The 57,671-nt window shown below is 69.7% G+C and carries 37 protein-coding genes and 5 pseudogenes (2 of these 42 running past the window's edge); 22 read left to right on the top strand and 20 right to left on the bottom strand.

What is annotated here, in order from left to right:
• A protein-coding gene (locus NOO62_RS01250) for an alpha/beta hydrolase family protein (RefSeq protein WP_268769018.1) crosses the window boundary here: on the bottom strand, positions 1-412 show its start. The gene continues 656 nt to the left of window position 1, outside the view; 412 of the gene's 1,068 nt are visible here — the first part of the coding sequence; the start codon lies at positions 410-412; its stop codon lies beyond the left edge, outside the window.
• 1,571 nt (positions 413-1,983) lie between these two features.
• Between NOO62_RS01250 and NOO62_RS01245 the strand changes: the two genes are divergently transcribed.
• Complete coding sequence (locus NOO62_RS01245; protein ID WP_414930748.1) at positions 1,984-2,406, top strand: hypothetical protein; 423 nt, start codon at positions 1,984-1,986, stop codon at positions 2,404-2,406.
• Positions 2,328-2,588: pseudogene (locus NOO62_RS01240) on the top strand (tyrosine-type recombinase/integrase); the annotation flags it as partial. The gene NOO62_RS01245 and the pseudogene NOO62_RS01240, both read left to right, overlap by 79 nt.
• Before the next feature lie 156 nt (positions 2,589-2,744).
• On the opposite strand, the gene NOO62_RS01235 reads toward NOO62_RS01240, so the two are convergent.
• The 3 genes and pseudogenes from NOO62_RS01235 to NOO62_RS01215 all read right to left on the bottom strand — a co-directional run.
• Positions 2,745-3,002 carry a MafI family immunity protein gene (locus NOO62_RS01235; RefSeq protein WP_268769017.1) on the bottom strand — a complete coding sequence of 86 codons (258 nt, stop codon included), beginning with the start codon at positions 3,000-3,002 and terminating at the stop codon, positions 2,745-2,747.
• Positions 3,003-3,013: 11 nt separating this feature from the next.
• Positions 3,014-4,402, bottom strand: a pseudogene (locus tag NOO62_RS39200) (polymorphic toxin-type HINT domain-containing protein).
• A 506-nt stretch (positions 4,403-4,908) separates the two neighbouring features.
• Positions 4,909-5,424 (bottom strand): annotated as a pseudogene (locus tag NOO62_RS01215) (leucine zipper domain-containing protein); the annotation flags it as partial.
• Between the two features lie 893 nt (positions 5,425-6,317).
• On the opposite strand from NOO62_RS01215, the gene NOO62_RS01210 reads away from it, so the two are divergent.
• A complete protein-coding gene (locus NOO62_RS01210; protein ID WP_268769016.1) occupies positions 6,318-6,536 on the top strand; it encodes a CGNR zinc finger domain-containing protein in 219 nt (72 codons plus the stop codon).
• Positions 6,537-6,565: 29 nt separating this feature from the next.
• Here NOO62_RS01210 and NOO62_RS01205 read toward each other — a convergent pair whose 3' ends face one another.
• The 5 genes from NOO62_RS01205 to NOO62_RS01185 form a co-directional block, all read right to left on the bottom strand.
• Complete coding sequence (locus NOO62_RS01205) at positions 6,566-8,251, bottom strand: BCCT family transporter (RefSeq protein ID WP_268769015.1); 1,686 nt, start codon at positions 8,249-8,251, stop codon at positions 6,566-6,568.
• A gap of 240 nt (positions 8,252-8,491) precedes the next feature.
• Positions 8,492-9,517 (bottom strand): D-alanyl-D-alanine carboxypeptidase family protein, encoded by a 1,026-nt coding sequence (locus NOO62_RS01200; protein ID WP_268769014.1) that lies wholly within the window; start codon positions 9,515-9,517, stop codon positions 8,492-8,494.
• A gap of 1,594 nt (positions 9,518-11,111) precedes the next feature.
• Complete coding sequence (locus NOO62_RS01195; protein WP_268769013.1) at positions 11,112-12,482, bottom strand: amidohydrolase family protein; 1,371 nt, start codon at positions 12,480-12,482, stop codon at positions 11,112-11,114.
• A gap of 98 nt (positions 12,483-12,580) precedes the next feature.
• On the bottom strand, positions 12,581-13,516 hold the full coding sequence (locus NOO62_RS01190; protein WP_268775418.1) for a DMT family transporter: 936 nt from the start codon (positions 13,514-13,516) through the stop codon (positions 12,581-12,583).
• Positions 13,517-13,733: 217 nt separating this feature from the next.
• Positions 13,734-14,618: an NAD-dependent epimerase/dehydratase family protein gene (locus tag NOO62_RS01185; protein ID WP_268769012.1), complete on the bottom strand. Its 885-nt coding sequence runs from the start codon at positions 14,616-14,618 to the stop codon at positions 13,734-13,736.
• A 156-nt stretch (positions 14,619-14,774) separates the two neighbouring features.
• On the opposite strand from NOO62_RS01185, the gene NOO62_RS01180 reads away from it, so the two are divergent.
• Positions 14,775-15,674 (top strand): LysR family transcriptional regulator, encoded by a 900-nt coding sequence (locus NOO62_RS01180; protein ID WP_268769011.1) that lies wholly within the window; start codon positions 14,775-14,777, stop codon positions 15,672-15,674.
• Positions 15,675-15,787: 113 nt separating this feature from the next.
• On the opposite strand, the pseudogene NOO62_RS01175 reads toward NOO62_RS01180, so the two are convergent.
• Positions 15,788-16,480, bottom strand: a pseudogene (locus tag NOO62_RS01175) (transposase); the annotation flags it as partial.
• A gap of 274 nt (positions 16,481-16,754) precedes the next feature.
• On the opposite strand from NOO62_RS01175, the gene NOO62_RS01170 reads away from it, so the two are divergent.
• Both NOO62_RS01170 and NOO62_RS01165 read left to right on the top strand, forming a co-directional pair.
• Positions 16,755-17,111: a hypothetical protein gene (locus NOO62_RS01170; RefSeq protein WP_268769009.1), complete on the top strand. Its 357-nt coding sequence runs from the start codon at positions 16,755-16,757 to the stop codon at positions 17,109-17,111.
• 865 nt (positions 17,112-17,976) lie between these two features.
• Positions 17,977-18,906 carry a hypothetical protein gene (locus tag NOO62_RS01165; RefSeq protein WP_268769008.1) on the top strand — a complete coding sequence of 310 codons (930 nt, stop codon included), beginning with the start codon at positions 17,977-17,979 and terminating at the stop codon, positions 18,904-18,906.
• A gap of 9 nt (positions 18,907-18,915) precedes the next feature.
• Here NOO62_RS01165 and NOO62_RS01160 read toward each other — a convergent pair whose 3' ends face one another.
• The 7 genes from NOO62_RS01160 to NOO62_RS01130 form a co-directional block, all read right to left on the bottom strand.
• A complete protein-coding gene (locus NOO62_RS01160; RefSeq protein WP_268769007.1) occupies positions 18,916-22,923 on the bottom strand; it encodes a CHAT domain-containing protein in 4,008 nt (1,335 codons plus the stop codon).
• A 239-nt stretch (positions 22,924-23,162) separates the two neighbouring features.
• Entirely contained in the window at positions 23,163-23,633 is a 471-nt protein-coding gene (locus NOO62_RS01155) for a hypothetical protein (protein ID WP_268769006.1), read from the bottom strand.
• Between the two features lie 59 nt (positions 23,634-23,692).
• A complete protein-coding gene (locus NOO62_RS01150; RefSeq protein WP_268769005.1) occupies positions 23,693-24,643 on the bottom strand; it encodes a hypothetical protein in 951 nt (316 codons plus the stop codon).
• 31 nt (positions 24,644-24,674) lie between these two features.
• The gene (locus NOO62_RS01145; protein ID WP_268769004.1) at positions 24,675-25,130 is read right to left on the bottom strand and encodes a hypothetical protein; all 456 of its coding nucleotides are present in this window, start codon (positions 25,128-25,130) and stop codon (positions 24,675-24,677) included.
• Complete coding sequence (locus tag NOO62_RS01140; protein WP_268769003.1) at positions 25,120-25,923, bottom strand: hypothetical protein; 804 nt, start codon at positions 25,921-25,923, stop codon at positions 25,120-25,122. Before NOO62_RS01140 ends, NOO62_RS01145 begins: the two co-directional genes overlap by 11 nt.
• Positions 25,920-28,196, bottom strand: coding sequence for a hypothetical protein (locus tag NOO62_RS01135; RefSeq protein ID WP_268769002.1), 2,277 nt, complete (start codon positions 28,194-28,196; stop codon positions 25,920-25,922). Before NOO62_RS01135 ends, NOO62_RS01140 begins: the two co-directional genes overlap by 4 nt.
• A gap of 410 nt (positions 28,197-28,606) precedes the next feature.
• Positions 28,607-29,866, bottom strand: a complete 1,260-nt coding sequence (locus NOO62_RS01130; RefSeq protein WP_268769001.1) for an MFS transporter — start codon at positions 29,864-29,866, stop codon at positions 28,607-28,609.
• A gap of 164 nt (positions 29,867-30,030) precedes the next feature.
• On the opposite strand from NOO62_RS01130, the gene NOO62_RS01125 reads away from it, so the two are divergent.
• A complete protein-coding gene (locus NOO62_RS01125) occupies positions 30,031-31,260 on the top strand; it encodes a PucR family transcriptional regulator (protein ID WP_268769000.1) in 1,230 nt (409 codons plus the stop codon).
• Here the strand turns inward: NOO62_RS01125 and NOO62_RS01120 are convergent.
• On the bottom strand, positions 31,250-33,121 hold the full coding sequence (locus NOO62_RS01120; protein ID WP_268768999.1) for an alkyl/aryl-sulfatase: 1,872 nt from the start codon (positions 33,119-33,121) through the stop codon (positions 31,250-31,252). The two genes, NOO62_RS01125 and NOO62_RS01120, sit on opposite strands and share 11 nt — an antisense overlap.
• Before the next feature lie 119 nt (positions 33,122-33,240).
• On the bottom strand, positions 33,241-34,071 hold the full coding sequence (locus NOO62_RS01115; protein ID WP_268768998.1) for an alpha/beta hydrolase: 831 nt from the start codon (positions 34,069-34,071) through the stop codon (positions 33,241-33,243).
• Positions 34,072-34,557: 486 nt separating this feature from the next.
• Between NOO62_RS01115 and NOO62_RS01110 the strand changes: the two genes are divergently transcribed.
• The 15 genes and pseudogenes from NOO62_RS01110 to NOO62_RS01040 all read left to right on the top strand — a co-directional run bounded on the left by NOO62_RS01110 (position 34,558) and on the right by NOO62_RS01040 (position 56,853).
• Positions 34,558-34,803 carry a hypothetical protein gene (locus tag NOO62_RS01110; RefSeq protein WP_268768997.1) on the top strand — a complete coding sequence of 82 codons (246 nt, stop codon included), beginning with the start codon at positions 34,558-34,560 and terminating at the stop codon, positions 34,801-34,803.
• A 51-nt stretch (positions 34,804-34,854) separates the two neighbouring features.
• Entirely contained in the window at positions 34,855-36,399 is a 1,545-nt protein-coding gene (locus NOO62_RS01105) for an ABC1 kinase family protein (RefSeq protein WP_268768995.1), read from the top strand.
• Between the two features lie 14 nt (positions 36,400-36,413).
• Entirely contained in the window at positions 36,414-37,679 is a 1,266-nt protein-coding gene (locus tag NOO62_RS01100) for a wax ester/triacylglycerol synthase domain-containing protein (protein WP_268768994.1), read from the top strand.
• A gap of 17 nt (positions 37,680-37,696) precedes the next feature.
• On the top strand, positions 37,697-44,416 hold the full coding sequence (locus NOO62_RS01095) for a type I polyketide synthase (RefSeq protein ID WP_268768993.1): 6,720 nt from the start codon (positions 37,697-37,699) through the stop codon (positions 44,414-44,416).
• Complete coding sequence (locus NOO62_RS01090; protein WP_268768992.1) at positions 44,413-46,755, top strand: TIGR03617 family F420-dependent LLM class oxidoreductase; 2,343 nt, start codon at positions 44,413-44,415, stop codon at positions 46,753-46,755. Before NOO62_RS01095 ends, NOO62_RS01090 begins: the two co-directional genes overlap by 4 nt.
• Entirely contained in the window at positions 46,748-47,782 is a 1,035-nt protein-coding gene (locus tag NOO62_RS01085) for a beta-ketoacyl-ACP synthase III (RefSeq protein WP_268768991.1), read from the top strand. The genes NOO62_RS01090 and NOO62_RS01085 overlap by 8 nt, the downstream gene beginning before the upstream one ends.
• Before the next feature lie 27 nt (positions 47,783-47,809).
• Complete coding sequence (locus NOO62_RS01080) at positions 47,810-48,070, top strand: hypothetical protein (protein WP_268768990.1); 261 nt, start codon at positions 47,810-47,812, stop codon at positions 48,068-48,070.
• Complete coding sequence (locus NOO62_RS01075) at positions 48,067-49,284, top strand: beta-ketoacyl-[acyl-carrier-protein] synthase family protein (RefSeq protein ID WP_268768989.1); 1,218 nt, start codon at positions 48,067-48,069, stop codon at positions 49,282-49,284. The genes NOO62_RS01080 and NOO62_RS01075 overlap by 4 nt, the downstream gene beginning before the upstream one ends.
• Positions 49,285-49,532: 248 nt before the next feature.
• Entirely contained in the window at positions 49,533-49,919 is a 387-nt protein-coding gene (locus NOO62_RS01070; protein ID WP_268768988.1) for a nuclear transport factor 2 family protein, read from the top strand.
• Positions 49,920-50,168: 249 nt separating this feature from the next.
• The gene (locus tag NOO62_RS01065) at positions 50,169-50,720 is read left to right on the top strand and encodes a hypothetical protein (protein WP_268768987.1); all 552 of its coding nucleotides are present in this window, start codon (positions 50,169-50,171) and stop codon (positions 50,718-50,720) included.
• 247 nt (positions 50,721-50,967) lie between these two features.
• Complete coding sequence (locus tag NOO62_RS01060; protein ID WP_268768985.1) at positions 50,968-51,567, top strand: DUF4389 domain-containing protein; 600 nt, start codon at positions 50,968-50,970, stop codon at positions 51,565-51,567.
• A gap of 385 nt (positions 51,568-51,952) precedes the next feature.
• Entirely contained in the window at positions 51,953-52,366 is a 414-nt protein-coding gene (locus NOO62_RS01055) for a spore-associated protein A (RefSeq protein WP_414930966.1), read from the top strand.
• A 580-nt stretch (positions 52,367-52,946) separates the two neighbouring features.
• Positions 52,947-53,120, top strand: a pseudogene (locus NOO62_RS01050) (pirin family protein); the annotation flags it as partial.
• A gap of 49 nt (positions 53,121-53,169) precedes the next feature.
• Positions 53,170-53,511, top strand: coding sequence for a GNAT family N-acetyltransferase (locus NOO62_RS01045; protein ID WP_268768983.1), 342 nt, complete (start codon positions 53,170-53,172; stop codon positions 53,509-53,511).
• 30 nt (positions 53,512-53,541) lie between these two features.
• The gene (locus NOO62_RS01040; protein ID WP_268768982.1) at positions 53,542-56,853 is read left to right on the top strand and encodes a LuxR family transcriptional regulator; all 3,312 of its coding nucleotides are present in this window, start codon (positions 53,542-53,544) and stop codon (positions 56,851-56,853) included.
• On the opposite strand, the gene NOO62_RS01035 is transcribed toward NOO62_RS01040, so the two are convergent.
• A protein-coding gene (locus NOO62_RS01035; protein WP_268768981.1) for a helix-turn-helix transcriptional regulator crosses the window boundary here: on the bottom strand, positions 56,810-57,671 show its final stretch. The gene runs 1,865 nt beyond the window's last position; 862 of the gene's 2,727 nt are visible here — the last part of the coding sequence; its start codon lies beyond the right edge, outside the window; it ends in the stop codon at positions 56,810-56,812. The two genes, NOO62_RS01040 and NOO62_RS01035, sit on opposite strands and share 44 nt — an antisense overlap.

Here is a 57,671-nt window from a genome sequence, read left to right as displayed (position 1 = left end):
CGAACCTGAGAGCAGCCGACGCGCCCTGCGAGAAGCCGGTGGCCAAGACGTCACGGTCCAGGGCGCGTCCGGTGCGTGGGGCGAACTGGCGTACGGCGCGGAGCAGATCCAGGGAGGCCGTGGCTTCGGACAGCACGTCCATCCAGGGGTGCTTGCCCAGGCCCGTGCCCATGCCGAGGTAGTCGGGCGCGACAGCGGCGAAGCCTGCGGAGGCGTACGTGATGGAGGGGCCACTCAGGAACACTTTCCGCTGCATCGAGGGCGCGTCGATGCGGTGGACGCCGGTGCCGTGGGCGAACGAGACAGTCCGCAGACGGCCTTGGACCCCGCGCGGAACGGTGAACAGCCCGCTGGCCGTGGTTGGTTGGCCCTTCGCGTCGATGGTGCGGTAGACGAGTCGGTACGCGTCCACACCGTGCTCGGCGGTGCCGCTGCCATACCCGGGGCGGTGAGCTCAGCGGCGGAGTCCTTGGCCGACGTGAGGGTGTAGAGCAACTCGGCGGAGAGCAGGGTGCCGCGCTGGGCGGCGTCAGAGGAGGGCGCGGCGGACGTCCCTGATCCGGCGCTGGCTCCGACGACGCCCAGCGCGGTGAGGATCGTGGCGACGGCGGCTGCGGTGACCAGCACGGCAACGTCGCAGGTGAGCCAGCCCTTTCAAAGGAGCCGCACCCAACTCCGTCCAGCGTCTGGGGTCAGGGCGGTGAAGGCGAGGCCGACGGCTGCGCAAAGACCGCGTTGAGGAGAGGAGGCCCCCACCGCTCAGGCCCTGGTCAACGCGGCGCCCGGGGCGAAGGCCGGCGGGCCGCGCCCTGAGGCGTCGGGCAGCCTTTGCCTGGTCGCTGCTCGCGTTGGGGCTGGGCGTCTTCGAAGGCACGCAGCGCGGCCTGGCGAGCCTGCTCAATTCGAGCAGGATCTCGCGGCGTCGGGTCTTCTACTTCCGCACCGCCGTCAGCCATCGGCCGTCGGCCCGAGGTTCTACCCGAGGCACAGCCGACCAGTCGGCCTCACACCGGGCCCTTTCGACAACCCTCCGCGCCGGGGACGCCCTGCGGAGTCCTGACAACCCTCCGCAGGGCGCGAGATCTACGCAGGGACCATGGCCGGGTAGTCCCTGTCCACGTCCACCCAGTGGCCGGGAACCGCGCACCACACGGTCGAGGTGCCCGATCTGCTCCCGCTCACAGTGTTGCCGTAGTGCGTGTAGGGCTGCGGAGCGCCGAGGCACACGATTCTGGCCCGCCAGTTGGTACCAGTCCCGCTGTTGCACTGGAAACGCCAGCCGGCATGCCCGGCACTTCCCGTGACGGACCCGCCGCTACAGCTCAGGGCGCCGGCCGGAGCGGCCGACGCGGCAGGAACAGCAAGAGCGACCAAGCCGCTTGAGGCCATGGCAAGCGACACGGCAGTGGCGGCAATACGTCGGTGCGGGCGCATGGACATTCTCCCTCGGGAAACCGTGTTGCGGTCGCGGCGATCTTGCCACGCGCCAACTCCGATTAACCGAACGAAACAAGTCAACTTGCTCCATGCGCTGATCTTCTCATCCTGAGTGCCAGGCGATCTCGATGTTATGAACGGCGGCGACGGAACAAACAGAAGCTTGGCCTCGTCACGAACCCCGATCACCACCGGCCATCACTTTCACGTCGCAGGATAAGAAGAGCTCACTCAACCTTCGCTGAGAATGGCTCAACCCTCACTGCGACAGGTCACCGGACGCGTGTTGGCCGCCCGGACCGCTGGCCTGGATAGCGCATTCCACCGCCTCGCGGACCGCCTTTCGGCGATTCCTCTACTCCGGGCGCGGGGTGATTACGGTCGAGTCAGAGCGAAGGGCGGACCCGGGGCCACGACGGAGGCCGGGCCGGAAGGGTGGGCAGCGCATGGCCGACATGGTTGATCTGGGCGCGTACGGCGAGGACTTCACGGCCGATCCGTATCCCCTGCTACGCCGCGCTGCGCGTTCGCGGCCCGGTGCATCAGGTGCGGCTGCCCGACGGGCGGGAGGCGTGGCTGGTGGTGGGCCACGACGCGGCGCGGGCCGCGCTCGCCGATCCGCGCCTGGCCAAGGACTGGCGTGCCACCGGCATGTGGGAAGTGCGCGAGGAGCAGACTCCGCTGTCCAGCAACATGCTGGAGCTCGACCCGCCGGACCACACCCGCCTGCGCAAGCTGGTGGCGCGGGAGTTCACCACCCGCCGGGTCGAGGCGCTGCGCCCCCGCGTGCAGCGCATCACTGACGGGCTGCTGGACGCGATGCTGGCCGCCCCCGACGGCCGTGCCGACCTCGTCGAGGCGCTCGCCTTCCCGCTCCCGCTCATCGTCATCTGCGCCGCATCCGGTTCCACGACCTCCGCAACTCGACGGCGACCCTCCTCCTGGAGCAGGGAGTGGAACTCGTCGTGATCAAGGAGCTGTTGGGCCACGCCCACATCGGCGTCACCGCCACCGTGTACGCCCACGTCCGGATCCGCCTCCAACGCGACGCCATCACCCTCCTCGGCCACGCGCTCCGCAACCCCGCCGAGACCACCGGCAAGCCCGACGACGGCGACGAACCACCCCTCGTCGGAGCCGCCGTCCGCTGACGTTGCCGTCAACTACTGCCGTCACCCCACGCTGAAGCCCCGCCAGGACGCACCTGGCGGGGCTTCAGGTTTGCGGTCGCTCACTCCGATCCGGCCCGTAACAGACGATCATGACGCACCTAAATGCGAATCGGCGGCGGGAGCGAACGCACTCGCTTATCCCGTTACCAGCTCACGCATTCGCGCGATTAGATCACAAGATCCGAGGTCTCCCGACAGCCGAACGAGCCGCTCGTAATACTCCTCGCTAATCGACAACTCGTCTTCGTAAATCCATGAGCACATCGTGTCGAAAGCTAGGGCGAACTCTCCGGCCGCCAGAAGGTCTCGCACGTCAACTGCGACTGAAGGCGCAGTGATGGGAGATTCCTCTAGCAGCGCTTCGACCTTGGCGGCGTACTCTACGGCTTCCACTGCGCCTCCAGTCAGGGTCGGTACGGGAAACCGGTCACGATTCGGTCCGTTGCAGGTTCATAAATGACCCTGATGTTCACGCCGTCCACTACTCCTTCAACCTTCCATCGCGACGGATCCCCGTTCCTCGTGTCCAGCGCAGCTCGGCCTGTCTGCTGCGTTCTGACGCTGCTCGGACTGGTCGCCACATCGGCAATGCCGTCGAGGATCTTGTCAGTATCCCAGTCGCGCGGAAACACGGTCTTTCCAGGCTGTCCCGGCCACTTATGGCCACCACCCGTTCTGTCACCGTGAATGATGTGGAACTGCTCTTGTCCGCCAATCAAGTCACGTCCGGCGCCAGTGCAATTGCTGTTGTGAACGAGAACCGGCGTCTGACCAGCAAGTACATAGTACGTGTGCAGGCCCTCGACGGTGAGATTGTAGGTGCGCTGACGGTCGCGGTACTGGCTGGTTGCCGCGACGGTTACGGTGCGGCCGCCGTCCGTGCGCAGCATCATGCCCGGCTTGAGCTTGCCGGCCGCTACCCAAGCCTTCTTGTCAACTCACCAGAAAGGATGCTCATGAGTAGCGGTGAGCTTTTCATCCCCGTTGAGGGTGGAGATCTCTATCCTGGTGAACTGCTTATCGTCATTAGTGACGATAATTGCTGTGACTTCGCGTTCGCCAGTTTTGCCGGTTTCCGGGTTCGTCGCTAGAACCCTTTCTCCGACTTTGATGTCCTCGATGTTCTTTTTCTTGCCGTCGGCCATGCGGATCTTTGTGCCGGCGAGGAAGCACTTGCATCCTGAAGGGGTGCCCCTTTTCCCCTTTGCTCCCGCCTCTGCGCCATCGTCCAGCGATTTGAGGGACTTCTTTAGGGTCTTTCCGCCTATTTTGGGACCCTTAAGGAAGGGCAGATTCAGGACGGTGCTTCCGCAGTCTTTGCTGATCCCTGGATGTCTCCCGCACGACTGCCACGACTGCACGTCGGGAAGGATGAATTCTTTGGTGACCTCGGCCGCGCCGCTGTTCGCGAAGAACTTCCTGAGATGGGGGAATGGATCAAAGCGGTCGAGCGGATTGGGGAATCCGACTTGAGTCATGCGGTTGTTTGCGCCGGAGCTGTAGTAGACCGCGCTGCTCATGTGCCCGCTGTTGCGGTATCCCCAGCTACCCGACGATCGGGGCCCGGTTGTAGATGTTGACCGCGGCTTTGCCGATTCTGCCGACGCTTTTGGCGATGTTCTTGAAGGCGTCGCCAAAGCTAAGAGACCGGTGGGATCGCTGAACGTGACGGGGTTGCTGTTGCTGTAGGTGTAGCCGTTCATCTGCCGGGGGCCCGTCAGGTCCATGATGGGGTTGACGGACAGGAACCGACCGGTGGACGGGTCGTACTCGCGAGCTCCGAGGTGAGTCAGGCCGGTGGAGGCGGTGCCGTCGGTGCCGCCGACGAAGCTCTTGGTGCCGGGCCAGGACTTGGGTGCCTCGCCTCGCGGTCCGCCAAAGGGGAGGGTCCGGCGCTGCGTCAGCTTCAGATCAGCTGCCGCGATGGAGAGTTGGCCGGTTCCCTGGTGGTCCGCGGTGGCGAAGGTGATGGTGCCGCTGTTGTCCTTGACCGCTTGATGGCCGCTGCCGAGAGGGGTGTAGCGGGTGGCTTTGGCGGTGGTGGCGCCCTTGGGCAGGGTGACTTCGGTGTGGCCCAGGTAGAGGGTGGGTTCCTGTCGGTGTGCGGCTGATCAGGCGGTTGCCTTCGGTGTCGTAGAGGTACTGGGTGACCTTGTCCTTGCCGTTCTGGTCCGGTGCGCTGACCTCGGCCAGGTGTCCTTCGGCGTCCCATGAGAGTTTCTGGGTGTCACCGCCCAGGGTTCGGGCGATGGTGTTGCCGCTGGGGTCGTAGTCGTAGGAGTGCCAGTTGGGCTTTGTTGCGGTTCTTGCGTCCCGTGGCCGGTCCCAGCACGCGGTGACCGCCGCCGTCGGGGATGCGGCCCAGCTTCTTGACATTGATGTGGAGCAGTTCACCGGGCTGGTCGCGTTCGTAGCGTCGGACGGGCCGGCCGGTGGCCCTGTCCAGTGTGGCCAGCGGGGGCAGGTGATGGTCACACAGGATGCGGGCGGTGCACGGTCGAGGGAGCGAGTCGAGGGAGCGAGGTGGCTGTGTATTGCGATCCGCTGGGGGCCGATGCGATGTTCCTGGCGTAGTCGTATCACCTGTTCCTCGACCCTGGCGGGGGTTTTGTGCGGCGAGTGGTGCGGGCGGCTGGAGCGGTCGTGCATGCCCCTCCAGCCCTGGAGGCGGTAAGGGTCGGCCCAGCGTTTGGCGGTGGTGTGACTGACCTGGAACCGCTCGGCGCCCCCGCCGCAGCGGCCAGCCGCCCTCCACGATGCACCAGGCCAGGCGCAGCCTGCCGGTGGGAGTGAGCGGCGCGTAACGGTGACACATGAGGGCCTCCTGCACTCGGCGGTAGATGTCGCAGTCACCATTCGTCGGCCGGAGCACCGCGGCCTAAGCACTGACCGCGCAGCTGGCACCGCCGACCGGTGCGCGCCCTGGAAGAGGCGGCTCCTCTCTGCCGGACGGGGCAGCAAGCGGTGACGGTGCGCCTGGTCGAGCTGCATCTTGTCGCCGAAGTCGCCGCTGACGGCTCCTTGGACTCCGCGGGCCCGCTGGCGCCATGAGCATCGCACGGCGGAGCGCCCGGAGACCTGTACGCCACCGTGCGCATCGTCCACTGACCGCCGCCGACTAGGTCGGGCGCCAATCTCCGGCACGCTGTGGCGAACGCTGACTGCCCTCCAGCACGGAAGAAACAGAGCAGGTCCAGGGGCGCGAGTGGACGCGCGAGTGCCGGCCGTCTCCGGTTGCGCCGCCCGGCCGCGGCTGCCCCGCCTCGTACCGGAGTGACGGGAGTGCGGCCATCGCATATACGCACCGGCATTCAGGGCGATGGCGCTGCCACCGAGACCGACGTCACCAGCCTCGTTCATTATCGCCGGCCTCGACGGCGTCTTCGATGTGTTGGCATCTGTGTCCAGGCACCCCGTCAGCAACGCGCACCCCGTTGCGGCCTCCGAAGCCCAGCGGGTGCGTGAAAGCTGCCCACTCCGATCGGTCAACGCTGCGTCAGCCTCGCGTGCGAGACCCCATCCTGTGCGTAACGCGTCCCTTGTGATCCGCAGGAACGAGGCCAGTGCGGCGGGCGCAGAGCGGGTGGATGCGCGGCTGCCTCCCCGCCGATGTAGTCCGCGACCGCACGATGTCGGGCCAGGGTTACCCGCCCGCAATATCCTGACAGTCGGTCTGTGCCGCTACGGATCACCGGCCAGGGGGGGGCGATGGGCCGCTCTTTTGAACGACAGCACGCCAAGGCAGGTGGCAAAGCAGTACAGGAAGGCGACCGATTCGCCCGGATCGGCATCCGCACCGGCGGCCACTGCGCCGACGTCTACGTCGACCAGTCACCCGGCGGCCGACGCCGCTTCTGCTCGGTGACCTGCCAGAACCGGGCTCGTGTGGCGGCCTTCCGGAGCCGCGGGGTCGCTGCCGCGGACTGAGCGGCGGGCGTGGAGTGGAGCTCAACAGCTCACGCCCGGTCCTGCGGGACCTCCTGCGGGGCCTGAGACGGGACCGCCGACGGCACCTCCGGCGGGACGACCCCCTGCTCCCGCGCCATCTCACGCGCCACCCGGGGCGCCGTCCACAGCGTCGGCAGCATGATGAAGCCCACCGGCACCGCCGTGACCACGATGAACGACTGGAGTGCCGTGATGCCTCCGTCGCCGACCAGGATCAGCACCGCGGCCGCCGCGCCCATCAGCAGTGCCCAGAACGCCCGTACCGCGCGCGTCGGTTCACCGGCCCTCGTGCCCGCGGAGGCGATGCTGTACGACATCGAGTCGGTGGTCGTCACCACGAACGTGATCGTCAGCAGCAGCAGCGCGACCGCGACCACCGCACCCATCGGGAGCCGCTGCGCCATGGAGATGACGGCGGCGTCCATGCCGACCGACTTCAGCGGGCCCGAGATCGCGCCGGGGTCGCGCTGCTCCAGGAAGATGCCGGTGCCACCGAACACCGTGAACCAGAACATGGTGGCCAGCGGAGGGACGATCGCCGTGGAGACAACGAGGTCGCGCAGGGTGCGGCCCCGGGAGATGCGGGCCACGAAGATGGACATCAGCGGCCCGTAGCCGAGGAACCAGCCGAAGAAGAAGACCGTCCAGGAGCCGAGCCACGCGTGGTCGCCCCGGTTCAGCGCCAGCGGCACGAAGTCCCGCACGTACTGGCCGAAGCCGCCCAGGAACGAGTCGAGCACGAAGCCGAGGGAGCCGAGAACCAGGAAGACGGCCATCAGGGCGACCGCGAGCCAGATGTTGGCCTTGCTGAAGAACTGGATGCCGCGGTCGACACCGCTGGCGACGGAGAGCACCGCGACGACGGTCAGCAGGACAATGACGCCGAGCTGCACGGGGTAGCCGCCGGAGATGCCGAACACCTCGGAGAGCCCGTACGAGACCTGGAGGCCGAGGAAGCCGATCGGGCCGACGGTGCCGGCCACCACGGCGATGACGCAGACGATGTCGACGGCGGCCCCGAGACGGGAGTGCCGGACGCGCTCACCGAGGAACGGGTGCAGCAGGGTGCGCGGGCGCAGCGGCATGCCGCGCTCCTGGCCCCGGATCATCACGATCGAGGCGAGCGTGCCGAGGACGGCCCAGGCGAGGAAGCCCCAGTGCGCGAAGCTCTGGGAGAGCGCGGCGTCGGCCGCCTCCTGGGTGCCGCTCTTGACGCCGTCGTAGAAGGGGGGCGTGTTGATGTAGTGCTCCACGGGCTCGCCCGCCGCGAAGAAGACGCCGCCGCCCGCGAGCAGTGTCGACATGATCATCGCGATCCACTGGAACCTGCCGTACTCCGGCCGCGCCCCGGCGCCCCCGAGCCGCACCTTCCCGTACCGGGAGAAGCCCAGCCACAGCGCGACGCCGAACGTCGCGAGCAGCAGCACCTGCCACAGCGGACCGAACCACCGCGCGACGAAGGTGAACACGGCGTTTACAGCGTCGCCCGTGGCCGTGGGCGCGATCAGCGCGGCCAGGACGAACGCGGTGAGCAGCCCGCCGCTGACGGCCAGTACGGCGAGGTCGGTGCGTCCGCGGCCACCGGGGGCCGCGGCGTCCGCCGTGTGGCCCTCTTCCTTCGTATGGCCGCCGTCGTCGTCCGCGGCGGACTCGCCGTCGGCGGGCGCGGCGGTACGGGCGGGGGAAGTCGACATGAGGTTCCTTGCTGAGGGGGATTCGCACACGAGGGCACGGCGCGCGGTACGTCACGGTGCGCGAGCCCGTATGCGTGCATACGGAGTGCCGGGCGGCCGGACCGCTCGGTGCGAAGGTCAGCAGGGAAGGGTGCTATCCGAAGGGTGTTGTCGTCAAATTCCGGACAATGTCCGGTGGCGCGGCGGCCGCGTTCGCGCTGGAGCGCCGACGGCGGCTGCGCCTTCTCCGGCCCCGTCCGGTCAGTGGGCGAAGCCCCAGTCGAGCATCTTGGCGGCGTCCTCGAAGCGGTCCTTGTCGGCCCCCACGATCGCGCCGACCAGGGTGCGGTTGTCGCGCTCGGCGGCGAAGACGACGGCGTAGCCGGCCTCCGCGCCGCTGCCGGTCTTGATGCCCAGCGCGCCGTCGTAGGTGCTCAGCAGCACGTTGGTGTTGTTCCAGGTGTAGTAGCGGGTACGGCCGTTGGCCGCGGGGGCCTCGGTCTTGAACTGCTTCTTCTTCACGATGTCGGCGAACACCGGCTTCAGCATGGCGCGTTGGCCGAGCTTGGCGAGATCGCGGGCGGTGCTGCGGTTGTCGCCGTGCGATATGCCGTCGAAGGAGTCGAAGTGCGTGCCCCTCAGGCCCAGCTGCTGCGCCTTGGCGTTCATCTGGCTCTCGAAGTCGGCGATCCGCGCGTCCGTGGTGTCCCCGGACCCGAAGTTGTCGGCCAGCGCCATCGCGGCGTCCGCCCCCGAGGGGAGCAGCATGGCGTGCAGCAGCTGCCTGGCGGTCAGCTTGTCGCCGGTCTGGAGGTCGGCCGTGCTGGAACCGGCCTTCGCGACGTAGTCCCGGTACTCCTGCTTCACCGTGAACTGCCGGTCCAGCCACTCCGGGTGCTCGAGCACGACGAGGGCGGTCATGATTTTGGTCGTACTGGCCATCGCCACGCTCTCGTCAGCCTTGGCCCCGGCCCACATCTCCCGCTCCTGGCTGCCGTCGCGGGTGTCCAGGAGAAAGGCGTGGTCGGCCTTGATAACGGGGGCGTCCTGGCCCGTCGCGTCGGGCGCGCCCCGCCCCCACCCCTGTCCCTGTCCCTGTCCCTGTCCGACGGTCCCGGCGGCCTGGCCGCTCGTCCACTCATTCTCGTCGACGGAGTGGGTGGCACTGGGGGTGGCCGCCTCGGCGAGACCGCCGGCGGTGATCGGGAGCACGGCCCCGACCAGGGCGACGGTCGCGATCCGGGCCCCGGTCCGGTGCAGCCGGTTGGGGCGAGCGTGGGAACCCATGAGGCGTCTCTTCTCCCGGCGCCGGGCGCCGGCTAGTGAGGGGGGGGGGAATCGGTGCGTGGTGAACCTACTTGGGTGATGGCGGCCATTTCAAGATCGCTATGTCATAAGCGGGTAACAGGGCTGGGAGGTGGTGAAGGGCGTGCAGGAGGTCGAGTTGACCCAGTACCGGGGAGTTGGGGGTGAGCTGAGGTTCTCGTGACTGCTCGCGCCCGGCCTCGGCGACAAGGTCGTCGCCAACCAGCAGTCGTACGGCATGTCCGAGGTGCCGGGCCGCGGCGAGGCGATCAAGAAGCGCTGTCCGTGCCTACCGGCGCACAGGCCCCCGCGGAATCCGGCTCCCCGACCGCACTGGCGGTTACCGCGCCGAACACATCCCCGCCTTCCTGGAAGAACGCTGGTATCAGGAACACCTCACACCACTGCAGTTCGACGGGGCAGCGAAGTCCGTACGCCGCCTCGCAGCCGTCCGCCTCGTCCAGCAGGCATCCGGCAAGGCACAAGGTGACGCTGCCGACTTCCTCGGCATCAACCCTGCCGGAGGCCAGTTCACGGCCACGAACACGCTCCTGCAGTGGCTCAAGAATGGCCAGGACGCCTTCACTACCGCTCTACACCACCTGGCTGAAGAGCTCGACCGCGCGACAGACCCCACCAACTACCAGCGCCGACGAGAGGTACTACGAGACTGGTCCCTGCCGTCTGAGACCTGGAACGAGATCATCACCAGACTTCCGCCCGTCCCAGGCCCCGTCAGCCCCAACTTGGACGACCGAGTACGCCAGGAAGCATCCGCGTTCGTCTGGGCCTATGTCACCTGCGGCGAGCCGCTCTACGCGCCACGGCACATCGAAGCCGCACAGCCCCCGGACACTCGCCAATCCTGGCAACAGCGTCGGGCGAACACCTGGTTCCGACTCTCCCGCCCCCACGCTCTGAACCACTACGCGGCCCTACGCGGACTCCTATGCCAGCACGGCGACGCCCTCATCGAGAAGATCGAATCGGGCACCAGCAAGCCCCTTCGCTAGGTTCTGTCTGCTCCGCCAGCGACGCCCAGCCGCACCCGGTGACGCTGGAGGTCGACCTCGGCGACCTTCACCGTGATCAGCTCGCCTTCATCGACAAGCTGATCCGGGGTCTCGACCGGCTCGTCAACCAGCTCTGAGAGGTGAGCCTCCGCCAACTTGACGCCGCAAGTCAAAGGGCTGGTGTGACCGGATCGCGGGAGGCTCACGCTGGTCGTCGACGGCTGTCTGCGGAGTAGATCGTCTGACGAATTGTCCCGGGAGCGGATCAAGCGTCAGGCCAGGTTATTGAGCGTTGACGGTAGTGATCGGGCAGGCTGGACGGATGCCTGAGTCGTTTTTGCGGCGAAAGCGTCGGACGCGACCGCTCCGGGGAATGCCTGCCAAAGCCTGCGTGAGCCGCCGCTACGCACCCACCTCAGGCGCACCCGCGCTTCCCCCATCCGGTGACAGCACCGGATGGGGGAAGCGCGGGTGCGCCTGACTCCCGGCATCTGAACGAGAGTCTGTACCGAGTACGGCACGCGCCGTCGGTGAGCGGTAACGTGGCCGGCCGGCCGGTCGGCTCAGGCGGGGAGCGGTAGGCCGGCGGCGTGGAACAGCCGGTCACGGGAGGCCGTGGCCTCGTCGAAGACGGCGTCCCCAGCCTTCAGCACACCATTCTCCTTCAGGACGTCACCGGCCACCACGACCAGGTCGACGTTGCCGGCGTGGCCGCCCGCGACGATCGTGGCGGCGACGTCCGTGGCGGGCAGCATGTTGGTGTGGTCGAGGCGGATCATGATCAGGTCGGCCTCCTTGCCGGGGGTCAGACTGCCGGTGCGGTTGTCGATGCCCGCGGCCCGTGCGCCCTCGATGGTCGCGAAGGACAGCAGGTCGGCGGCGTCGAAGGTCGGCAGGTCGGGGTTCCGGTCCATGGGTCCGGCCGCGCCAGCGAGGATCAGCTGCTGGTAAGCGAGCGTTGCCCGCATGACGCCGAACATGTCCCCGCTCACGATCGTCTCGGTGTCCACGCTGAGGCTCGGGCGGACACCGGCGGCCAGCAGCCGGTTGGTAGCCGGCTGGCCGAGGCCCGGCATGAAGACCTCCAGGGCGCCGGCCACGGACGCGGTGGCCCCGTGCGCGGCCAGCATCCTCAGCTCGTCATCGGTCGACGTGCACAGGTGGATGAACGTCATGTCCGAGGCGAGCAGCCCCGATTCCTTGAGCTGCCGTACAGCCTGCTGCTCCGCGCCCCACTCACCGAGGCCCACGTGCATGCTGATCCGCAGGTCCAGTTCCCGGGCGAGCCGGATGTCCTGCGTGGAGACGTCGGGGGTGGACAGCTCCGGTCCGCGGAGCATCGCGTTCAGCGTGACCCGCGCCGAGTCGTCGGACAGCACCTCGTTGCGGATGCGCCGGATGTCGGCGGGGTGTGTGCGGTTGCTGCCGAACTGCCACTGCTCGGCCTCCGTCGACGGCCAGCCGTGGTCGAAGACGGCGCGGATGCCCGACTCCCAGTGCGCCGCGATTGCCGCGTCCGAATGCTCGGGGCTGTTGCTGATGTGAGACTCGTCCCGCACGGTCGTCACCCCGGAGTCGAGGGACATCAGGTCCGCGGCCAGGTTACCGACGTGGACATCCCGGGGTTCGAAGTGCTGGCCGAGGCCGATCTGCACGTTGCTGCGGTACTCCTCATAGGTCCAGGCGGGGCCCAGGTTGCGCAGCGCGCCCTGCCAGTTGTGGCGGTGGGTGTCGATGAAGCCGGGCAGCACGGCGCTCCCCGTGCCGTCGACGACCCGGGCCCGGTCGTCGGACAGCTCCCGGCCGACTTCGACGATCCTGCCGTCGGCGACGAGGACGTCGCCCACGAAGTTGCCGAGCTTGTCGTCCTGCGTCATCAGGTACGCGCCCTTGATCAGGATGCGTTCCTTGTTCTGTGGCTGGTCGTGGGACATCTGTTATTCCTTCCGTGCCGCGGGCAGCACTGTGTTGCTTGTCCGCTGAGAAAGAGACGGTGGGTCAGGTCCGCGCCCGGTCCGGGCATGGACGTGGATCACTTGCCGGTGGTGCCACGTGGGCGCCGGGAGGCGATCCAGACAGCGACGAAGGTGAGCAACGCGCCGAAAAGGGTGAGGACAGAGGGGGACTGGCCGCCGGAGGGTGCCAGGAAGTCCAGGGCAATCGAACTGGCAAGCTGTCCCGCGATCGCGGCCATGCTCAGCAGCAGGACACCGATCCGGCGTACGAGGAAAGCCGAGGCGCCGATGAACACCGTGCCGCACAGTCCGCCGAGGTAGACCCACCAGCTGGTGGGCAGCGGGTGCCCAGCCGTTCCCTGGACGAGTGTCTTCACGCCCCAGGCGGCGGTGAGAAACACCGCTCCGACGCAGAAGTTGAGCCAGGTCGCGGCGAGCGGCGAGCCCGACGCGGCGGTCGACGCCCCGTTCAGGGCCTGCTGCACGCCGAGCATGAAGCCGGCGGCGATCGCGGCGAGGGCGGGCAGGACGACGGTGGCGGGCGCCGGGGTATCGGCGAAGCGGGGCAGCGCGGACACGACTGCGGCCACCAGGATGACGGCCGCTCCCGTGAGCCGGGCGGCGCCCGGGCGTTGTCTCAAGCCGCCGCCGATGCCCCGGGCGTCCACGATCAGACCGGCAAGGGTCTGACCGGCGATGGCCGACACGGTGAACACGGCGATGCCGGTGATCAGCGCGGCAGTGGACTGGGCCAGCGCGAACGTGCCGCCCAGTACACCAGCCAGCAGATATCGGCGGGGAAGCCGGCCGTCCCTGGCGGCCCCGGCCATTCGGCGCAGCGCACCACGCAGTCCGGAGGAGAAGACCGCAACGAAGGACAGCAGGACGAATCCACCCGAGAAGCTGATCGCCGCCGCGGCGATACCGTCACCGAGGTGCCGGCTCAGTTCGCCGTTGAGCCGGGACTGTACCGGCACCACCATTCCGGCGGCGATGGCCGCCGCGACGGCCAGGAAACCGCCGCGGGACGCTGACGGGCGGGAGTGCCCCGGTGATGGCGGACCGGATCCGACAGGAGGGCGGCCTGACGCAGGCGGAGCGGTGGGTATGGTCATGTCGAAGCCCTTCAGTAAGGCAGGAAGGGGGCGGCCGGACAGGGCCTTGTTGTCCGGCCACTGGGTGGCCGTCGGGCCCCACCCGCCGCGAAGCCCGGGGTGACGCGGTTCTCGCTCAGAAGTCCGTACGCGCGATGTCATCGAGGATCGACGGCCCCTCGGGCGACCAGCCGAGCACGCGCCGGGCGATGTCGCCCGAGGCCTGCTGGTCGAGCAGGAGGGCCTCGCCGAGCAGGCCGAGCCGGTCGAGTGTCTGCACGACGGGCTCGGGCTCGACCCGTCCGGCCAGACCGACGGAGCGGCTCACCGCTTCGGTGATCTCCCGTACGGTCGGGTTCACACCGCCGGCTCCGAAGAAGTACGAACCGGCCGGGGCCTTCTCCAGCGCGAGCACGTACAGCTCGGCCAGGTCGTCCACGTGCACGGTGCTCCAGTGCTGGTCACCGGGCCCGACCATGGTGAGGGCCGGGGCGTCCCCCGCGGTGCGCGGGCCGGCGGCCACGAGGTTCAGCAGGCCGCCGCCGTGCCCGTACACCACCGCCGGTGCGATGACCGAGGTCCTGACGCCCTGCGCGTCGCGTACCCGCTCGGCAAGCGGCACCCGCCAGGCGGTCAGGCGCGGGGCGTTCATGGCGGTCGACTCGGTGATCGCGGAACCGCTGCCATGCAGCCAGACGCCGGTGGTGTACACAAAGGGCCGGTCCGTGTCCCGCAGCGCGTGCAGGAAGCTGGTGACAGCCACCTTGTCGACGGTCGCACTGCTCTCGTCACCCGGTGACGCCACGTGGATCACGCCGTCGCTCGCGGCCGCGAGCCCCCGGAGGGCCTCACCGTCGGACAGGTCGGCAATCGCTGGCACCGCGCCCTTGGCCCGCACCAGTTCGGTCTTCTCTGCGGAGCGGACCACGGCGGTCACCTGGTGGCCGCCGGAGATGAGCCGGTCGAGCACCGAGGCTCCGATGTAGCCGGTGCCGCCGGTGAGCAGGACACGCATGGTCATCCTCTTTCGCTGATGTCACTGACGTTTTGCACTGTTGTCACTGACGTTTTCCTGGACGGGGTGGTGGCCCGCACGACAACGGTCACCCCGACTGGCTATCGTGTCCAACGAATGTTTCCGAACATCAAATCGGGAATGGCGATGAATGAGGGATCGGTGGACCAGAAAAAACTGGAGTACTTCATCACGGTCGCCGAGGAACTGAACTTCACCCGGGCGGCCCAGCAACTGCACGTCACACAATCCACGCTCTCGGCCGGCATCAAGGCCCTGGAGCAGGAGCTGAGGGCCGAACTGCTCATCCGCTCCACCCGGTCGGTCAGTCTGACGGAGGCCGGTTCGGCGTTCCTGCCCGAGGCGCGTAGCGCGATCGAGGCCCTCGACCGGGCCAGAGCCGCGGTGGAGCCACTCTCCACGGGGCTGCGCGGCAGCCTCACCGTGGGCGTTCTCAGCGGACTGACCGTTATCGACGTGCCCGCACTGGCGGGCGACTTCCATCGGCGCCATCCGGAGGTCCGGCTGCGTACCGAGACCTCCCAGCGGGGGACCTCCGGGCTGATCGAAAAAATGAAGGAAGGCCACGTCGACGTGGCCTTCGTGGGAGCCGACATCACGGACGCGCACATCAGGGTGCGGGCCGTCAAGAGGTACCAGGTCCAGTTGCTGGTTCGCGCCGGTCACCCACTGGCTCTCCGCGAGAGCGTGCGGCTGAGGGACGTAGCCGGGGAACCCTTCGTCGACATGCCCATAGGGTTCGGGCAGCGCCAGATCGTGGACGACGCCTTCACGAGGGCGGAGCTGTCCCGGCGCGTCCTGATCGAGGTATCGGACATCACCACGATCGCGGAGTACGTGGCGCACGGTCTGGGCGTCGCACTGCTGCCCCCGGACTTCGCGACGGCGGCCGGGGACGCGGTACGTTCCGTCCCCCTCGCAGACGCACGTCTGTCCTGGACGCTCAGCGTGGTCGCCTCGGCGACGCGTCCGCCGACCCGGGCGCTGCACGCCTTCCTCGACCTCATCCCGCACCACATCCGCCGCGACCGCGTGTTCTGAGCGCGCCCGGCCGGGTCTGTGGGGGTGCCCGCTGAGGTGGATCCTGCTCTGGGGAGCGCAGTTGAAGAGTGCGGACGTGACGCTTTCCGTCCCCCTCGTCGGCTAGTGCCGGATCAGGCAACGTTTGCCCTGTCGACGACGGCGCGTAGGCGCTGGTCGTTGGCGTGGCGGTTTCGCCAGATGATGTAGCGGCGGATCATGCTGCCCTGTTCCTTGTGGTCGGCGCGGTCGGTGCCATCGAGGGTGAAGTAGCGTAGGGCTGTGAACTGGGCTTCGATGCGGTTGAGCCAGGAGCTGTTGGTCGGGGTGTAGGCCATCTCGACGTTGTTCGCCGCTGCCCAGGTGCCGACGCGCTGGCACTTCTTTGTGGTCAGGTGCGGGGAGAAGTTGTCGCTTACGATCGCGATCCGCACGGTCGGATGGTAGAAGCTGCGCAGGTAGCGGCAGAACTCCAGGAACTGCGTCCGCTTTTTGACCGGTTTGATGTGGCCGTACAGCTTGTCCTTGGCCAGGTCCAGGGCGGCGAACAGATGGCGCACTCCGCCGTAGCGGTTGTAGGTTGCCCGGCGCCGTCGGCGGGGTTCACGGTCGGGGTCCTTGTGTTTGCCTCCGCGTTCGGCCCACTGCCGGCCCGGGTGCGGCATCAGATTGAGCGGGCCGAATTCGTCCATGCAGAAGACGACTTCAGGCTCGCCTTCTTCGGGTATGACCTCTCCGTCGGCGATCGCATAGAGGTGCTCGACGCGGGCCTTCTTGGCCGCGTAGTCCGGGTCGCTGGAGGTCTTCCACGTCTTCAGGCGTTGAAAGAACCTCCGCCAACTTGAAGTTGCAGGTGAGGTGGGTGGTGTGATCGTCGAGTGTCGTGCTCACCGAGGGCGTGGGCTGCGGTCTTCCCTCTTGATCGTCTGTCAGCGGCTGACCTCGAGGTTCGTGAGGACGAGCAGGGCCCGCAGGAGGTCAGTGGCGCGCGCGGGGTTGCTGCGGAGCTTTGTGATGGTTCGCCAGGTCTTGAGGTGCCGCAGGTCATGGTCTGTGCTGGCAGCCCCTCGCGTTCTGGCCGTTGGTGGATAACCTGCCTTCATGCCGCTGAACGTCCCCAAAGAGATCAAGCGTGTGAACAAGCAGGTCCTCGTAGAGCTGAGTTCGAAGAGCGAGCGCCTCAACCTCGGCAGGGGGCGCGAGCCTGGATGGCTTGATCAGTACCTGGCCGACGATGCGACGGGGTCTCTGCGCGCGATCCTTCTAGAGCGTCCTCCCAAGCCCTGTTATCGCTGCCTCGTCCTGATCAAGCGGGCCGACCTGGAGGTCGAGCACTTCCTGCTCGACGTGCTGCCCGAGGATTTCGACCGGCTTGAGGGCATCGTCGGCGAGGCTCTGCTCACGCTCACGCGCTGGGCGTTGTCCCAGATCCCGTTGAGTCCTCTTCCTGCGGAGTAGCAGGTTCAATCGGCCGACCGCAGATTCAGGCATTGCTCTGTGGGGTCCAGCCGGGTGGTGACCGCCAGTGATCTCCGGCGGCGTATCGGCTCCAGTTGCCTCCGGCCTCGGACGCGAGCTTGGCTGTGGTGACCCGGTGATAGCCGAGAGCCTCAGCGACGACCGGCGCGGGCATTTCCAGAACGTGTTGCCGGATCGCGGGCTGTGCGGCCAGCCGTGGTGGGGATGCCGATGTCGTTGATGAGTGCGGCAATAGCGTCGGGGTGCATCGGTTGTGCGGCCCGGCGGCCGGGGAACAGCCACCGGGAGGCGTGGTTGGTCGCGGTGTTCAGGTTGTCCCGGCTGCTGATCCAACGATGTAGCAGATTCGCGAGTGGTTCTGGCACTGGGGAGCCCGTCCAGCCGGTCCCGCACCCACATCGCGACCGTCCCCTTCGGATTACTCGCCCGCGCCGCCCGCACCGTCACGGCCGGGATCACCGCGCCGGTCTTCACCCGCATCGCCATCTGGACCACCCAAGAGCCGAGCCACCCCGCTCCTCCAACGGTCCCGCCAACACCCCACCTGATGCGGGTAATTCGCCCTGCCAGCCAAGATTCCCGACAGCGTCAGAGCCGCGTACGAGAGCGCCACCGGCCGAGCGGGCCCGACGCGACGAACCCCAGGTCGGGGCGATCCCCGCGTGTGCGGGGAGCAGACCACAAGTCAGTGGGCGCTGAACGCGTCGATGGGGCCACGCGTGCGCGGGGAGCAGTCTGCTGCCGTGGAACCCGTGTGTCCAGTAGCGGGACCATCCCCGCAGGCGCGGAGCCGACTTCACGGACGGTGTCAGCCCCGGCAGGCTGTTCGGTGGAGGCGGGTGCCTTGGCCCTCGGCCATTTCGAAGGTGATGTGCTGGGCAGCGAGGGCGCCGGACTGTACGCCGCCTTCGTGGGGGCCGCTGGCCATCCGCTTGCCAGCGATGAGAAACGCTCCCTGGGGCACAGGATTACCTGCAGAATGGCGACTATGAACGCTGATGGGTCGCTGTTCGTGGCGGAGGGGCGGATCTCCGAAGTCGATCTCATGTTGATTGAGGAGCAGTTGGGGCCCGGTGCCGGCCGGGGCGGCCAGGGGGAGGTCGCGTTGCCGTTTCGCGAGCCCAGCTATGTCTCGATCGGGGAGCCGGTCGTCACTCGGCTGGAACCTCATGATGGGGTGTCGGCTGAGATCAGGCATCAGTTCGACGCGTACGAGTTTTACCAAGTGCAGCTCACATGTTCGTTCCAAGCCGCGGTCGGCTGCCGGTTCGCTCATGCGCGGTTCACCGCTGAGCTGGCCACAGGTGCGGAGGGCGGCGATCCAGAAGCAGCCGTTTCGCAAGCGATTGCCTATGACCTGTTCCCCATGCTCCTGGAGGAGGCTCGAACGGTCACTGTCACTTCGCAGGGGTGGGGGGCGGATCTGACGTTCGGTTTCGAGCCGGTGGAAGCGACGCTGACGTTGCCCTCGTGTGAGCGGTCCGAGGAGCGGGTCACGTACAGCAGCCGTGTGGAGGCGTTCGACCTGCGGGGCACGCGACCTGCGTGGCAGTTCGTCCGTACCGAACAGCGGGAGATCAGCGGTCCTCAACGGCTGTTCATGCTGGTGCGGAAACCCAAGGGCACCGTTGTGCGGGCGTCGTTCGGCCTGCGCGCGACGGCACAGTTCATGCTGGGCGGGCAGGGCTTCGCTCCGGCCGACCTGGTGATGCTGTTCCGTAGCCGTAGCAGGGCCGGGGAGCTGACGGACCGGCCGGGTGCCGCTCTTTGCTGAACGTGTGCATCAGCGCCCGTGCACTTGGAAGCCCGCCCAGTAGTAGGGATCGGCGTAGGGCGTCTCGTCCGGGGATTCTGCGGCTTTTGCCTCAGCGTATGCGGCGAGGTGCTGTTCGGCCGGGCCCGCACCGTACCGAAGCCCCCGGACCACGCTCCCGGCCAGCCCGTCCGGGGCTGTTGCCCTGTCATCTGGTCGTCCGCTCCCGCCCCGCGGACAATCCTCGGCCGCTCGATGTGGGCTCGCGCCGCTCTCCCAGGCAGTCAGGTCCCGGTAAGTAACCGTCCGCAGCCAGGTTTGCGCTGCTGCCAGGGCATCCGCGGGATCGCGCTCCCTCATGGCGGGCAGCCATTCCTGCGCGAACTTCACCATGAGGAGGTACGTTGCGCGATCGTCCACCGCCCACAGAGGCGCCAGGACCGCTTGCGCGCCGGCTTGCAGCATTCCGACCGCCAGGCTACGGACCTCGTCGCGTGCGCCACGGAGGTCCATGACCGCGGTACGGCAAGCGGAGAGCACAAGCAACCGCAGGCCGGCCGTATCGGCTCGGTGCGTAAGAGCATCCCGCAGCGTCAGCGCCTCGCCATCTGCCAGTACAAGCCGGGAACGAAGAAAATCTATGCCGTCGAACTCACCGTGACATGAAGCGGAGACCATCGCGCCCGTGCGCAGGATCTCCAGCAGCCAGTCCAGTGTTGCCGACTCCCGCACTCGGGCATTCGTGGGCTCGTTGGCCAAGGCTGCCACGGTGAGGGCCTCAGCCTCTCCCCAGCGCAGCTCCTGATGGGTGGGGCGCGGATCACCCAACGTGTACACACCGGACCTGATGCCGCCCTCACCCGGGGCAGCGACGGCGGAGCGTGCGCTCGGTGCCACCGTCATCGACAGGTGCTCGCCGACGGTCTGCAGTGCTACGTCAGTATCAGGGACCGCCTTACCGCCGACGTCCGTGCCGCCGACGACGCGCGTCTCCTCTTCGCCCGCCGGCGGTGCGGCGAATGGCCCGGAGAACGGCTCAGGTACAGGCACAGAGAGCAGAGGGAAAGCAGGCAGGAGTCCGCACGGTACGAGGACCGACGTCGTGACACCTAGCTCCCGGAGCCATGCTGTCAACGGCCCCATCGCCGCCTCGGCCAGCTTCGGCAGGCAGCGGCGCAGCTCAGCGGTGAGGAAAAGCTGGTGCAGAATCGCCTGGAGCCGGGTCAGGGCCGCGGTGTTCAGCTCCGTCAGCGGCCGGTCGGTGATCTCCTCCACCCCCACGTACCGCAGGCAGCCGTCCAACGCCGCCTGCAGTGTGCTTGCCTTCCCTGCTCGACTGCACGCCTCACCGAGGTGCCGGGCCTTCGCGGCAAGGGTGTCCCCAGGCCAGTGATTGACCAGCCAGTTGAGTCCCGCGCCCTCCTGCGCCGCGCCGTAACCACCAACGAGTCGTCCCGAACCGTCATCGAGCGCCACCTGGACGAGGTCCTTCAGGAGCGTGTCGGTCAGTGCGTGCAGAGGGCGGGCCAGCACGGCCGCCGGAGGTCCGGACGGGCCGTCTGCTGGTATCACGGCCAGCGCAAGTCCGCCCCACTCGGCGCTCAGCAGGTATACGACGGGACGTCCGACCCCTGCGGCGATCTGTTCGACGCTGAGCACCGGATCGAGGAAGTCAGCCGGGTCACGCTCCAGACGGATCTCCGCGACGACAGCTTGGAAGTGCTCCCTCGCCTCCCGCAGTGCCGCAGCCCTCTCCAGTGCCCCCTTCGCGCTCCCCAGCCCCTGAATCACCGCTGGATCTGTGCTGTGCCAGCGCACCTCGTCAACGGCGGCTTGCGCCGTGGCGAGCGCAGCATGGGCGGTGGTGAACCGCGCTCTGCGGTCCCCGTCGGTGATGCGTTCCGGATTTGCTGACCGCAGCGCCAATGCCTCGGCGAGTGAGCGTGCCCGGCTGCGCTCGAGTGCCTCGACCGCCTCCTCCAGGCGTCCCAGCCGGGACAGTGCGTAGGCGTCCAGTTCGCCGGCCGCGTGACCTTGCCGGACGACGTCGTCGAAACCGTACGTGCCGGTACTGACCCGGGACAGCAGCAGGTCCCCGGCCGTGCAGGCGGAGGCGAACGCCTCGTGGGCGGCCTCCCAGTCACCGAGGTGGGCCTGGACTTCGCCGAGAGCGCCAACGGTCTTACGGTGATCGGCGGGCCGGTCGGTCACTGTGAGCACTTCCAGAGCGGCCCGCAGACACCGGGCCGCGCGACGCAGGTTTTCGGGCCGGTCGCCCGTCCGCCGGCGCATCAATGCCTGTCCCAAGTTGTGCTGAGTGCGTGCCCACTCGACGGCGTCATGCTTCCGTGTACGTACCGACAGGCATCGAGTGAATCCCTGGACGGCCTGTTCGAGGTTGGCCGAAGGATCACCCAAATGCCGGTCCAGCATCGCGGAGGCGAGGTTGAACTCGGTGCCGGCCCATTCCTCCGGGTACTGCTGTCGTGTCAGAACCGTCAACGCGTCCTGGAAGTCCTCGATGGCCGCCTCGATCGCCTCGCGCTCCCACCGTCTCAAGGTCAGCCGTGTGTATCCCATGCTGTTGCGCACGCGCGCCCACTCGTGGGGATGACCGTCGCGGTCCAGGACGGTGAGGGCCTGCTCGAAGGCTGCGAGGGCGTGGTCGTAGTTCTCACGTGGGTCGCCGAACCGCCGGTCCCGGTACAACTGGCCGAGCAGAGTGGCGCCCAGTGCCCAGTCCAGCGATCCGGTGGTGCGCGTCTGCAAGGAGTCCGCGGCGTGCAGTATCGCGATCTCCAGGTTCTCCGCGGGGTCACCGGAAAGACGCTGGGCGTAGGCGGCGGCGAGGTGGCTCTTGACTGTGCCCCACTTGAACGGATCATCCTCGCGGCTGTACGCCTTGAGTGCTGTTTCCAGGGAGGAGATTGCGGCTTCCTGCTGCTGATCTCTTTCGCCCGAGGGATGCTGCAGCAGGGCGAGGGCGAGTTCGTCGAGCAGTTCGGCGCGGAAGGAGGGCAGGACCACATCGTCGCGCAGCAGCGCCGCACGCAGCAGGGTGATGCGTACGCGTGGGTCGGCAGCCTGCGGTGATGTGATCAGCGCGACGAGCTCCGGTAGCGGGACGATCCGGCAGTGGTCGTGCCAGTAGCCGTCGAACCGGTCCGGGGCCACTCCGACGGCGCCGTCGGTGTCCGGGGCCGTGGCGGCCTGAGGGGCAGGGAGATCAAGGGGCGCTCCTGCCTGGGTGAGTACCTCTACGACGGGGAGCAGACGGGCCAGCACCCGCCTGCGGGCGCCTTCCTGCGTCAGAGCCATCCGCGCACGGAAGACGTCGTAAAGGCTGTGAGTGAGTTGCTGATGCCGGCGGGGAGCCGCGTACGGGGTGCGGACCAGCAGGGCCCGCAGGAAGCACGCCATGGACAGGTCCATGGCATCTGGGCCGCCGTCGGGGAGGTCCTGGTACAGCAGGCCGAGGTTCGTCTGCGCCATCGCATAGTCGTTGGGGTGGAGCAGGATGTCGTGCACTTCCAGCGCGGACTGGTAGGCATCGATCGCCTTGCGCCTGTTGACGGACGGCTCCCCGCGCAGACGTTCCGCGTAGGCGTTGCCCAGGTTGTTCTGCGTGGTCGCCCACCCATGGGGATCCGCGTCTCGGGTTCTGACATCGAGTGCGGCAAGGTACGCGGTGATCGCCCGCTCATCGAGCTCGGATTCCCCGGTGCCCCGCTTGCCTTGTGATTGGGACAGCATCCGGTAGGCGTTGCCCAGGTTGTTCTGTAATCTGCCGTGCTCTGCGGGAAAGAGGTCCGGCGTGTACACCTCCAGCGCGGACTCGTAGGCGAGGGCCGCCTCCCACAGCGGATGTTCGTCACGCGGAGCGCCGACCTGGACCAGCACGTCGCCGAGCTCTTGTTGAGCGGCGGCCCATAGCCAGCGCGCTCGGCCGTCCGCCCGCGTGAGGTCGATGAGGTGGCGCAGGTAGCCGAGCGTGAGGTGGGGATCGCAACGTGCCAAGGCGGCTTCGATGTCGGCCACCGCGGGTGCCGCCCACGCGGGCAAGGGAGCCGACCGTCCCTGACGGTCTGCCGGTCGTTGGGTGCTGCGGGGCCATTCCGGATGGTCATGCGTCTGGGGCATGGGGCTGTTCCGTCGTGTCGCCCGTGTCGCCACGGGGTACCGGGGCGTTGGGCTGGGGACAATTGCCGGTCCGCGTGCTGTACGCGGGGGTGCTGTTGAGACGGGCCCAGGCAAGCTGTGGGGCATTTGGGGCGGGATCAGCCTGCCGGGTCATGCTCTGTCCATAGTTTGATCCGGATGAGATGCGGGCGGTCGGGCGCGCCACTCTCGGTACATGTGAGAGGCCCGGCTTTGAACTGATCCATGGTGGTGTTCTCGGATGTTGCCGTCCGGTGGCTTCCATCCGCGTAGTGAAGCTCGAGACGCACATCCGCGGTCCATTTCCCGATATCCACGCCGAGCTTGTCGCACGCAATGGAAATCGAGTCGATGGCCTTACGGACTTTGGGGAAGGTCCGCAAAAGGCTGTCCGCCGCCGCGGACAGCAACTCGCTGACGTCGGGGGGTGTGGACGGCAGGATGGATCTGCCGGAGGGCGTGACCGTCAGCAGGGCTTTCTCCGGGGCCGCCAGGATGCCTTGCTGCGTGGGTCGGAGACAGCAGTCTCCGGCGCTGGTCCAGCCCTCGACTACCCATTCGCTGCAGCGCTCGCCCTCGTAGAGGGTCATCCGAGTCCAGGCGGGTTGGTACTCCCGTCCGAGGTGTGAAGCTTTGTGCGATGCGCCCCCTACAGGAGCATCGTCAACACCAGCACGATCAGGACCCCGCTGAACAGTACGGCCAGTCCGGCGCAGCTCCAGGTCGCCCTCCTGAGGAACTGATCGGTGAGTGCCCGCTTCTTGGTGTGCTTCTTCCGTCCCGGCTCCTGTGGGGTTGCGTTCGTGCCCTCCCGTTGTGCGGCTGGTGCTTTTCCCGGCACCACCTCGCCTGCCGAAGAGAGAAGGTGTCTGCCCGGGATGGACTTGGGGAACGTCTGCTGTGGGCTTCCGGAGCGGACGAGGAGCATTGACGCAGTGCCCGGCCACAGGTCACGCAGGGCGCGCACGGGAGCGGAGGGCGCGCGGTCGCCCGTGACGTGCACCTCGTAGACCAGGTCGCCCACGATCGCGACACCGTCCTGCTTTCCCAGCAGGAGCCGAGCCACCTGGTCGAGGAAGGTGTGCCGGTCACTGTCGTCTTCCTGGAGGCCCCACCATGTGCCCGGCGGTTCCGAAGCCGGCAGGCCGGGCTCTGGTCCCAGCTTCCGTAAAGCCTCGGCGAAGCGTTGAACTCTCTCCTGCTGGTGGCCGGGCGTATGGCGGCCTCGCAGCCTCGTGATGGCATCGTCCGGGAAGGCATCGGAGAACGTGGTGCGCAGCCGTGTGCTCCCTGCTGTGCCCACGACTTCGTCCAGCCACAGGCCGACGAGGGGAAGCACCTCAGAGGCGTCCGGCGGGCCGCAGCTGCCGGTGAGGGCCAGTGTGAACTCCCGAGAGCGTCCGCGTGTGTCCCTTCTCCCCGAAGGGATGGAGGCAAGGTATATCCGCCACTCGCCGGTGCGGGCCGTGACGGCCAGCCCCATCCCGTTCCAGTTCACCAGCCCGCTGAACTCGGACCACCAGTCGGCCTCCGGTTCGCCGCCGAGGAAGTCGTACTCCTCGTTGACGCCCTCGCCCCGCATTTTGACGTATGCCCGCACGAGGTGGCTCACCTCCGTTGAGAACCGGTGCTCATAGGCGCCGTACCCGTTCGCTGTACTCGCGTTCGGCGAGGCCGTCGATGACCGCCTGCAGGTTGTTGAGGGCGTGCAGCGCTTGGAGATGCTGTGCTCCGAGTTGATCGGAGCGCTCCCGCTCCCGTGCCGACTGGCCCAGCCCGGCGCCGCGCAGCCATCCCAGAAGGGACAGGGGTGCGTCCGGTTCGGTGAGCCGGATGAGTTCGGCCCGTCCGATCGCTCCGCCGATGATGTTGTCGGCGGCGCGGAAGAAGTTCCCCACCAGGCCGCGGTCCCGGTCGGCGTAGGACTGGGCGGAGTGGTGCCGCTCGGCAAGCGCCCTTTCTTGGCCCTGCTCGGCCTTTCGCCGGGCGTCGGCGAGCACACGGCACAAAGCGGTCAGGAGGTCGTCGACGCCGCGGATGTCGCGCTTGCCGTCGTTGATGATCCGGAAGCACGGCTCACCGCACACCGGTGTCCGGGTCGGGCGGCCACCTGACGTAGATCCGGTCGACGCAGCCGAGTGTGTCGACCGGCAGGTAGAGCATGGTGGCATGCGGTGCCTCGGCGCGCACTGCTCTGATGCAGTCGGTATAGGTGGCGCGGAACTGCTCGTAAAGCTCGTCCGAGCGGTCGCGGCCCCGCGAACGGTAGTCGTCGGAGGCGACCCTGACGTACGACTCGCACTTGACCGGGACGAAGAGCACCAGTGCCGGTGATTCGGCGGCCGCCGCCCGTCCTCTGGCCCATAGCCGTAGGACCTGCAGGGTGTCGTGCAGGCGTAGCAGCAGGGGCACGGCCCGATGCTGGCGCGGTGTCACCGCCTCCATCACGGGAGGGGAGTCCACCGGAACCAGGAGCACGGAGCTTCGCAGCATGAAGTCATGGACCGACTCCCAGCCCTGCCTGGCGGCTGCGGAGTCCGTTCGTAACTGAGGGTCGAGCCAACCTCCGGGATAGTCCTTGAGGTGCAGCGCGATACCGCCGTTGGCCAGTCCCGGGTCGAGCCGAAGGCGGAAGTCGACCACGGAGGTGTTCGCCTTGACGGAATCGGCGACGAACTGGCCGCGTTTGACCACGCTGGCCAGGGCATGGGCGTGGTCGGCCATCAAGGCCTCGGTCGGCTCGTCGTCCGGGACCACCGTGACACCGCTGCCGGCGAGCATGTCCTGCCCCGCGAGGAAGACGGCGCTGATGAGCGAAGTCTTGCCGACCCCGCTGGGACCGACGAGCCCGATGTCGAAGACGACGCTGTCCCCGCTCATGCCCCACCGTTCCCTTCCCCGTGACGCGCGTGACGGGCCAACGCTTCGTGGACGGTGCCAGCCAGTGCCGCGAGGTCGCGGGCTCGGGCGTCCGCGGCGTCCAGCCGCCGGAAATCGTCGTGCCACAGCAGATCGCGGTGGCCACGGGCCAGCCGCAGGAACTCCTGCCGCGAGTCGGCCGAGAGGATCAACTCGTCCTCGAACTGCTTGACCGCGGCGTACAGCACCAGCGCGGGCAGGACGGCTTCACGCTGCAGGGCGACCATGGTCTCGAAGGCCGCTTTCTGCGTCCGTTCCAGCAGCCGCTGTTCGAGCAACTCGGCCCCGGCCTCGTCGGCCGGCGCCAAGAGGACCACCTTCGGCCGCCCGGTGTCGGGATCGATGATCTCCAAGCTGAAACCGTCAAGCTCTTCCCGGACTCTCGGATGCAGGTGCGTACGGTAGTCCAGCCGGGTCTGCAACAGGTCGCGTACGGCATCCGCGAGGACCGGGCAGGACGACTCGCGCAGCCGTACCTCCAGTTCGCGCAACGCCTGCTCGCCGGTGTCGCCGCGCAGCAGCGGGCCGCACGCCTCCCGGAACGCCTCGGCGATGTCACGCCAGGTCGCGTCCAGTTGGTCACGGAAGAATGCGTCCAGCGCCCGGAAGCGCCGACTCACTTCCACACGTACCCGGTGCATCTCGTCCACGAGGAACGGCGACGCGGCGCGATCGGCTGGCATCCGCAGACGGGCCTCCTCCTGCCAGCGCTCCGACCCGAGCCCAAATCCGTCCTCGGCCCAGGCAAGGACCTCGTGGAAGGCGGCCTCCACAGCGTCGGTGTACCTCTCGTCCACGCCGTCCCGGTGTGCCGCACGCCAGAGTTCATCGACGATGGTCCGCAGGCCCCGGTCCACCTTCCACCGTAATTCGGACGCTCGTCGCTGAAGCAACTCCTCCTTGAGGTGGGTGAGTTCACGAGCCGCGGCCGGGTCGCCGACGAGCTGGGGCAGCGCCTCCTCGATGTGCTGTGCAGTGTCCGCCACCTGGGTCATCACACCGGAGAACACCTCGTCGTCCATCGTGGGCAGGGTCTGCGCCAGGGTTTCCAGGAAGGGAACGAGCAGGCTCTCGCGGACCGTCTCCGGATCGGCCGCGTCGGTCTCCAGCACGTGAAAGTACGCGCCGTCCGTGCTGTCATTCACATGGACGCGCAGGTGGTTGCGGAGCGCCTCGATCCCTCCCGGGGTCTCACCGCCGGAGTTGATGACCAGATGGACGTAGTGCCGGGGCGTGTGCACATGGCCCCTGGCATGGTCCAGGAGTTTCAGGGTGTTGTCGTCCGCCTTGGTGTAGAAGGCGGAGGTGCTGCTCGGGCGCAGGACGAGCAGGACGGCATCCACATGGTGACGCAGGTCTTGGACATGGCGTTCCTCGGCACCCGCCGCGAGATCTCCGAGGCCGGGCAGGTCCACGACGAGGAGCCGGGCGGCGTCGGCGTTGGGGAACGGGGTCTCGATGGCCGCCTCCCGCACGGCGAGATACGGCCGGTGCACTGTGCCGGCTGCCAGTTCCTCGCTGGTCGGGTGGGCCACGTAGGGCCGGAGTCCTTCCAGCCCTTGTTCCACTTCACCCCCGGTGAGCAGGGCCGCATACGAATCGAACGATGCCTGCATGCCCTGGACAGTCACCAAGTGGGCATTGCTGCTGTGCCGTTCCGGGGCCTTCGGGTCGGGTTTCGGGTACGCCCAGTCGCGGAATTGCTGGAGGGTTTCGGGGACGCCCTCGATACCCAGGAGCCGGTGATAGGGCGCGATCACCTCGGAGAGAAACGACTCCGCGCTGTGCATGTGCAGAATGACGCACTGGCGGTCACTCTGCATGATCCTGCTGCGGACTGCCGTCACCGGGATATCGGGTCCTGTCGGGATCTGCTCGTCGGTCAGCCCTGAAATGCTCTGCAGCAAGGTGCTCTTGCCCACCCTCGCCTTGCCGCTCACGCCGATGTTCACGGTACGCCGGGAAAAGCGGCTGCGTGCCGCGTGGAGATCCTCGAGCGCCGTCGACACGGCGCTGCGCAGGTGGTCGAGAACCGCTGCCTGATCGACCGCGGGCCCGGTCGGCCTGCTGAGCGGTCCAGTTTCCCCGCTCTCCAGTGGTGCCTCGATGGCTTTCCCCAAGCGGAGCAGCCCTGCTTGTGCGGCGGTCCAGGCACGGATCTCGGCGTCGACGGCACCCAGCCGTTCATGCCGCGCCGCCAGGATCGCCTCGATCTGCTCGGATACTCGGCCCAAGATGTCCCCCCCCGTACCCATAACTCGACAACGCACAGAGCACCCGGAAAGTCCGGACCCCCGGCCCTCACGCTGTCACCCCATTCTGCCGCTCACGCTGCCTGTCGCACCGAAGTTGGTCATATCTTCGGGTTGCCAAAGGAGTGTGCTCAGCTGGGTGCGCGCCTCCTGCGCGCCCCTAGCGCCCTCGACCCTGGGGACGGCCACCTGGCCGATCGGCGTTGCGCGCAACACCTACAGCGCCCCGCCGGAAAGGAGTACGAGGTCGGCCGCACTTCGCTGCCGAGTAGGTGTCCAGGAGAGACGGAAGGTGGGTGTCAGCCCGGCTGAGGCGGGACGTACTTCCTCGAGCTCGGCTGTGACTTTGTCGTCGCCGCCGACGGTCCCGCTTTGTGATGGTCGGGAGCGGCTCACTTCTTGGCGACGCGGGGCCTGTCACGAGTGGTGCCCACCAGGTGCCGAGCGTCGCGTTCGGGGCGCAGAAGGCACAGAGCCAGCAGCCCGGTGAGGCCGAGCAAAGCGGAGGTGAGCAGGAAGGCGGCGCGGTAGCCGGAGGTGATCGAGTCCGCGGCGTCGACGACCCGCCCGGTTGCCCAGGGGGAGAGGGCTCCGGCGAGGGCGTAGACGAAGGACAGCGCACCGAGTACCACTCCGCGTTGGGACGCCGGAGCGATGCGGGCGCACGCGGTCTGGGACACCGTCATGATGACGTTGGCCAGCGCCATCGGGCCGAGTAGCAACACCACCTTGAGCCATATGGCGTCGGTCACGGCGAACACGCCTACGGCGATCGCCGCCAGGCACATCAGGGCGCCCGTACCGGCGCCGCTCGGCGGCTCGGTCCGGCGCCGGGCCAACAGTCCGTGCCCCACGAGTACGACTCCGTTGGCGAGCGCGGCGCCGGTCACCAGGATGCCGGCCTGATGCAGACTCAACCCGGTGATCGATTCCAGGTAGTCCGGCATCCAGGTCAGGTTGGCGCTGAGCATCCAGTAGGCGGCGAACGCCCCGAGCGCGGCGCTGATCCAGGTGCCCGAGAGCAGGATGCGGCGGTAGGGAACGGGCTCCGCGACAGCTCCGCCCTCGTCGTCCCGGCGAGCGTACGGACCCTCGGTACCGCGCAGCGCCCAGTAGGCCGCCCATGCCAGACCCGCCAGCCCGACCGCGCCGAACGCCCACCGCCAGCCGAAGCGGTCGATCACGAGCGTGAGCGTGGGGGCCGCGACGGCGACCCCGGCTGCGGCGCCGGTCAGCAGCACCGCGGTCGGCAGGGTGCGCTCCCGCTGCTCGAACCAGCCGTGCAGATGGTGGGTGGCGACCGGCATGGCGGGGCCCTCGGCCGCACCGAGCAGCACCCGCGTGGTCATCAGGGTGCCGAAGCCGGCGGCCGTCCACAGCATCGGCAGTTGAGCCGCCGACCACAGCAGCGCCATCGCCAGCAGCAGTACCGTCGTCCGGACCGTGCGGGTCAGGTACGACACCGCCAGGGCCGAGACGCTGAACAGCGCGAAGAACGCCGCTGAGGCGGTGCCGAACTCCCCACGGGTCAGGCCGAGGTCGTCCATGATCGGTTTCGCGGCCAGTCCCAGCACGGTCTTGTCGGCGAAGTTGACCAGCATGAAGATCAGAAGTGTCCACGTAGTCTGCCAACCGGAGCTGTGCTGTGTCATACCGGAGCTGGGTCGGGTGAGCGGGGGCATGCGGCTCCTTCAGGGGTTCGCGTCTCCGGTGTGGCGCCGATCTTGCAGGCAGGGGAGACGCGGGCACATCCATCGGGATCACAATCGTGCGCGCCGGGTACTGTGACGGATCACAGTCGTCGGAGAGGTGGACCGTGGCACGGCAAGAGGAGACGCAGGACGGCCGGACGCGGTCGGCCGGTCTTTCGCCGGCAGCCGTGGCGCTCGCCGCCCGCTGTGAACCCAGGATCAATGAACTGGCCCGGCGCATGGCCCGCGGGGTCTTCGAGCAACTGCACGGATACGCCGACCTGCCCGCCGACGTCAAGGACGTGGAGATCGCGGCGACGGCCCGGCACGCGATGCGGTTGTTCCTGCGCGGCGCCGCCGGGGGAGCGGCTTCGGATCCGCTGGAGTACTTCCAGGAGCGCGCCGCCCAGCGCGCCGAGGAAGGCATGCCGCTGCATCTGCTGCTGCGCACCTACGGCCTGGGCGTACGAGAGCTGTGGCGAGTGCTGCGGGAGACCGCCGCCGTCGAAGAGGCCGATGCTCTCGCCGAGTTGGCCGAGGCGCTGTTCACCGCGGAGGACCGGATCGTGGGCGCGGTGACCGAAAGCTACCTCGACGAGCAGGCCGCCCTCGTCGCGGAACGCCAGGAGCAGCGCCGCTCCCGGGCCCGCGCCTTGCTGGAGGGTGGCGTGGACCCGAGGGGGACCGTGGCGGAGGGGCCCAGCCTCGTGCTGTACGTGGGTTTCACCGAGCCCGCTGCACCGGGCGAGCGGTCACCGGTGGCCGCTCGGCGCCTGCTTCGCCGTGTGCAGACCGCACTCGACCGGACCTTCGGCACCGAAACCCTCGCCTTACTGGACGGCGGTGGCGGCCATGTCGTCATCCGCGGGTGCGGTGAAGTGCCCGCCAGGCTCTTGGAGGCGCTGCGCGAGGCGGCGGGTTCGGAGATACGGCTGGCCTGCGCCAGGGCGCGGTCGGCGGAGCACATTCCGGCGATCGGCTGCCAGGTCGCCGAGGTGGTCCGCGTCGCCCGGGCCTGCGGCCATCCGCCCGGCCTGCACCGGCTCGACGACGTCCTGCTGGAGTACCACTTGTCCCGCCCGAGCGACGCGAGCGACCGGATCGCCGCCCTCCTCGCCCCGCTGGACGGTCGCCCCGAACTCGTCCAGACCCTCCGCATCCACCTGGGGCAGCGCCAGGACCGCCGGGCCACCGCCCGCGTCCTGAGCCTCCACCCCAACTCCGTGGACAACCGGCTCACGCGGATCCACGAACTGACCGGTCTCGACCTCGGCTCGCCACGGGACACGGCACTCGCCCTCGCGGCGCTGTCGGTGCGAGCCGTCGACGCTCCGGCGGACGCCCCTAGGGGGTGACGATCGCGAAGTCGGGGTCCGGCGTGTCGAGGAGCCCGCTGAAGGTCACCTGTGCCCGGGCGTCACCGTCGAGCACGACCCCGCCGCCCGCGATCTCGTCGGCGAACGTGGCACGTCCCCCCAGGATCGAGTCGAGGGTGGTGCGCGCCAACCGGAGCGTGGCGACGGGCCGTTCACCGCGCGGGGCGTCGCCGCGCATCGGGGTCAGCGCCCCGTTGGACAGCAGCAGTGTCCAGTTCTCGCCGGTGTCGGTGAACTCCCAGCGCAGCACCAGCCGCCCGGCCTCGGCGGCGCGCGGGCCGTTGAGCCGTACGGCCATCGACTGGAAGATCTGCTCGGCGGTGAGCGCGGCCAGGATGTCCGGCGCTGAGCGGGTCGGGGTGCCGAGGACGCCGTCGCGCAGTTCGGTGGCGCCCATGAGATAGAAGTTGCGCCACGGGCCGCACTCCGAGCCCTGCCCGAGCCGCTCGAACGTCCGGGCCTGCAGAGCGCGCGCCGCGGCGTGCCCTGGCTCGGCGAACAGGACATGGCCGAGCACTTCCGCGACCCACCGCAGATCACCCGCTTCGTACGACGCGCGGGCCTTGGCGACCACCGCGTCGGTGCCACCCATGAACTCCACGTACCGGCGGGCTGCCTCGACCGGCGGATGCTGCCAGAGGTGGGCCGGATTGCCGTCGAACCAGCCCATGTACCGCTGGTAGACCGCCTTGGCGTTGTGACTGAGCGAACCGTAGTAGCCGCGAGCGTGCCAGGCCCGTTTGAGTCCCGGCGGGAAGCGCAGGACCTCGGCGATCTCCGCACCGGTGTACCCGGCGTTGATCAGCCGCACGGACTGGTCGTGCAGGAAGGCGTAGGCGTCGCGCTGTTCCTCCAGGAACCGGACGGCGCGGTCCTGGCCCCAGGTCGGCCAGTGGTGAGAGCCGAAGACGACATCGGTGCCGTCGGAGAACAGCCGGATCGTCTCGGTCAGATACCGGGCCCACGCGCTCGGGTCGCGGACCAGGGCCCCGCGCAGGGTGAGGACGTTGTGCAGGGTGTGGCAGGCGTTCTCGGCGGCGCAGAGGACCCGCAGCTCCGGGAAGTGGAAGTTCATCTCCGCCGGCGCCTCGGTGCCGGGCGTGAGCTGGAAGACGATACGTACGCCGTCGACCGTCTCTTCCTGTCCCGTGCGCGTCACGTCCAGGGTCGGCGCGAGCAGACCGACGGTACCGGTCGACGTGGTCTGCCCGAGCCCGCAACCGATCTGCCCCGCGGGCCCCTTCGGCAGCGCGGCCCCGTACATATAGCTCGCACGACGCGCCATCGCCGTCCCCGTGAAGACGTTCTCGCTCGCCGCGTGTTCCAGGAATCCGGCCGGCGCGATGACCGGCACCCGCCCGGTCGCCACATCGGCCGCCTCGACGACGCCGCGCACCCCGCCGAAGTGGTCGACGTGCGAGTGCGTGTAGATCACCGCCGTCACCGGCCGCTCGCCGCGATGCTCGCGGTACAGCGCCAACGCTGCGGCTGCGACTTCCGAGCTGATCAGCGGATCCACGACGATGACGCCGCGTTCACCCTCCACGAAGGAGATGTTCGACAGGTCGAGGCCGCGCACCTGGTAGATGCCGGGCACCACCTCGTACAGCCCTTGCCTCGCCACCAGCCGGCTCTGCCGCCACAGTGACGGGTGTGCCGTGGGCGGACAGTCGCTGTCCAGGAAGCCGTAGGCATCCGCGTCCCACACCACGCTCCCGTCCGTGGCCGTCACCGTGCCCGGCTCGAGCCGGCCGAGGAGACCTCGGTCCGCATCGGCGAAGTCCTGATCGTCGTCCCAGGCCAGGTCGCTGCCGCCGGCCTCTCGCACCCTGTCGCTCATGACCACCGATCCTCACAGACCTGCGCCACGGGCGCCTGATGAGGCGTCACAGACAAGCAGGTGATACGTCACACCCCGAGCCGGGGCTTGTCCGCCGGGCAGCTGCTGGGTGCTGTATGTCATCGGCCTGTGTGGACCCGGCGGAGATGGTCGGCCATGAGGTCGTACATGTGGGCGGCAAGTGTGGTGTCGTCACCGAAGATGTTGTAGGCGTGATCGGTCCCGTGCAGGTCACAGTGGTCGACGAGGGCGTCGGCGGCACGAAGTTTCCGGGCGTAGGCGATTCCCTCGTCGCGCAGGAGATCCTCTTCGCAGGTGATCACCACGGCAGGGGCGATACCGAAGAGGCCATCGCCGTTGGTGTCGTCGGCCGGAGAGGCCAGCGGATGAGTGCGGTCGTCCGGACGGGGCACATAAGCGCCGATGAGGATCTCGCGGAGCCATGGTCGGATGACGGGCCTCGGGACGGGGGACCGTTTGGCCCAGCTGGATGTCGCCGCGTCCAGGGCCGGGTAGTGCAGGATCTGCAGGCCGAGGGCAGGGGTGCCGACGTTCCTGGCCTGACGGGCGACCGCGGCGGCGAGCGATCCGCCCGCACTCTGGCCGCCGACGGTGATCCTGCTCGCGTCCCAGCCGTTCCCCTCGCCGTGCTCGGCAACCCATCGCACGACTTCCCATGCCTGCCGCGGAGCGGTGGGGAAGGGGTGTTGTGGGGCCAGGAGGTAGTCGACGTTGAGGACCGCGACGGGCGTGCGGGCGGCGAGGTAGCGGCATAGCGGATCGTCTTGTTCGGGGTGTCCGATCACGAAGCCGCCGCCGTGGAAGTTGACGTGCACCGGAGGCACGCCGGTCGACTCCGCGGGCGGGTAGTACACCGTGCTCTTCGCGGCACCGAAGCTGGTGGGAATGGTCAAGCTCCTGCGGAGCGCGGGTATCTCGGGGAAGGTCATGGACGCGGTCGTCCTGGGGGTCCGTGTCTTTTGGAGAAGCCAAGCCAGCGGTCGAGCGACGGCGGGGGCGGAGAGCAGGGGCATCGACGAGTTCTCGTTTCATGAGTGCGACGGAGGGCTGGCTGCGCGCGTCGGAGGCCGTTGCGTACGTGCAGGTACCCGCCCTCGCGTTCCCCACGTGCGCCGATGTGGCGCGGCAGGAGCGCGAACTCCTTCGACGGCACCGCACGCGCAAGGGCGCGGATGACGGAGCGCGGAGGCACGCCGCCACGCACAGTGGCCCAGGGCAGCGCTGGTCGTGCACCTGCGCGCCGTGCGTTCGCCGGTGCCGCGATGCCGAGTCGCGGGTACTCCTGGAAGCACCGTTTCGTAAGCCTGTTCGGTAGATCAAGGCGTTGATCGGTGTGCGCGGTCAGGAGACCGGCAGGCGGCGCCCATGCCCGTCGGTACCGTGCCCTGTTCGTTTCGGCTTCACAAGGAGACTTCATGTCCCAGAAGGCCACCAGGACGCGCGGGGGACTGACCCGCTTGATCCATGTCGTCGTGGACGAAGTGCAGGACATTGTCGAGAGTGCTCTGGACCGAGTCGACGACGCGGAGAAGGATTTCCGGCGTGGCCTGACCCGGCTGGTGGAGAGCCGGGACCACAGCGCCGGAGACGGGGTGGAGAGCGTCCCTGACGCCGGCCTCGCCGACTCTTCTCAGAGTGCCTCTCGTGGTGCGTCCGACTGACAAGGCGCGCCTCCGGGTCGAACGGCCGCAGCGGCAGACGGCGGCAACAGCATGAGCGATGCCCGCCTGACCACGGTCGTGCGCGTCTTCGGCGCGCTCCTGCGCGGGGAGGCCGGCAGACGTCTGTCGCCGGGCCGGCCTCGCGGGCCCGGGGCTCCGCTGGTGCGTCAGCGCGAGCGGGCCCGAGCCCTGCGGGTGTCGCTGGAAAGCCTTGGCCCCTTCTACATGAAGGTGGGCCAGATGCTTGCCACCCGTCCCGACCTTGTCTCCGCGCCGGTCATGGAGGAACTGCAGCGTCTGCATGATCACGCGGCGGCGGAGCCGTTCTCGGCCTTCACTTCGGTTCTGGAGGAGGAGCTGGGGCCGCGCTGGTCCCGGATGTTCGCGCACGTGCGGGGCGGTCAGCCGTTGGGGACGGCTTCCTTGGCGCAGGTCTACGGTGCCCGCATGCTCGACGGCCGGGAGGTCGTGATCAAGGTGCAGCGACCGGGGGTCCAGGCCACCGTCGAGGAGGACATGCGGCTACTGCGGCGTGCCGCCCGTCTGATCGCGTACGGCGCGCCGGGCCTGACCGCCACGTTTGATCTGGAGGCGTTGCTGGGCGTGCTGTTCGATGCCATGCGTCCGGAGCTGGACTTCACCCGTGAGGCGGGCAACATGGAAGAGGCCCGGCCCACGGTGGAACGGTTTCGCACGCTGTACGTCCCCGCGGTGGTGTTCGCGTCGCCGCGCGTGCTGGTGCAGAGCATGGCACCCGGGTGTTCCATTCGTGACTTCAAACGGCACGACCTGGCAGCCGATGAGCGGCTCGCGATCGGCAGCGACCTGCTGGCTCTCATGCACCGCGGGTACTTCGTCGACCGTCGCTTCCACGCCGACCCACACCCCGGCAACATTCTCATCCAGAGCGATGGGCAGGCCGCGGTCATCGACTGGGGCATGGTCGGGCGCATCGACCGGCGCACCAGCGCGGCCGTGCTGCTGTTGATGCTGAATCTGACACTCAACGACGGTACCGGGGTCGCCAACGCGTGGCTCGAGACCGGGCGCCTCACCACCACGGCCGACCCGGCCGGATTCATCAGCGACATCACCGCGATGGTCCCGCAGCTGGCGACGGCGACGCTGGCGGAGCTCGACTTCGGGCAGACCCTGAGCGCGGTGATGCGCCACTCCGCCCGCCGCGGCATCGGGGTCAATCCAGCGGTCGCCGTGCTCGGCAAGTCATTCGCCAACATCGACGGCTCTGTGCGCTGTCTGGCACCGGAGGTGCAGTTCACGCAGGTCATCCGCCAGCACCTGCAGGCCATTCTCCTCGACTTGGCCGAAGAACTGCTCTCTCCCGCGTTCGCCGGCCGCTCGGCGCTGGAGGCGATGATGGGCCTGTCCGAGGCCGGTGGCCAACTCCGCGCTGTGGCCAACGGGTTGAGCGAGTCCGGCCGCGGCGGCCCGCTGCAAACGTTCCTTCCCGGCGGCGTGAGACCCGCCGTACGGCGTGCCGCACTGCTGGCCGTGGCCTGGGCCGTGCTGCGACGGCACAGCCCTACCGCCTGCCGGCCCTGGCCACCGGTCCAGGCTTCCCCTATGCACCGCTGACAGTTGGAGAGCGAATGACCAGCACCGCAGCCGCTGCGCCGCTCCGTCTCATGGCGCCACTGGACCAGCTGATGTGGAAGCTGCAGTGCGACGCCCCGCATCAGGCAACCGTCACCGTACTGGCCTACCTCGAACCGCCGGCCGATCTCGCCCAGCTCACGTCCTGGCACGAGGAGTTGACCCAGCACTATCCGCGCCTGACCCACCGTGTGGGTGGCAGCGCCCACCGCCCGTACTGGGAGGCGGACCCGCATTTCGCCCTCGAAGACCACCTCGTACACATCAGCCTGGGCAAGGAAGCCGGAGAAGAAGCCTTCTCCCGCCTGCTGCACGCCCTGGTCAACACGTCTTTCCCCGCTGACAGCGCCCCGTGGCAGGCATATCTGGTCGACGGGGTCCAGGGCGGCGACGGAGTGCTGTACATCCTCAAGATCTCGCACGCCTTGGCCGACGGGCTTCAGATCGCCGACCTCCTGAACGGGCGTATCAAGGCGAGTGGTGTGCAACCGCCGAAGCAGGTCCCGTCCCCGCTCGGCGGGATACGGCGAGGCCGGGTCACCCTGTGGCGTCAGTGGGCGACGACGCTGCTCTTGCCCGCGCGCCCCCGCAAACGGGCTCCAGTCCCCAGCCGAGCCCGGCGGTACGCCTTCTTCACGATGGACCTGGAGCCGATGAAACGGACAGCCAAGATCGCCGGAGGAACCGTCAATGACGTGCTCCTGTGCGCGATCGCCCGCGCCACAGGCCGCTACCTGGCGGCCCGGGGAGCAACGGGCCCCGCCGACTTCAGAGCCCTCTCGCTGGTGGCTTTGCGCAGGCCGCGTGCCGCGCACGCCGCCAACCACTTCACCCTCGCCAGTATCACTGTCCCCGCGCGGCAGACCGACACCACAGCCGCCCTGCGGGCCGTCCGGGCTGCCGTCACCGCTGCCGGCGGGCCGCAACCCGCGGACATCCTCAGCCTTGCCGCCAAGGCCGCGCGTTACCTCCCGGCGCCCCTTCTGATCCCCGGCATCAAACACCTCGGACGCCGCCATGACTTCATGGCCACCAACGTGCCCGTAGGCAAGGACCCGATCACCATCGGAGGCCGCCGCGTGCAAGCACTGTTCGGCGTCGCCCCGCTGCCCGGCACGCCCGTGATCACCACGTTCGTCTCGTACCGAGGGACCTGCCACATCTCTCTCAACGCCGACCCCGCCGCCATCACCGACCTGCCTGCCCTGACCGACCAGCTCCGCACAACGCTCCACGAGATCACCACTGAACCTCCCTCTTGATCATCGGAGTTGAGCAGATGCGCACGTCCGCCCCCAGTTTCCACGGTGGCCCTGACGCAGATGAGCCAGGCGATCGTGACCTGCCCGGCGACGCCATCGCCGTGATCGGCATGAGCGGCCGGTTCCCCGGAGCACCGGATCCGCAGGCTCTGTGGCAGCTGATGGCCGAGGGCCGTGACGGTGTCGCCGACGCCCCGTCCGACCGCCCATGGATGCACTCCCTGTACGACCCCCAGCCACGCACCCCGGGGAAGGTCCCCACGCGGCGCGGTGGCTTCCTTCCGGGACTCGACCTGTTTGACGCGGCGTTCTTCGGGATGTCGCCGCGCGAGGCCCGTCGCATCGACCCCCAGGTACGCCAGTTGCTGGAGGTGGGCTACGAGGCCGTGCAGGACGCCGGGGCGCTGCTCGCGAGGCTGGAGGGGCAGGGCACCGGGGTGTTCATGGGCGGCGTCAACACCGACTACTGGCTGCGTCAGATCGGCGAACCCCAAGCCCTGGACATCTACGCCGAGGCGGGCTGCACCGGCAGCGCACTCGCCGGGCGCCTCGCGTACGCCTTCGACCTGCGCGGCCCCGCGGTCACGGTCGACACGGCGTGCGCGTCGTCGCTGACCGCCGTCCATCTGGCCTGCCGAAGCCTGCGGGCGGGCGACTGCACGGTGGCGCTCGCAGGCGGCTCAAGCGTGATTCTCACCCCGTACAACACCTTGACCTTTGCGACGGCGGGCGCGCTCAGCCCCGACGGGAGGTGCCGGTTCGGTGATGCCGCCGCCAACGGGTACGTGCGCAGTGAGGCCGTCGGCGTCGTCGTCCTCAAGCCCCTCGCCCGGGCCCTCGCCGACGGTGACCGGGTGCGTGCGGTCATCCTGGGCGGCGCCGTCAACAACGACGGTTTCGCCGGGGCCGGGATCGCGGCGCCCAGCGTGCAGGGCAAGGCGGAGCTGCTCGCCGCCGCGTATGCCGACGCCGGTGTGGACCCGTGTGACGTGCACTTTGTCGAGGCGCACGGCACTGCGACCCCGGCCGGGGACGCCGTCGAACTCCAAGCGCTGGCCCAGGCCATGGGTGAGCGTGAGGCGGGGCGCGAGAAGTGTCTCGTGACGTCGTCCAAGCTGACCGTCGGACACAGCGAGCCCGCCGCAGGGGCGGTGGCGTTGATCTCCGCGGTGCTGTCCCTGGAACAGCGGCAGGTTCCCGGCAACCCGTGGCTGACCGACCTCACCCCGGCGCTCGACTGGGCCACCGCCCCCTTGCGGCTGCCCCGGCATCTCACAGAGCTGCCCCCCACCGGCCGCCTGTTCGCCGGGGTCAACGGCTTCGGCGCCACCGGCACCAACACGCACCTGGTGCTGACCAGCGCCCCCAAGACGCCCCAGTCGGCTGCAGAACCCGGCGAGCGCCCGACGGTACTGACCGTCTCCACCAGGTCCCGGGCGGCGCTCTGCGAACTCGCTGAACGCTATGCACAGCTTCTGGAGTCGCCCCGTGCGGCAGCGATCGACCGGGTGGGCGCCGCAGCCGCGACACGGCGGGACCACCATCCGCACCGGCTCGCACTGCCGGCGGATTCCTCGCAGGCGGCGGCACGGGCGCTGCGCGACTTCCTGGCCGACGCGCCCCGGCCCGGTACCGCGGTCTCGTCTCCTGGTCCGCGCCCCCGTCTCGTCTTCGTCTTCCCGGGACAGGGCTCGCAGTGGGCGGGAATGGGCCGTGAACTCCTCGCAGAGAAAAGCGCGTTCAGGGAAGCCATGGAGAAGTGTGACGCTGTCATCGAGGAGTACGGCGGCTTCCCGCTCATCGAGACGCTCCTCGGTGACGACACCTCCTGGATGGAGCGGACGGCGCGGATCCAGCCCGTGCTCTGGGCGATGAGCGTGTCCCTGGCGGCACTGTGGCGGTCCTGGGGCGTCGCCCCCGACGCCGTCATCGGCCACAGCCAGGGCGAGATTCCCGCCGCGTACTGTGCCGGAGCGCTCACCCTGGAAGAGTCTGGCCGCGCCAGCTGTGTCCGGGCGGCGCTCATCGACGATTTAGCCGAAGGGGGCGCACTGTGCTGGGTGGAGGTCGCGTCCGCTGAAGTCCCGGACCTGCTGAGGGCGTTCGGCGCCACCGCGGAAGTCGCTGTCGAGGAGAGCCCGGGCTCCAGCGTCCTGGCCGGGACGCCGGAACAGATCGACCGGATCGTGGCGGGCTGCGAGGAGTCGGCCGTCTCCTGCGTACGGGTCAAGGCCGGGTACGCGGCGCACACCTCCTGCGTCGACCCGGTACGTGCTCCGCTTCTGGAGTCTCTCGCGGATCTGATGCCGCGCGAGACATCCGTGCCGTTCCTGTCCACCGTCACCGCCGGACCCCTCGACGGCACGGTGCTCGACCGCCACTACTGGTGGCGCAACCTGCGCGAACCGGTCCGCCTGAACCCTGTCGTCAGCTCCCTGCTGGCCGATCGGCCCACCGTCTTCCTGCACATGTCGGCACACCCGGTACTCATGAACGCGCTGTCCCGGCCCGGCGCGACGGTTCTGCAGTCGCTGCGCCGCGACAAGCCGGAACTGCCCAGCCTGTACGAATCGTTGGCCGCCCTGTACGCGGCCGGCTTCGACCCCGACTGGGACCAGGCGCTCGGTCCCGCCATCGGCGCCTTGGACCTGCCCGGCTACCCCTGGCAGCGCTCCCGGCACTGGTTCCAGGCCGCCGACTTCCCCTGGCCGCCGCTGGACAGCACCGAGCCGACACCAGCCGAGGCGTCCGACGCCTCACCCTCCGCTCTCCTTGGATCCACGCCCGCACTCACCCGTGAGGAGCCGCCCCTCGTGCGCCAGGCCAACGACCACCCTCTGCTCGGCGTGCGTGCCGATGCTCCGGAGGGCGCTGTGCGCTGGCAACGCACGCTGGACCGCGAACGGCACGCCTTCCTGCTCGGCCACCGCGTCGACGACCGGCCACTCATGCCGGCCGCCGCGTACCTCGAACTCGGCCTGGCCGCCGCCGAATCGCTGGGCATAGCGGAGGACACCGAGCTGACCCGCATCGGCCTGAGGGAAATCCTGCTCCTCGACGACGACGCCCCGTGGCATACCGAGCTGCGCGTCACCGCCACGAAGGACGGGAACGGCGACGGGAACGGTTGGCGCATCGAGGTGGACAGCCGCGATTGCGATGCCCGCCGCTGGACCACCCACGCGGTACTCCGGCTCACGTCGGCCACCGGGCAGCACACCCCGTATGCGCCCCTGGACGCCCTGGACGCCCTGGACGCCCTGGACGACCTGCGCGGGCGCTGCCGCGCCTGGCAGGCCGGTGCGCGCTTCTACCGTGACTCCGCACGCCGCGGCAACGACTGGCAGGGCGCCTTCCGCTGCATCACCGAGCTGTGGGCCGGCGACGGGGAAATCCTGGCCCGGCTGCGCCCCGCCCCCATGCCCGACGACGGCTGTCGCATCCACCCCGGCTCCCTCGACAGCTGCCTACAGGCCGTCGCCGCGTTCCTGCCGCCTTCTGACGCGGCGGACGAGCGAGGGTTCGTGCTGGACAGCTTGGGCAGCGTGCGACTGCACACCCCGCGCGTCCGTGGCCCCTTGTGGGCACACGTCTCGGCCAAGGACCCGCATAGCGCGGACGTGAGTGTCTACGACGTCAGAGGACGTCTGGTCGCTGAGGTTGCCGACATCGTCACGGCGGGACTCGCACCGCGCGGTGCCACAGCGCCCCGCGCGGACGACGGGTTCCTCACCCTCGACTGGCAGCCGGTCCCCGACGCCCCGACCTCTGCGGCCGACGAGGCCGGAACCTGGCTGCTGATCGGCTCCGGTTCGGCGTTCGACGAGCAGCTGCGGGGCGCGCTGTGCGACCTGGGCTGCACGGTCGCGTCAGTACGTCCCTCGGGGCGATACGCCTCCACGGGCACCGGGCGGTTCCGCGCCGACCTGGAATCCGAGGAGCACGTGGTCCGCCTTCTCAAGGAGGTCGGGCGGGGCGGCCCGATCCGCGGCGTGGTGAATCTCGCGGCGCTCGACTGCGGCCCGGATGAGGAGGCGTCGGAGAACGCCGTGCAATGGGCCGCCACAGACTTGTGCACGGGCGCCCTCCTTCTGCCCAAGGCGGTGCGGCTGGCGGAACTCGACGCGGCACCCGGTCTGTTCACGGTGACACGCGGCGCACAAGCCGTAAGGCCCGACAACGCCTGCCCTGCACCGTGGCAGGCCGCTCTCTGGGGACTCGTGCCCACCATCGGCCTCGAAGGACCGCACCTCACGTCCACCACGCTCATCGACCTGACCCCCGAGGGGCCTGACGGCGGTGAGGCAGCGCGGCTGGCCCGCGTTCTGTGCGCTCCGGACAACGAGGACCGGATCGCGCTGCGCGGCACGAGCCGCCTCGTCCCGCGCCTGCGCCCCGCCACCACTGCCGTCTCGGAGCACGCCGGGGCGGCCGCTCTGGAGACATCGGGTGGTCTCGGCGGTCTGGAGCTGCGTCCTGCCGAGCGGCCCGCGCCGGGCCCGGACGAGGTGGAGATCGAGGTATCCCATGGGGGTCTGAACTACCACGACGTCCTTTCCGCGCTCCTCGGCCTCGGCGGGGAGGGCCACGGCCCCGAAGCGCTGGGCGGCGAATGCGCCGGAACCATCACCCGCGTCGGCAGCGCGGTCACCGGTCTCGCGGTCGGCGACGCGGTCATGGCCTTCGGCCGTCCCGCGCTGCGCACCCACCTGGTGACCCGTGCGTGCTGCACCGTTCACAGGCCGCGGCAGCTCGGCCCCGCCGAAGCCGCCGCGTTCCCGGTCGCCGCGGTGACGGCGTACCTGGGACTGGTCGAACTCGCCCGGCTCCAACCGGGAGAGCGGGTGCTGATCCACTCGGCGACCGGCGGCGTCGGCCTTGCCGCACTCGACATGGCCCTGCGCCGGGGCGCCGTCGTGTATGCCACCGCCGGGACAGCGGAGAAGCGCGACCTTCTGCTGAAGCTCGGCGCCGCCAAAGTCGCCGACTCACGCGGAACCGACTTCGCCGAAGCCTTCCGCACCCCCGACGACGACGCGGGCCTCGGCAGCGTCGACGTCGTCCTCAACACTCTCGTCGGGGAAGCCGTCGAGGTGAACTTCTCACTGCTCAGCCCCTTCGGACGCTACGTCGACATCTCCGTCAACGACGTACGTGACGGACGGCCACTGCCGATGAGCCTGTACGCTCCCGGGCGCTCCTACCACCTCATCCACCTGTATGCCCTGTTGCACCGCGATCCGCAGCGCTTGGGGGTCCTGCTGCGTGAAGTGACCGGGCTCATGGAGCGCGGCGAGCTGGAACCACCACGGGTGACGGTGTATCCGGCGGACCGGGCGACGGAGGCCTTCGCTCTGCTGGCCCGCGCGGGGCACCTCGGTAAACTCGTCCTGAGAATGCCGGCGGTCACTGCCCGTACGACGACTGATGTCGCCGTTCGGCTCGACGCCACGTACCTGGTCACCGGAGGACTCAGCGGAGTCGGCGGCCTGTGCGCCGCATGGCTCGCCGACCAGGGAGCACGGTATCTGCTGATTACCGGTCGCACCGAAGGTCTCAGCGCGGACGCGAACTCCGCCGATCCGCGTGAGCAGTTGTTGGCTGAACTGCGTACGGCAGGCGTGGACGTGGAGTACGCGGCGGTCGATGTCGGCGACGCCGGGGCCATGGCCGCCCTGATCGACCGTCGCGCTGCGCGCGGGCTCCCGCCGGTCACCGGAGTGGTCCACTCCGCCGCCGTCCTCGAACCGGTTCCCGTGGCGAGCCTGACGGAGACCGACCTCGACCGGACCATGCGGCCCAAGGTCGCGGGCGGCTGGGTCCTGCACCGCCTCTTCGCAGGCCAGAACCTCGACTTCTTCGTCCTGTTCTCATCGGCGGTCTCGCTGCTCAGCGGGCTGCGCACGGGAGGCGGCCTGGGCGCGTACGCGGCGGGCAACGCCTTCCTCGACGCCCTCGCCGCCCACCGCCGCGCGGCCGGACTGCCCGCCACCGTCGTCAACTGGGGTTACTGGAGCGGGACCGGCCTCGCCCACCGGCTCAGCGAGCGCGGTGGTCATGACGTACGGCCTCCCGGGATGCGCCCGATCAGGCCCGAGGAGGCCGCGCCGCTGTTCGCGGAGATGCTCCGCCCCGACCGTCGCGAAGACGACGGCCGAATGGTGTACCTCCCGGCCGACTGGCAGCGCTACGTCGCTCACGCACCGCGCGACGCATCCGCGCCGATCCTTCGGAACCTCCTCGGGGACGGACCGCTCCACGCCGACGCGCCGGGGGAGGACGAGGAGCGGCTCCGGCCCCGGCCCGCTCCCGAGGACGTACCAGTGCCTCAGCCGCGGGCCGCGTCACAGACCGAGGCCCCGAAGGCCCGGCAGGAACCGGTGCCCGCGCCCCCCTCAGCCGAGCACGGCACCGCCCCGGCGCAGACCCCCGTCGCCGAACCCCGCTCCCCGCACTCCGCCCGGCCGGCCGACACGGCTCCTGGCGCCGACGCGTCGGACCTGGAGTCCTGGCTCGTCGAACAGGTCGCATGGTCGCTCGGCCTCACCACCGAGGACGTCGACCGCGAACAACCACTCAACCGGCAGGGTGTCGATTCCCTCATGGCCACCGAACTCACCGTCCGACTGCGCCGCGAACACGGACACGAGATCACGGTGTCACAGCTGCTGCGTGCCCAAGGGGTGCACGCCCTGGTCGCCGAATTGCAGGCGGACGCGGAAGACCCCGCGGCATGAGCGGCTCTCTTCCTACGCTCACGCCGAGCGGTCCGCCGCGTACGGTACTGCTCACCGGCGCCACCGGCAGTCTCGGCGGGCATCTGTGCGCCGAACTCCTCACGGCCACCACCGCGACCGTGCTGTGCCTGGTGCGCGCCGCCGACCCGGAAGCGGCCCGCGCCCGCCTGGAGGCGCGCCTCTCGGCCCTGGACGAGCCGCCCGCGCGGGCGGTCCACCGGCTGTCCGCGCTCCCCGGCGACCTCCAGCGATCCGGGTTCGGCCTGCCGGGCGATGTCTTCGACGCGCTGGCAGAGTCCGTCGACACCGTCGTCCACAGCGCGGCGAGCATCAACCTCGTCGCGGATTACGAGGAGCTGGCGCCAGTGAACCTCGGGGCGCTGCGGCACCTGCTCACACTGGCCCGTCGCCGCCAGGAACTGACCGGCCGCCCTCCGGTCTTCCACCACGTCTCCACCCTGGGCACGCTGCTCGCGGCCCGTCGGCAAGGGCTGGCCGAGGTCGACGAGAACACCCCGGTCACCGAGCTGACCTCCGGGCCATTCGGCTATCCGCGGACCAAGGCGGCCTGCGAGGGCGAACTGCGCCGCGCCGCCGCGGAGTTCGGGCTGCCGGTGCACATCTACCGTCCTGCCGTGGTCACCGGCCATTCCCGCACCGGTCGCACCGCACCCGCCGCCGATCTGCTCGTGCCGCTGATGCGCGCGGCGGTTGCCCTCGGCGCGGCGCCCACGACCGCCTCGGCGACACCGGCCGAACGCGTGGACGTGGTCGCCCGCGCCCTGGTCGCACTCGTCAACCGCGCAGACGCGCCGTCCGGGCGCGCCTACCATCTGGTCCAGCCCGACCCCCTGCCCCTGACCGACCTGTTCGGCGCCCTGCGCCGGGCCGGGCACCGCCTCGACCCGCTGCCGCCGGCCCTGTGGTGGCAGCGGGTCGAGGACCATGCGGGTGATCCGGACGTCCAACCGATGGCGGCGCTGCGCGATGTCGGCCGATACCTCTTGGCCCTCGGCGAGGAGCACGTCTTCCCTTCCGTGCGTGCGGATGCCACCTGGAAGGCGCTCACCGAGACAGGCGTCACCGCCCCACCGCTTGACGCCGCCTACCTCGACCGGCTGGTCGCAGCCCTCGAACTTCCCCGGCGAAACGGCGCACCGGCCACACTGCGCGTTCGCGCCGCCCGCGCCGCACCACCCGCTGTGCGCATCGACCGCCTCCTGACCCCGTTGCGCTTCGACACCGCCGCGCTCCCACCGGACCCGGCGGCCGCGGCCACCGCCTGTGAGTCGTACGGCTACGGCGGTCTGTGGGCGCAGGAGCAGAACCACGACCCGCTGCTGCCGCTCGCCGTCGCCGCTCACGTCACCAGCACGCTGCCACTGGGCACCGGCGTGCTGATCGCACTGGCCCGCTCCCCGATGACCACCGCGCTCGCCGCCCACGACCTCCACACGACCAGCGGCGGCCGCCTCACCCTGGGCCTGGGCCCGCAGTTCCGCGCCAACTTGGAACACCGCTACTCCATGCCTGGCGACCGGCGCCTGGGCCGTCTGCGTGAGTACGTGGCGGCCCTGCGCCACATCTGGTCCTCCTGGAACGAGGACCGCCCGCTGAGCTTCCGGGGCGAGTTCTACAAGCACACCCTCACCAACCCGTTCTTCACCCCTCCACCGAGCCCGTACGGCCCGCCCCGCATCGTGCTCGCCGCCACCGGACCCAAGGCCGCCGAACTCGCCGGGGAGATCGCCGACGGCCTGATCGCCCCGCCCTACGCCAACCGCCGCCATCTCATCGAGGTACTGCTGCCCGCCCTCGAACGGGGACTGGCCCGCTCCGGGCGCGACCGCACCGACTTCCACCTCATCCACTCACCCCTGACGGTCACCGGCGGCACCGCCGCCGAACGCACGGACTCCGAGCAACAGGCCCGTACCCTGGTCGCCCTGTGGTGCGGCACCCGCGCCTACCGGCCCGTTTTCGCGCCGTACGGCCTCGCACCGCTCGCCGACCGGCTTGCCGAACTCAGCCTGGAACCGGGGCCGGACCGATGGCGCCGCATGGCCGAGCAGATCGATGACGCCACTCTCGACCTGTTCGCCACCCGGACCGACCGGCCGGCCGACCTGGGCGGTGCACTGCGGTCGCAGTACGGCGGCCTCGCCGACCACCTCGTCCTGCCCGCCCCCTCCGGCCAGGACCCCTGCCCCGCCCGCTGGCACCCCGACCGCCTCGGCCTGTGCGCCGCCGACCCGCATCTCACCCCCGCCGTCGCGCCGTCCGTGCCCGGCCCGCGCGCACCGCTCGCCCTCCCCGACACCAGGACAAGCCATGCCTGACCCAGGAGCGAACGCCTGCCAAACCGCCGCCGTCCTGTGTGGTTTCGGCGGATACGTACCTCACAGCACGCTCGCCAACGCCGAGCTGGCCGAGCGTTTCGCAGTGGACCCCGAGTGGATCCTCCAACGCACCGGCATCGCCGAGCGCCGCGTGGTCGAACCCGGCGGCGCGACCTCCGACCTTGCCGTCCACGCGGGCAGGGCCGCTCTGGCGATGGCCGACGGACCGCCGCCGGACGCGATCGTGCTCGCCACCTCCACCCCCGACCACGTCACCCCGGCCACCGCCCCCGACGTCGCCGACCGCCTCGGACTCGGCGGCGCCGCCGCCTTCGACGTGGGCGCCGTGTGCAGTGGGTTCGTCTACGGCCTGGCCACCGCCACCGGACTCATCCGTGGCGGCGTCGCCCGACGAGTCCTGCTGATCGGCGCCGACACCTACACCACCGTCGTGGACCCGCTCGACCGCGGTGCGGCGATCCTCTTCGGGGACGGCGCGGGCGCGGTCGTCGTCCGGGCCGGCACGCCCGACGAGCCGGGCGCGGTGGGGGAGTTCGACCTCGGCAGCGACGGTGCGCACAAGGATCTGATCCTGATGCCCGCCGGTGGATCGCGGCAGCGCTCCTCCGGGGCCCAGCTCCCTCCGGACACACAACGGACCCACCGTTACGCCCGGGTCGTGGGCAATGAGGTCTTCAGGAACGCGGTCCGCCGGATGACGGCCTCCTCCCGTGCTGTACTCGACGCCGCCGGATGGCCTCCGGACCAGGTCGACCACGTGGTCCCGCACCAGGCGAACGCCCGCATCACACGCGCTGTCGCGGAGCATCTCGGCGTTCCCCGGGACCGTTTCCTGTCCAACATCGAGCGAGTGGGCAACACCGCGGGCGCCTCCATCCCCCTGCTCCTGGCCCACGCGGCCGCCGAGCGGCGCCTCGCGGCGGGTGCCCTGGTCCTGCTCACCGCGTTCGGAGGGGGACTCACCTGGGGGTCGGCGACGCTCACCTGGCCTGCTCTCACCCCGTGAAACGTCTCCTCGTCAGAAAGGCCGCACATGACCAGTGACCTCGACCGTGCCTCGACAGCCGACGTGCTCGACCGGCTCACCGAGACCCTGCACACCCGCTTCGAGGTGCCCCGCGCCCTCCTCACGCCCGAAGCGCGGTTCGCCTCGCTGGACCTCGACTCCCTCGCCATCGAGGAGTTCGGCATGATGATCGCGAACGACTTCGGTCAAGAAATCTGGACCAGCTACGACGATTCCTTCACCCTCGCCCAGGCGGCTCACGCCCTCGCCCTGGGGCGGCCGCTGTGACCCTGCGCCGCCCCGGCCCGGTCGTCACCGGCGTCGGCATGATCTCCCCGGCCGGGCAAGGCGTGGACGCCAACTGGAAGACCGCGCTGACCGCCGACGCCGAACCGGCCGCACCCGATCCCGCGCTGCGGGGGCTGCCCTGGCAGTACTCCTGCCGCGTCCCCGCATACGAACCACAGGCGGCCGTCGGCCCGGCCCGCCTGTGGCGCTTCGACCGCCACACCCAGTTCGCCTACCTGGCCGCAACCGAGGCGCTCACCATCTCCGGACTTGACCCCGCCGACTGGGAAGCCGAGCGGGTGGCAGTGATCTGCGGTACGGCAGTGGGAGGCGCCGAGACCGTGGCCGAACAACAGCGCCTCCTCGACGAGCACGGCGTCGACCACGTATCGCCGTACCTGCTGCCGAAGTGTCTTCCCAACATGGCTGCCGGAGCCCTCGCCATCGAGTTCGGGGCCCGCGGCCCCTGCCTGGCCCCGGCCGGAGCCTGCGCATCCGGATCCCTCGCCCTCGCCACCGCGGCACTCCTCATCCGCTCCGGGGCGTGCGACATCGCGATCGCGGGCGGCACCGACGCCGCCATCACCCCGCTCTACGTCACCGGTCTCGGCCGCATGGGCACCCTCGCCCCCGACGGCAGATGCCGCCCCTTCGACCGGGACCGTACGGGCTTCGTCGTCGGCGAGGGCGCGGCCATGCTCGTCCTTGAACGCGACGAACACGCCCGCGCACGCGGCGCCCGCCCCCTCGCACGCCTGGCCGGCTGCGGCACCACGGCCGACGCCCATCACGTCGCCGCCCCCGACCCCGTCGGGGCCGGTGCCGCGGCCGCGATCCGTACGGCACTGCACGAGGCCGGAGCCGCACCCCGTGAGGTCGCCTACCTGCACGCTCACGGCACAGGCACCCGCGGCAGCGACGAGGCGGAGGCCCATGCCATTCGCGCCGCCCTCGGCGAAGGTCGCACGGTCACCTCTCTCAAGGCCCTGACCGGCCATACCCTCGGCGCAGCGGGCGCACTCGCCGCCGCATACACCGTCCTGAGCATCCACCACGGCGTCGTCCCCGCCACGGCAGGCCACCGTCACGACGACCCCGCCCTGCCCCTCGACGTCGTTCGGGGCGCACCCCGCCGCCAGCAGTTGGACATCGCCCTGTGCCAGGCCCTCGGCTTCGGCGGGCAGAACGCGGCACTGGTGCTGTCGGCGCCCTGACAACCGCTTGCTCAGTGGGTGTTGGCGGCTGGATGATCTGTCGTGTGGGCGTCGGCCGCGGTACAGCGGGGCGCGTCGGCGGTGCGGTCCTGCCGACAGCGGAAGGCCCGCCGCCCCGGGCACATCGTGGGCGCCCCCGACTCTGCCTCTTGAGCGCGGGCCATGACGCTGTCCGTCATTCCCCGAGGTTGGCCAGTGCTGTGACCGGGGACGAGCGCGGTCCGCGAGGCGACTGGTATTACTGGTGCATGCAGGAAGAGCAGGAAGAGACCGCGCGGTCCGCGATCGACACGTTCATCTCCGCGTTCAACGCCTCGGACGACAGCTATGTGACTGCGCTGCTCTCCCAGGCCCTCACCTCGGATGTGGTCTTCTGGGGGCCGTTGGGCCGCAGTGAGGGGATCGGGGCGGTCGAGCGGTTCGTGCTGGACATCCGGCGTCACCCCGCGGGGACCGGCACGATGGTGCGCTGTTCGGCGGTGGACATGCCGGACGAGTGGGCCCGGTACCAGTGGGTCTTCACGACGCCGGACGGAGGCCCCCGTCTGGCGGGAACGGACGTCGTCCATCTGCGGCGGAGCCTCATCGACCAGGTCATCGTCTTCGCGGGGGAGATCGAGCCGTCCGCCTCCTGAGTCGTTCGCCTCTGACGCCGTCCTTCTCCTGAACCGGCCCCGTTCGGGGCTCGGGTCTGCCCGGCCGAGATCATCTTCACAATGCTTCGGTCACCGGCCCCGATTCCCGGCGGCCGATAGCCACGACGACCAACCCGGGCGAACCTATGCGGTCACAGCACCAGGCATGCGGAGACGCTGGTGCCGGAGCGTGCCCTCGCTCATTCTGTAGCCATGGATGACAACTCCAGTGTAGGTAACGCCCTTTGGGTGGCCTTTCCCAAGCTCTGGATCTTCGAGCCCGGTGGTCTTCCTGCGGGGGTCCTGCTTCCGCTGGCGGTTGTCCTGGCCCCTCTCTGGCCGGAGGGAGGGCTCACGCTGGGCCTGGTCGCGGTTGTGTGGATGTGCGTCCGCCTGACCGGCTGGCTGCGTCACTGGGCCACGGTCGTCGAGATACGGGTGGACGAGCAGGCCGGCCGGCTGAGGCTGCGGCAACGGTACGGGCGGACCCGTGTTCACGCGCTGGGCTCGTTGACCGAGGTGCGACCCGTGCAGGTCGGCCCGGTCTCCTGGGTATCCGCCGGGTCCGGCAAGTACGAGGAGTACGACGAGTACGACGAGTACGAGGAGAAGGACCAGGTGGTACTGGAGCTGCGCGTCGGCAGGCGGCTCTACACCACGTACAACTCCCCGCACAGTACGTCCGCGATGGCTCGGGCCATATCGGCGCTGAAGGCGGTGTGCCCTGGGGTGAGGGTGCTGGAGCCGGAGTCCCGGCGGCCGACCTTCGTGGATGTCGAGCGGGGCATGTCACCGGGCTGAGACGGCCCCGAAGAAATGCCTAGGCGCAGGCATCGGCATCCTCGACGCACGTCGAAGAGGGCCCGGCCACGGAGCTGAACAACGAGCTGTTGTCCGGGTCGGCGGCGGAGGTTTCGGGGCGGCCCGGGGCCCCAAGGCCGTAGTCCGTGCTTCCATCCCGAAACCTTGACAGGCCTATGGCGTGAGCGTACGACGGGACCACTGGCGGTTCGTCGTCACCCGTGAACGGCTGCCCTAGGAGGGCACCATGTCACTGGCTACTCCCTACCCCGCTCAACTCCACCTTCAGGGCACACGGAAGATCGCCCGCTGGCGACCGTTCGTACAGTGGCTCCTCGCTGTTCCGCACCTGCTGATCGCCTACGTGCTCAGCATGCTGCGTGTGGTGCTGACCTTGATCGCCTTCTTCACCGTGCTGTTCACCGGGCGCATCCCCCGCCCGCTCTTCGACGTGATCGCCATGTCCCTTCGCTACGAGTGGCGCGTCGCCAGCTACGTACTTTTTCTGCACGAGGACTATCCGCCGTTCGACTTCCAGACGACCGCCGACGACGACAGGGCCGATCCGCACACGATTGTCACCTTCGCCTATCCCGAGCAGATGTCACGGTGGCGCCCCCTGGTCAAATGGCTCTTCGCCGTCCCGCACTACGTGGCGCTGGCTGTCTTCGGCGTCGCGGCGACAGTCATCGTGATCATGGGGTTCTTCGCCGTGCTGTTCACCGGCTCCTATCCGCAGAGGCTCCGAGACATCCTCGTGGGTATCTACCGCCACAGCCTGCGGGTGCAGAGTTACGTCGGTCTGCTCACCGACACGTACCCGCCCTTCAGCCTGCAAGCCGACTGAGACTCCGTATCCGCATGGCCCATGAAGTCGACGCGCGCCCGGCAGCGGTCCACTGTCGAGCGCGCGAATACCGGCGCCCGGGTGCGCGGCCTGGGACAGAGCCATACAGCGATAAGGAGTACGCCGATCATTGGGCCAGGCGTCGACGGAAGGCGGTGCCCGGCCCACCGTCCGGCAGGAAGAGAGGGGCTGCTGTGTGGTGTGGTGCCGGATCGTGCCGGCATCAGGAATGCGGAGCGCGGGGTGCAACTGGCACGGTCTCCGGCTGTGTCCTTTCTGGCAAGAGCGCCATCGGGGGAGCGGCCGACAGAACATGACGGCGCCTCAGACAGTGTGCCGGCACCCAGCTCGGGGAGGGCGTATGGAACGCAGGGGATACATCCGGATGGCAGGAGTCGCCGTGACGCTGGCCGCAGGGAGTGTCATGGTCATGGCCCCGGGGGTGGCCGCAGCCCCGCCCGCACCCGCGGCCGCGTACAACAAGGCATGCGGCACCGGCTACAAAGTCGTCAACCAGATCAACATCGGGAAGGCAGGGACGACCTATCTGACCTATAACTCCGCGACAGGAAAGAACTGTGCCGTAACAATCCGCAGCACCCCGGGCCCCGCCGTCCACATGTACGTCTGGGTCCAGCGGGACGACACCAGAGACTACGCCGATGACGACGGTTATTACCGGTCGTACGCGGGGCCGGTCTACCTCGACGCCAGAGGCTACTGCGTTTCTTGGGGCGGGGTGATCGCTGGCGAGTCAGCCGGCAGGAGCGGCACAAACTGCGGTCGGATCAGCGGGTAACACGCGCTCCAGCGTCCGGTAGCGAGGGAATGTGGCCGCGACACTGCCTTTTGCCGCCTCGCTCGTCATCACGTACGCCCTGCCGGCCGTCGCCGAACCGCAGCGCACCGGAAACTTCAGTTCCCGCCGTGCTGCGGCCCGGTCCAGCAACTGCTCGACGGCGCAGGTACGTCCCTGAGGTATGACTGCCGCTGTGCCCGGACCGCGGACCGCCGTCCGGCACACCGCCGGACTGGCCGCACTGCGGCCAAGGCGCGACCCCCACCAATCCGGTCGGCTGCCGCAGCGTCCACGTCGACGACCACACTGCCTGCCTGGCCCACTTGTACGAGGCCGACAGCGCCGCCCATTTCGCGACGCTGTCACCCGGCGGCGACATCGACCACCGCGCCACCCCGTTCACCCCTCACTCCGTTCACCCTGAACTGCTGGATCGGTTACTCGCTGCCTTGCGCGCCCCCGCCACCCTTCGGCCCCACTTCGCCATCGGTCGCAGACTCTCGAGGTCCCATGCTGACGGTTGCTGACCGTCCGAGGGCCGAGGCGCCTCTGACCTGCGGGAAGCCGCCGAGTACTCTCTGTGTGGTGGAACTTCATCGGCCGCAGCCACGAGGACATCGTCGAGGTCAGACGGGCGTCGGAAGCAGCGTCCGACCGTTTCGGCGAGGTCGAGGGCTACCCCGGCGCCCGCCTCCCCGCGCCCGCCCTCCCGAACGCCACGATCGCACCGCGCAAGAACCCGGCGCGTACCTGACGTGTTCCTCCGACGCGTTTCTGACGCGCCCCTGAAAGGAAGAACGACGATGACGCAACCCGAACTGACCCCGACCGTCCGACGCGTGGACGCCAGGCACCGCTACGAAATCCTTGTCGACGGCGAGAGCGCGGGCTTCACCGCCTACCGCGACCGCGACGACCGGCGCGTGTTCTTCCACACCGAGATCGACGACGCCCACGCCGGGCAGGGCCTGGCCTCGATCCTCGTACGCGAGGCGCTGGAGAACGTCCGGAGCACGGGCCTGCGCGCCGTGCCCGTCTGCCCCTACGTGGCGAAGTTCCTCAAGAAGCACGAGGAGTTCGCCGACCTCGCCGACCCGGTGACGCCCGAGGTCCTGGAGTGGCTGGACGGCGTCCTGAAGCGCTGAGCGGTGATCGCTGATGGTAGGGGGCGAGGCATGAGTGAGGGGAGTACGGCGGGGGCGGGGGCCGAGCTGGGGGCTGGGGCTTGGGCTGGGGCTGGGGCCGGCGTACCGGAGTTGCATGACCGCGACGTACCGTGGGCGACCCGCCACGGCGTGCCGGAGCTGACCGGCCGCGACACGCAACGCGCGGTCATCGACGCGGCCCTGGGCGGGATCGCCACCACCGGGACGTCCGTCATCCTGCGCGGCGACCCCGGCACAGGGCGGACGGCACTCCTGGGAACGGCCGAGGCGACGGCCCGCCGGGCCGGCCTGCGCGTGCTGCGGATGACCGGCGCCGAGGCCGAGTCGGGGCTGCCGTTCGCCGCCCTGCACCAGGTCCTCTGGCCCCTCCTCGACGACGCGGAGGGGCTTGCCGAACCCCAGCGGCACGCCCTGGAAAGCGCGTTGGGCGTCCGCGAGGGGGCCCCGCCCGAAGGGTTCGCGGTGGCGGGCGCCGCCCTCACCCTGCTCGCCCACGCCGCCGCACACCGCCCCGTCGTCGTACTCCTGGACGACCTGCAGTGGGCCGACCCGTCCAGTGTCGCCGTGTTCGGTTACGTACAGCGGCACTTGGCCCCGCTGCCCGTGGTGGCCATCGCGGCGACCCGCCGAAACGGGGCCGCGATCGGCCGTATCGGGTCTGGGACCGGCTTCACCGGGCCCGTAACCGGCTTCACCGGGTCCCGGACCGGCCGTACCGGGTCCGAGTCCCGCCGTACCGGGTCTGAGCGCGGCCGTACCGGGTCCGGGACTGGCCGTACCAAATCCGAGACCGGCCGTACCGGGTCCGGGACCGGCCGTACTGGGACCGGGACCGGCCTCGGGTCCGCAATCGGCTTCACCGGGTCCGAGACCGGCCCCACCGAATCCGAGACCGGCCCCACCGGAACCGACTCCCGCCCCACCAGAGCCACGCCCCGCCGCGACCGGACCGCCGCCCGCGAGGAGTACGACGCCTCCGCCTGCTTGGTGGCGGGCCAGGTGGTCGACCTGCCACCGCTGGACGCCCCACAGGCCGAACTGCTCCTGCGCACCCACCACCCGTCCCTGCCCGAGGGGCTGCGCCGCAGAGTGCTGCGGGCGGCCGCGGGCAACCCGCTCGCCCTGCGTGAACTCCCGGAGCAGGTGCGGCGCCTCGACGCCGACCGGGCCGAATCCCTCGCGAGCCCCGCGCCGCCGCGGATGCCCGAGCTGTTCGACGCACTGCCCCTGGGCGGCCGCCTCGGGCGGCTGTACGAGGACAGGCTGCGCTCCCTGCCCGACCCCGCCCGCAACCTCCTGCTCGTCGCCGCCCTCGGCGACGCCTCCACCCGCCACCGCACAGTGCTGCGCGACCTGGCCGAGCACGTCGCGGGCCCGCCCTGGCACCGGCTCGAAGAGCACATCGAACGCTCCGGGCTCGCGCACGTCGACCCGGAACAAGAACAACTGGAGTTCCACCACCCCCTGGTCCGCGCCTCCCTGGCGCACACCGCCTCCCCGGCCGAGCTCCGCGCCGCCCACCGCCTGCTCGCCGACGCCCTGCCCGCCAACAGTTCGCGGCGAACCCTGCACCTCGCGGCCGCCGCACTCGGCACCGACGGCGAACTGGCCGCACTGCTGCACGCCGAGGCCGACAGCATGTCCGCCCAGGGCGGAGACGCCGAGGCGACGGTGCTGATGGCACGCGCGGCCGGACTCAGCCCCGACCGGACGAACAGGACCGCCCGTCTCGTCGCCGCCGCGGCCCTGGCCGTACGCGCCGGTCGTCCGCACCTGGCGGCGCAATACGTCGCCGAGGCCGAAGACGCGGCACGGCCGGGCAGGCCCGAACCCGCCACCCCGTACGCCTTCGCCGTCGCCTGCACCCGGCTCCAGCTCGACGCCGACCCACGCCCCACCATCGAACTGCTGCCCGCCGTCCTGGACGCACCGGTGCCGCCGGACGCCGCGGACCAGCACGCCGCCCTCCTCGGACCGATCCTCTTCCTCCTCCTCGTCGCGGCCGCCCTCACCGGGGACGAGCGGGCGTGGGACGCCGTCGACCGGCACGCGGCGCACCCCTCGGCCCCCGCCGCGGCGGAGCTCTGCCGACAGGCCTGGTCCGGCCCACGCCCGGCCGCCCACGAAGTGCCGCGGCGGCTGCGTGAGACGGTCGCGGCCCTGCCCGCGGACCGCGAGACCACCGAAGCCTGGCTGCTGCTCTGGACGGCCGCGGCCGTCGACTCCCTGGGCGAGCACTGCACGCTCTGGAACGCGTTCGCCCGCCGCCACGCGTACGCCACGCAGACGTTCACGGACAGCCTCCGCGCCCACGACGACTACCTGCACGGGAACTGGGACACCGCCCTCGCCGCCGCCCTCGCCGCCGCCCGCGACGGCGCGCGGACCTCCGCGGAACACGGCTACGCGCTGGCCGAGACGCTGTTCCTGCAGACCGCGGGACACATCCTCGCCGCCCGGGGGGACCTGGCAGGACTTGACGCACTGGAACCGGTGCTCGGCGTCCGCGCGGCAGAACACCGTCTGCGCCTGGTCACCGGCCTGCTGAGCGGCATGCGGACGCTGTGCGCGCTCGGCCACGGGCACGCCGAGGAGGCCTGGCTCCATGCCTGCGACCTCACCGCGCCCGACGCGGTCGAGGATCGCAGCCCCTGGACGCACCTCTCGCTCGTCGACCGCGTACAGGCCGCGGTCGACAGCGGGCGGACCGAGGAGGCCCGGCGCCATCTGCGGGCTGTCCGCACGTACGGCCTCGCCCGCATCTCGGCCCACCACACCTTCCTGGTGAGCGTCGCCGAGGCCATCGCCGCCGTCGACGACGAGGCGGACGAACGGTACGCGGCCGTGTACGCCCAGCGGGACGCGGAGAGCTGGCCCTTCCCCCTCGCCAGGGCCCACCTGGCACACGGCGTGTGGCTGCACCGGCAGCACAGGACCGAGGAGGCGAGCGCGCACTGCCGTGCCGCGCTCACCGCCTTCGCCCGCCTGGACGCCACACCCTGGACGGCGCGGGCCTCCCGCGAACTCGCCGCGGTCGAAGCGGTCGACGCGGTCGACGCGGACACCGGGGCCTCCGGCGGGACAGCCGGACACCACCCCCTGCTCTCGGCGCAGGAGACACGCATCGCCCGGTTCGCGGCCCAGGGGCTCACCAACCGGCAGATCGGCGCGCGGCTCTCGCTCTCCCCGCGGACGATCGGCGCGCACCTCTACCGGATCTTCCCCAAGCTCGGCATCACCACCCGGGCAGGCATCGCGCGAGCCTTGGGAACGTCACTCAGGAATCCGGCAGCGCCCGCGCAAGAGCCGCCCGCGACGTGACCCCCAACTTCGGGAAGATCCGGTAGAGGTGAGCCCCGATCGTGCGGGGCGACAGCTGGAGCGCGGCGCCCGCCTCCTTGTTCGTGAGCCCGGTGGACACGAGACGGGCGACGCGCAACTCCTGCGCCGTGAGCCCGTCGGCCGGGACCACCTTGCCGCTCGACGCATGGTCCGAGGCCCGCAGTTCGGCCCGGCACTGCTCCACCCACGGGTCGGCGCGCAGCCCCTGGAAGGCGCGGGCGGCGGCGTGCAGCGTCGCGACCGCCTCGGCACGCAGTCCTCGACGGCGCAGCCCCGCCCCGTGCAGCAGCCGCAGCCGCGCCATGTCGAAGACCCACTCAGCGGCGCCCGGCACCGCGCAGGCCGCCGCGTACGCCGCGTCCGACTCCGCGTCGTCCGCCGTGACCGCCACCGCGGCCGCCAGCAGGAAGGCGTGGTGCGCGGAGACGGCGTCCATCCGCGCGGCCCGCCCCGCCGCGACGTGGGCCAGCGCCTCCGTCCGGCGGCCGCACCGCAGGCTCGCCACGACGAAGTCGAAGAACGGAAGGTGGAACCATGCGAGGCCACGCGGCAGCTGCCCCGGGGCCATCACGCGGAGCAGCAGGAGGTACGCCTCCTCGTGGCGCCCGTGTGCCAGCGCGGCCAGCGCGTCGAGACGGTCCAGGTGGTCCGTGACGAACCGCATGCGCGCGGACGCCGCCACGGGCCCGATCCGCGCCCGCACGTCGCGCAGCCCCCGCTCGTCGCCCCGGCCCGCCAAAAAGTGCGCGTAATAGTGCCGGAAGAGCAGGGCGTTGCAGTGGTAGCCGAGCTCCTCC

This window comes from Streptomyces sp. Je 1-369, assembly GCF_026810505.1.
In the GTDB taxonomy this organism is placed as follows: domain Bacteria; phylum Actinomycetota; class Actinomycetes; order Streptomycetales; family Streptomycetaceae; genus Streptomyces.
The sequence above is the reverse complement of the archived record's forward strand: the minus strand, read 5'-3'. Positions and strand labels throughout refer to the sequence as shown.

What these genes read in the sequence shown, in the direction of transcription:
- NOO62_RS01210 (WP_268769016.1), top strand. Translation starts at nt 6,318, where the DNA reads ATGGGCCGCTCTTTTGAACGACAGCACGCCAAGGCAGGTGGCAAAGCA.
- NOO62_RS01205 (WP_268769015.1), bottom strand. Translation starts at nt 8,251, where the DNA reads ATGTCGACTTCCCCCGCCCGTACCGCCGCGCCCGCCGACGGCGAGTCC.
- NOO62_RS01200 (WP_268769014.1), bottom strand. Translation starts at nt 9,517, where the DNA reads ATGGGTTCCCACGCTCGCCCCAACCGGCTGCACCGGACCGGGGCCCGG.
- NOO62_RS01195 (WP_268769013.1), bottom strand. Translation starts at nt 12,482, where the DNA reads ATGTCCCACGACCAGCCACAGAACAAGGAACGCATCCTGATCAAGGGC.
- NOO62_RS01185 (WP_268769012.1), bottom strand. Translation starts at nt 14,618, where the DNA reads ATGACCATGCGTGTCCTGCTCACCGGCGGCACCGGCTACATCGGAGCC.
- NOO62_RS01170 (WP_268769009.1), top strand. Translation starts at nt 16,755, where the DNA reads ATGCCGCTGAACGTCCCCAAAGAGATCAAGCGTGTGAACAAGCAGGTC.
- NOO62_RS01155 (WP_268769006.1), bottom strand. Translation starts at nt 23,633, where the DNA reads ATGACCCTCTACGAGGGCGAGCGCTGCAGCGAATGGGTAGTCGAGGGC.
- NOO62_RS01140 (WP_268769003.1), bottom strand. Translation starts at nt 25,923, where the DNA reads ATGAGCGGGGACAGCGTCGTCTTCGACATCGGGCTCGTCGGTCCCAGC.
- NOO62_RS01130 (WP_268769001.1), bottom strand. Translation starts at nt 29,866, where the DNA reads ATGACACAGCACAGCTCCGGTTGGCAGACTACGTGGACACTTCTGATC.
- NOO62_RS01120 (WP_268768999.1), bottom strand. Translation starts at nt 33,121, where the DNA reads ATGAGCGACAGGGTGCGAGAGGCCGGCGGCAGCGACCTGGCCTGGGAC.
- NOO62_RS01115 (WP_268768998.1), bottom strand. Translation starts at nt 34,071, where the DNA reads ATGACCTTCCCCGAGATACCCGCGCTCCGCAGGAGCTTGACCATTCCC.
- NOO62_RS01110 (WP_268768997.1), top strand. Translation starts at nt 34,558, where the DNA reads ATGTCCCAGAAGGCCACCAGGACGCGCGGGGGACTGACCCGCTTGATC.
- NOO62_RS01105 (WP_268768995.1), top strand. Translation starts at nt 34,855, where the DNA reads ATGAGCGATGCCCGCCTGACCACGGTCGTGCGCGTCTTCGGCGCGCTC.
- NOO62_RS01100 (WP_268768994.1), top strand. Translation starts at nt 36,414, where the DNA reads ATGACCAGCACCGCAGCCGCTGCGCCGCTCCGTCTCATGGCGCCACTG.
- NOO62_RS01095 (WP_268768993.1), top strand. Translation starts at nt 37,697, where the DNA reads ATGCGCACGTCCGCCCCCAGTTTCCACGGTGGCCCTGACGCAGATGAG.
- NOO62_RS01090 (WP_268768992.1), top strand. Translation starts at nt 44,413, where the DNA reads ATGAGCGGCTCTCTTCCTACGCTCACGCCGAGCGGTCCGCCGCGTACG.
- NOO62_RS01085 (WP_268768991.1), top strand. Translation starts at nt 46,748, where the DNA reads ATGCCTGACCCAGGAGCGAACGCCTGCCAAACCGCCGCCGTCCTGTGT.
- NOO62_RS01080 (WP_268768990.1), top strand. Translation starts at nt 47,810, where the DNA reads ATGACCAGTGACCTCGACCGTGCCTCGACAGCCGACGTGCTCGACCGG.
- NOO62_RS01070 (WP_268768988.1), top strand. Translation starts at nt 49,533, where the DNA reads ATGCAGGAAGAGCAGGAAGAGACCGCGCGGTCCGCGATCGACACGTTC.
- NOO62_RS01060 (WP_268768985.1), top strand. Translation starts at nt 50,968, where the DNA reads ATGTCACTGGCTACTCCCTACCCCGCTCAACTCCACCTTCAGGGCACA.
- NOO62_RS01055 (WP_414930966.1), top strand. Translation starts at nt 51,953, where the DNA reads ATGGCAGGAGTCGCCGTGACGCTGGCCGCAGGGAGTGTCATGGTCATG.
- NOO62_RS01045 (WP_268768983.1), top strand. Translation starts at nt 53,170, where the DNA reads ATGACGCAACCCGAACTGACCCCGACCGTCCGACGCGTGGACGCCAGG.
- NOO62_RS01040 (WP_268768982.1), top strand. Translation starts at nt 53,542, where the DNA reads ATGAGTGAGGGGAGTACGGCGGGGGCGGGGGCCGAGCTGGGGGCTGGG.